The sequence below is a fragment of the Sedimentitalea sediminis genome, assembly GCF_042687825.1.
Classification (GTDB): domain Bacteria; phylum Pseudomonadota; class Alphaproteobacteria; order Rhodobacterales; family Rhodobacteraceae; genus Sedimentitalea.
On the sequence record NZ_JBHUQE010000003.1, the window covers coordinates 55,246 to 110,339 of the forward strand.

The 55,094-nt window shown below is 64.2% G+C and carries 57 protein-coding genes (2 of these 57 only partly in view); 20 read left to right on the forward strand and 37 right to left on the reverse strand.

Features of this window, described 5'->3' with window-relative positions:
- On the forward strand, positions 1-19 hold the final stretch of the coding sequence (locus ACFMPD_RS03460; RefSeq protein WP_380992305.1) for an ATP-binding protein. 809 nt of this gene lie to the left of the window's left edge; 19 of the gene's 828 nt are visible here — the last part of the coding sequence; its start codon lies beyond the left edge, outside the window; it ends in the stop codon at positions 17-19.
- Between the two features lie 50 nt (positions 20-69).
- Here ACFMPD_RS03460 and ACFMPD_RS03465 read toward each other — a convergent pair whose 3' ends face one another.
- The 18 genes from ACFMPD_RS03465 to pyrC form a co-directional block, all read right to left on the reverse strand.
- Positions 70-468, reverse strand: a complete 399-nt coding sequence (locus ACFMPD_RS03465) for a hypothetical protein (RefSeq protein ID WP_380991843.1) — start codon at positions 466-468, stop codon at positions 70-72.
- Between the two features lie 79 nt (positions 469-547).
- Positions 548-1,738, reverse strand: coding sequence for a LysM peptidoglycan-binding domain-containing protein (locus tag ACFMPD_RS03470; protein ID WP_380991845.1), 1,191 nt, complete (start codon positions 1,736-1,738; stop codon positions 548-550).
- A 60-nt stretch (positions 1,739-1,798) separates the two neighbouring features.
- Positions 1,799-2,446: a protein-L-isoaspartate(D-aspartate) O-methyltransferase gene (locus ACFMPD_RS03475; protein WP_380991847.1), complete on the reverse strand. Its 648-nt coding sequence runs from the start codon at positions 2,444-2,446 to the stop codon at positions 1,799-1,801.
- Positions 2,443-3,225: a 5'/3'-nucleotidase SurE gene (gene surE / locus ACFMPD_RS03480; RefSeq protein ID WP_380991849.1), complete on the reverse strand. Its 783-nt coding sequence runs from the start codon at positions 3,223-3,225 to the stop codon at positions 2,443-2,445. The genes ACFMPD_RS03475 and surE overlap by 4 nt, the downstream gene beginning before the upstream one ends.
- A 117-nt stretch (positions 3,226-3,342) precedes the next feature.
- On the reverse strand, positions 3,343-3,978 hold the full coding sequence (locus tag ACFMPD_RS03485) for an SDR family NAD(P)-dependent oxidoreductase (protein ID WP_380991851.1): 636 nt from the start codon (positions 3,976-3,978) through the stop codon (positions 3,343-3,345).
- 42 nt (positions 3,979-4,020) lie between these two features.
- Positions 4,021-4,293 carry a hypothetical protein gene (locus ACFMPD_RS03490; RefSeq protein WP_380991853.1) on the reverse strand — a complete coding sequence of 91 codons (273 nt, stop codon included), beginning with the start codon at positions 4,291-4,293 and terminating at the stop codon, positions 4,021-4,023.
- Between the two features lie 165 nt (positions 4,294-4,458).
- Entirely contained in the window at positions 4,459-5,943 is a 1,485-nt protein-coding gene (gene purF, locus ACFMPD_RS03495) for an amidophosphoribosyltransferase (protein WP_380992307.1), read from the reverse strand.
- 222 nt (positions 5,944-6,165) lie between these two features.
- Complete coding sequence (locus tag ACFMPD_RS03500) at positions 6,166-6,795, reverse strand: Hint domain-containing protein (RefSeq protein WP_380991855.1); 630 nt, start codon at positions 6,793-6,795, stop codon at positions 6,166-6,168.
- A 298-nt stretch (positions 6,796-7,093) separates the two neighbouring features.
- Positions 7,094-7,648 (reverse strand): CvpA family protein, encoded by a 555-nt coding sequence (locus ACFMPD_RS03505; protein ID WP_380991857.1) that lies wholly within the window; start codon positions 7,646-7,648, stop codon positions 7,094-7,096.
- A gap of 45 nt (positions 7,649-7,693) precedes the next feature.
- Complete coding sequence (gene radA / locus ACFMPD_RS03510) at positions 7,694-9,058, reverse strand: DNA repair protein RadA (protein WP_380991859.1); 1,365 nt, start codon at positions 9,056-9,058, stop codon at positions 7,694-7,696.
- The gene (locus tag ACFMPD_RS03515; protein ID WP_380991861.1) at positions 9,051-9,503 is read right to left on the reverse strand and encodes a paraquat-inducible protein A; all 453 of its coding nucleotides are present in this window, start codon (positions 9,501-9,503) and stop codon (positions 9,051-9,053) included. Before ACFMPD_RS03515 ends, radA begins: the two co-directional genes overlap by 8 nt.
- 87 nt (positions 9,504-9,590) lie before the next feature.
- Positions 9,591-10,337 carry an ABC transporter ATP-binding protein gene (locus ACFMPD_RS03520; RefSeq protein WP_380991863.1) on the reverse strand — a complete coding sequence of 249 codons (747 nt, stop codon included), beginning with the start codon at positions 10,335-10,337 and terminating at the stop codon, positions 9,591-9,593.
- Entirely contained in the window at positions 10,334-11,116 is a 783-nt protein-coding gene (locus ACFMPD_RS03525; RefSeq protein WP_380991865.1) for an MlaE family ABC transporter permease, read from the reverse strand. Before ACFMPD_RS03525 ends, ACFMPD_RS03520 begins: the two co-directional genes overlap by 4 nt.
- On the reverse strand, positions 11,113-12,150 hold the full coding sequence (gene alr, locus ACFMPD_RS03530) for an alanine racemase (RefSeq protein ID WP_380991867.1): 1,038 nt from the start codon (positions 12,148-12,150) through the stop codon (positions 11,113-11,115). Before alr ends, ACFMPD_RS03525 begins: the two co-directional genes overlap by 4 nt.
- Positions 12,151-12,241: 91 nt before the next feature.
- Entirely contained in the window at positions 12,242-12,502 is a 261-nt protein-coding gene (locus ACFMPD_RS03535; RefSeq protein ID WP_380991869.1) for a hypothetical protein, read from the reverse strand.
- 102 nt (positions 12,503-12,604) lie between these two features.
- Positions 12,605-14,098, reverse strand: coding sequence for a replicative DNA helicase (locus ACFMPD_RS03540; protein WP_380991871.1), 1,494 nt, complete (start codon positions 14,096-14,098; stop codon positions 12,605-12,607).
- A 233-nt stretch (positions 14,099-14,331) separates the two neighbouring features.
- On the reverse strand, positions 14,332-15,012 hold the full coding sequence (locus tag ACFMPD_RS03545) for an orotate phosphoribosyltransferase (RefSeq protein WP_380991873.1): 681 nt from the start codon (positions 15,010-15,012) through the stop codon (positions 14,332-14,334).
- A gap of 49 nt (positions 15,013-15,061) precedes the next feature.
- On the reverse strand, positions 15,062-16,102 hold the full coding sequence (gene pyrC, locus ACFMPD_RS03550; RefSeq protein ID WP_380991875.1) for a dihydroorotase: 1,041 nt from the start codon (positions 16,100-16,102) through the stop codon (positions 15,062-15,064).
- Positions 16,103-16,210: 108 nt separating this feature from the next.
- Between pyrC and ACFMPD_RS03555 the strand changes: the two genes are divergently transcribed.
- Positions 16,211-16,648 (forward strand): hypothetical protein, encoded by a 438-nt coding sequence (locus ACFMPD_RS03555; RefSeq protein WP_380991877.1) that lies wholly within the window; start codon positions 16,211-16,213, stop codon positions 16,646-16,648.
- A 35-nt stretch (positions 16,649-16,683) separates the two neighbouring features.
- Here ACFMPD_RS03555 and ACFMPD_RS03560 read toward each other — a convergent pair whose 3' ends face one another.
- Genes ACFMPD_RS03560 through ACFMPD_RS03575 form a run of 4 tightly spaced genes read right to left on the reverse strand, consistent with a single transcriptional unit; the run spans position 16,684 to position 21,787 of the window.
- Complete coding sequence (locus tag ACFMPD_RS03560; protein WP_380991879.1) at positions 16,684-17,733, reverse strand: glycosyltransferase family 2 protein; 1,050 nt, start codon at positions 17,731-17,733, stop codon at positions 16,684-16,686.
- Positions 17,734-17,763: 30 nt separating this feature from the next.
- Positions 17,764-20,091 carry a glycosyltransferase family 2 protein gene (locus tag ACFMPD_RS03565; protein WP_380991881.1) on the reverse strand — a complete coding sequence of 776 codons (2,328 nt, stop codon included), beginning with the start codon at positions 20,089-20,091 and terminating at the stop codon, positions 17,764-17,766.
- Positions 20,091-20,726 carry a sulfotransferase family protein gene (locus ACFMPD_RS03570; RefSeq protein WP_380991883.1) on the reverse strand — a complete coding sequence of 212 codons (636 nt, stop codon included), beginning with the start codon at positions 20,724-20,726 and terminating at the stop codon, positions 20,091-20,093. The genes ACFMPD_RS03565 and ACFMPD_RS03570 overlap by 1 nt, the downstream gene beginning before the upstream one ends.
- Positions 20,723-21,787, reverse strand: a complete 1,065-nt coding sequence (locus ACFMPD_RS03575; protein ID WP_380991885.1) for a glycosyltransferase family 2 protein — start codon at positions 21,785-21,787, stop codon at positions 20,723-20,725. Before ACFMPD_RS03575 ends, ACFMPD_RS03570 begins: the two co-directional genes overlap by 4 nt.
- Positions 21,788-21,991: 204 nt before the next feature.
- Here ACFMPD_RS03575 and ACFMPD_RS03580 point away from each other — a divergent pair, with 204 nt between their 5' ends.
- From ACFMPD_RS03580 to ACFMPD_RS03610, 7 genes are all read left to right on the forward strand, one after another.
- A complete protein-coding gene (locus ACFMPD_RS03580; RefSeq protein ID WP_380991887.1) occupies positions 21,992-22,747 on the forward strand; it encodes a hypothetical protein in 756 nt (251 codons plus the stop codon).
- Between the two features lie 121 nt (positions 22,748-22,868).
- Positions 22,869-23,420 (forward strand): YeeE/YedE thiosulfate transporter family protein, encoded by a 552-nt coding sequence (locus tag ACFMPD_RS03585; protein WP_380991889.1) that lies wholly within the window; start codon positions 22,869-22,871, stop codon positions 23,418-23,420.
- Between the two features lie 3 nt (positions 23,421-23,423).
- Positions 23,424-24,017, forward strand: a complete 594-nt coding sequence (locus ACFMPD_RS03590; protein WP_380991891.1) for a YeeE/YedE thiosulfate transporter family protein — start codon at positions 23,424-23,426, stop codon at positions 24,015-24,017.
- A 157-nt stretch (positions 24,018-24,174) separates the two neighbouring features.
- Positions 24,175-25,146 (forward strand): XdhC family protein, encoded by a 972-nt coding sequence (locus ACFMPD_RS03595; RefSeq protein WP_380991893.1) that lies wholly within the window; start codon positions 24,175-24,177, stop codon positions 25,144-25,146.
- Positions 25,143-26,144, forward strand: a complete 1,002-nt coding sequence (locus tag ACFMPD_RS03600) for a molybdopterin-binding protein (protein WP_380991895.1) — start codon at positions 25,143-25,145, stop codon at positions 26,142-26,144. Before ACFMPD_RS03595 ends, ACFMPD_RS03600 begins: the two co-directional genes overlap by 4 nt.
- A 339-nt stretch (positions 26,145-26,483) precedes the next feature.
- Positions 26,484-27,353: a DMT family transporter gene (locus ACFMPD_RS03605; RefSeq protein WP_380991897.1), complete on the forward strand. Its 870-nt coding sequence runs from the start codon at positions 26,484-26,486 to the stop codon at positions 27,351-27,353.
- 9 nt (positions 27,354-27,362) lie between these two features.
- Entirely contained in the window at positions 27,363-28,253 is an 891-nt protein-coding gene (locus tag ACFMPD_RS03610) for a lysophospholipid acyltransferase family protein (protein WP_380991899.1), read from the forward strand.
- 37 nt (positions 28,254-28,290) lie between these two features.
- Here the strand turns inward: ACFMPD_RS03610 and ACFMPD_RS03615 are convergent, their stop codons facing one another.
- Complete coding sequence (locus ACFMPD_RS03615; protein ID WP_380991901.1) at positions 28,291-28,989, reverse strand: DUF1223 domain-containing protein; 699 nt, start codon at positions 28,987-28,989, stop codon at positions 28,291-28,293.
- A 252-nt stretch (positions 28,990-29,241) separates the two neighbouring features.
- On the opposite strand from ACFMPD_RS03615, the gene acnA reads away from it, so the two are divergent.
- Positions 29,242-31,929: an aconitate hydratase AcnA gene (gene acnA, locus ACFMPD_RS03620; RefSeq protein ID WP_380991903.1), complete on the forward strand. Its 2,688-nt coding sequence runs from the start codon at positions 29,242-29,244 to the stop codon at positions 31,927-31,929.
- Positions 31,930-32,424: 495 nt separating this feature from the next.
- Here the strand turns inward: acnA and ACFMPD_RS03625 are convergent, their stop codons facing one another.
- Together ACFMPD_RS03625 and infC are read right to left on the reverse strand one after the other, a co-directional pair.
- The gene (locus tag ACFMPD_RS03625) at positions 32,425-33,777 is read right to left on the reverse strand and encodes a serine hydrolase domain-containing protein (protein WP_380991905.1); all 1,353 of its coding nucleotides are present in this window, start codon (positions 33,775-33,777) and stop codon (positions 32,425-32,427) included.
- Between the two features lie 245 nt (positions 33,778-34,022).
- Positions 34,023-34,610: a translation initiation factor IF-3 gene (gene infC, locus ACFMPD_RS03630; protein ID WP_476463229.1), complete on the reverse strand. Its 588-nt coding sequence runs from the start codon at positions 34,608-34,610 to the stop codon at positions 34,023-34,025.
- A gap of 165 nt (positions 34,611-34,775) precedes the next feature.
- Between infC and ACFMPD_RS03635 the strand changes: the two genes are divergently transcribed.
- Positions 34,776-35,567, forward strand: a complete 792-nt coding sequence (locus ACFMPD_RS03635; RefSeq protein WP_380991907.1) for a translation initiation factor 3 — start codon at positions 34,776-34,778, stop codon at positions 35,565-35,567.
- A gap of 115 nt (positions 35,568-35,682) precedes the next feature.
- Here ACFMPD_RS03635 and ACFMPD_RS03640 read toward each other — a convergent pair whose 3' ends face one another.
- The 6 genes from ACFMPD_RS03640 to ACFMPD_RS03665 form a co-directional block, all read right to left on the reverse strand.
- Complete coding sequence (locus ACFMPD_RS03640; RefSeq protein ID WP_380991909.1) at positions 35,683-36,525, reverse strand: ferredoxin--NADP reductase; 843 nt, start codon at positions 36,523-36,525, stop codon at positions 35,683-35,685.
- A gap of 69 nt (positions 36,526-36,594) precedes the next feature.
- On the reverse strand, positions 36,595-36,999 hold the full coding sequence (locus tag ACFMPD_RS03645) for a DUF934 domain-containing protein (RefSeq protein ID WP_380991911.1): 405 nt from the start codon (positions 36,997-36,999) through the stop codon (positions 36,595-36,597).
- Positions 36,996-37,790: a phosphoadenylyl-sulfate reductase gene (locus ACFMPD_RS03650; protein ID WP_380991913.1), complete on the reverse strand. Its 795-nt coding sequence runs from the start codon at positions 37,788-37,790 to the stop codon at positions 36,996-36,998. Before ACFMPD_RS03650 ends, ACFMPD_RS03645 begins: the two co-directional genes overlap by 4 nt.
- Positions 37,780-39,444 (reverse strand): nitrite/sulfite reductase, encoded by a 1,665-nt coding sequence (locus ACFMPD_RS03655; RefSeq protein ID WP_380991915.1) that lies wholly within the window; start codon positions 39,442-39,444, stop codon positions 37,780-37,782. Before ACFMPD_RS03655 ends, ACFMPD_RS03650 begins: the two co-directional genes overlap by 11 nt.
- Before the next feature lie 79 nt (positions 39,445-39,523).
- A complete protein-coding gene (locus tag ACFMPD_RS03660) occupies positions 39,524-39,838 on the reverse strand; it encodes a DUF2849 domain-containing protein (protein ID WP_380991917.1) in 315 nt (104 codons plus the stop codon).
- On the reverse strand, positions 39,838-39,990 hold the full coding sequence (locus ACFMPD_RS03665) for a hypothetical protein (RefSeq protein WP_380991919.1): 153 nt from the start codon (positions 39,988-39,990) through the stop codon (positions 39,838-39,840). The genes ACFMPD_RS03660 and ACFMPD_RS03665 overlap by 1 nt, the downstream gene beginning before the upstream one ends.
- Positions 39,991-40,134: 144 nt before the next feature.
- Here ACFMPD_RS03665 and ACFMPD_RS03670 point away from each other — a divergent pair, with 144 nt between their 5' ends.
- The 6 genes from ACFMPD_RS03670 (at position 40,135) to ACFMPD_RS03695 (ending at position 47,138) form a co-directional block, all read left to right on the forward strand.
- Positions 40,135-40,602 carry an Lrp/AsnC family transcriptional regulator gene (locus ACFMPD_RS03670; protein ID WP_380991921.1) on the forward strand — a complete coding sequence of 156 codons (468 nt, stop codon included), beginning with the start codon at positions 40,135-40,137 and terminating at the stop codon, positions 40,600-40,602.
- A gap of 155 nt (positions 40,603-40,757) precedes the next feature.
- Positions 40,758-42,509 carry a sensor histidine kinase gene (locus ACFMPD_RS03675; RefSeq protein WP_380991923.1) on the forward strand — a complete coding sequence of 584 codons (1,752 nt, stop codon included), beginning with the start codon at positions 40,758-40,760 and terminating at the stop codon, positions 42,507-42,509.
- Positions 42,506-43,729: a sigma-54-dependent transcriptional regulator gene (locus ACFMPD_RS03680; RefSeq protein ID WP_380991925.1), complete on the forward strand. Its 1,224-nt coding sequence runs from the start codon at positions 42,506-42,508 to the stop codon at positions 43,727-43,729. Before ACFMPD_RS03675 ends, ACFMPD_RS03680 begins: the two co-directional genes overlap by 4 nt.
- Before the next feature lie 257 nt (positions 43,730-43,986).
- On the forward strand, positions 43,987-44,988 hold the full coding sequence (locus ACFMPD_RS03685) for a TRAP transporter substrate-binding protein (RefSeq protein WP_380991927.1): 1,002 nt from the start codon (positions 43,987-43,989) through the stop codon (positions 44,986-44,988).
- Between the two features lie 79 nt (positions 44,989-45,067).
- Positions 45,068-45,757 (forward strand): TRAP transporter small permease, encoded by a 690-nt coding sequence (locus ACFMPD_RS03690; protein ID WP_380991929.1) that lies wholly within the window; start codon positions 45,068-45,070, stop codon positions 45,755-45,757.
- A gap of 4 nt (positions 45,758-45,761) precedes the next feature.
- The gene (locus ACFMPD_RS03695; RefSeq protein WP_380991931.1) at positions 45,762-47,138 is read left to right on the forward strand and encodes a TRAP transporter large permease; all 1,377 of its coding nucleotides are present in this window, start codon (positions 45,762-45,764) and stop codon (positions 47,136-47,138) included.
- 93 nt (positions 47,139-47,231) lie between these two features.
- On the opposite strand, the gene tpiA is transcribed toward ACFMPD_RS03695, so the two are convergent.
- Positions 47,232-47,984: a triose-phosphate isomerase gene (tpiA, locus tag ACFMPD_RS03700; RefSeq protein ID WP_380991933.1), complete on the reverse strand. Its 753-nt coding sequence runs from the start codon at positions 47,982-47,984 to the stop codon at positions 47,232-47,234.
- Between the two features lie 116 nt (positions 47,985-48,100).
- On the opposite strand from tpiA, the gene ACFMPD_RS03705 reads away from it, so the two are divergent.
- A complete protein-coding gene (locus ACFMPD_RS03705) occupies positions 48,101-49,018 on the forward strand; it encodes an isopenicillin N synthase family dioxygenase (RefSeq protein ID WP_380991935.1) in 918 nt (305 codons plus the stop codon).
- A 3-nt stretch (positions 49,019-49,021) separates the two neighbouring features.
- On the opposite strand, the gene ACFMPD_RS03710 is transcribed toward ACFMPD_RS03705, so the two are convergent.
- From ACFMPD_RS03710 to rimK, 5 genes are all read right to left on the reverse strand, one after another.
- Positions 49,022-49,387: a HesB/IscA family protein gene (locus tag ACFMPD_RS03710; protein ID WP_380991937.1), complete on the reverse strand. Its 366-nt coding sequence runs from the start codon at positions 49,385-49,387 to the stop codon at positions 49,022-49,024.
- A 27-nt stretch (positions 49,388-49,414) separates the two neighbouring features.
- Positions 49,415-49,777, reverse strand: a complete 363-nt coding sequence (locus tag ACFMPD_RS03715; RefSeq protein WP_380991939.1) for an SUF system Fe-S cluster assembly protein — start codon at positions 49,775-49,777, stop codon at positions 49,415-49,417.
- Between the two features lie 272 nt (positions 49,778-50,049).
- Positions 50,050-50,319 (reverse strand): NfeD family protein, encoded by a 270-nt coding sequence (locus ACFMPD_RS03720; protein WP_380991941.1) that lies wholly within the window; start codon positions 50,317-50,319, stop codon positions 50,050-50,052.
- Entirely contained in the window at positions 50,319-51,209 is an 891-nt protein-coding gene (locus tag ACFMPD_RS03725) for an SPFH domain-containing protein (protein ID WP_380991943.1), read from the reverse strand. Before ACFMPD_RS03725 ends, ACFMPD_RS03720 begins: the two co-directional genes overlap by 1 nt.
- Positions 51,210-51,309: 100 nt before the next feature.
- Positions 51,310-52,710: a 30S ribosomal protein S6--L-glutamate ligase gene (rimK, locus tag ACFMPD_RS03730; protein WP_380991945.1), complete on the reverse strand. Its 1,401-nt coding sequence runs from the start codon at positions 52,708-52,710 to the stop codon at positions 51,310-51,312.
- Positions 52,711-52,773: 63 nt separating this feature from the next.
- On the opposite strand from rimK, the gene tgt reads away from it, so the two are divergent.
- Both tgt and lon read left to right on the forward strand, forming a co-directional pair.
- Positions 52,774-53,904 carry a tRNA guanosine(34) transglycosylase Tgt gene (tgt, locus tag ACFMPD_RS03735; RefSeq protein ID WP_380991947.1) on the forward strand — a complete coding sequence of 377 codons (1,131 nt, stop codon included), beginning with the start codon at positions 52,774-52,776 and terminating at the stop codon, positions 53,902-53,904.
- An 828-nt stretch (positions 53,905-54,732) separates the two neighbouring features.
- Positions 54,733-55,094, forward strand: partial view of an endopeptidase La gene (gene lon, locus ACFMPD_RS03740; RefSeq protein ID WP_380991949.1) — the 5' portion only. The gene runs 2,050 nt beyond the window's last position; the window shows 362 of its 2,412 coding nt (coding positions 1-362); its start codon is at positions 54,733-54,735; the stop codon falls past the right edge of the window.

Genomic DNA, 55,094 nt, shown 5'->3' on the forward strand with positions numbered 1-55,094 from the left:
CGGGGTATCTTTGGCATAGCGGATCGGGTCAGGCCCCAAGAAACCGGCCTATGACGGGCATTGTTCGGATCAATTCGGTCGCATGTGAACCCGTATGTTGATGCCCTTTCCGATGAAATTCACAAAGCTGCCGTTTTTTGCCAGGGTGGCATCGACGCCGTTGATATCTGCGACCCAGCCGTGTTTCTTTTCTGCCAGGGCAAAATTTTGCGGCTCGTCCTGGGCCTGGATGCCGGCATTGCCCGAGGATCCAAAGCTCATTTCGGTACATTCGGAATTGACCGTGAAATGAGCCTGGAAATTCATTTCTTCGCCCTGAAAGGATCCCCCGGCCCACGGGCAGGCGGATGCGCCGGTCGCCCCTAAAACGGCAAGGGCGGACGCGAATAGCGCAAATCTCATGACAAAAACTCCCGATGTCAGCTGCACCGGCAGTCTGATTGGGGCGCAACTCATGTCAAGGGGCATGGCATCCGGTCCGGGATGTCTGCTCGCCTCTGATCAGTGGCGTGGCCAATTTTCCGCAAACCAGGTCCGACGGCGCCCGTTATTCGAGGTAGGGCATCGGATTGACGCTGTCAAAACCGTTGCGCACCTCGAAATGCACATAGGCATTGTCGCCGCCGCGCAGCTGCGCCAGTTTCTGCCCGCGTTTGACACTGTCGCCCTTTTTTACCGTGATCTTGTCGACATTGGCATAGACCGTCAGCAGATTGCCGGGATGGCGCACCACGACAATGGGCACCTGATCGGCATCCGCGGTAATCGCGGCCACGGATCCATCGGCGGCGGCGGACACTGCGGCGCCGGGCGCGGCGGCGATGTCGATGCCGTCATTGCGGCCCTTGGAATAGGTCCGCACAATCTTGCCCTGCAGCGGAAAGGCCATGGCGGCCGTTTTGGTGATCGTTGGCTTGGCGATCTTGGTCTTGGGCGGTTCGGGGGGGGTCGGGTCGATCTTTTCGTCCGGCAGCGGTGTCGCGGCGCTGGGCGGCGTCGGGGTGGGCGAGCCGGCACCGGGTTCGGTGACCGTGGCGGCGGCAGCGGCGGTTTTCATTCCGCTGCGTTGCGGCGCAGCCGTCCCGGTGACCGGGATCAGCAGATACTGGCCTTCGCGAATTGCAAAATCCGAGCCCAGCCCGTTCCATTCCGCCAGCGACTTAACCGAAACCTGATAGAGACGCGAGATCGTATAGGCGGTCTCGCCGCGCGCCACCTTGTGCCGGACCGGTTCGGGTTGCGGCGCGGCGACAACCGTCGGTTTCGGAGGGGCGGCCGGCGCCAGGGCGCTGGTCTGCACCTGCGGTGCGACCGGAGTGGTGTCCGGGGCCGCGTCGATGGCGGTGCCGGCGACAGCCGCGATATCGACACCGGTGGCGGCCGAAGGTTCGGCAACGCGGCTGGGCAGGGCGATGACCTCGCCGGCCCGCAGCGGCACCGTCGGGCTGAGGCCGTTGAAGCGGGCCAGTTCGTCGGCCGGCAGGCCAATGCGCGCCGCGACATCGGTGACCGTGTCGCCGCGCCGGGCCACAGCGACCTGATAGGTGGGATAGGATATGATACCGCGGTCATCCGGTTTCGGGCGATCCGTGGCAATGTTGCGGGCGGCCTCACTGGTGTTGAACGCGCCGACCTGACCGCGCAGGTCGAAATCCAGCGGTGCGTTGCACCCGGCCAGCAGCGTCGCTGCCACGACAACGCCGCCAAGGCGCACGGATGTCATTGTGGAACCAAACATCATCTCTCTATCCTCAAATCGCCTCCCCCCTGTTCTGTCGGGGGTTCCGGCCGCTTTTTCCTATACGTCCTTGCCCAGACCTTCCAGCAGCGGCACGAACCGCACTGGCAGTATCTCGTCATAGTCAAAGCCGGTTTCGGTCCGGCGCACCCGGATCAACGTCTGCACCGCGTCGGACTGGCCGACCGGCACCACCATGATACCGTTGATTTTCAGTTGGGCCAAGAGAGGCCCGGGCGGATCCTCGGCGGCGGCGGTCACGATGATCCGGTCAAACGGGGCCTGTTCCGGCAACCCGAACGAGCCATCCGTCACCATTGCAGTGATATTGCTGAGATCCAGCTGGTCGAACACGGCCCGCGCCTCGCGCACCAGCCGGGCATGCCGATCAACAGAATAGACCCGCCGCGCCAGTTTGGACAGGATCGCCGCCTGATATCCCGAGCCGGTGCCTACTTCGAGCACCTTTTCCCGCCCGGTCAGCTGCAGCGCCTGGGTCATCAGCCCGACCACAGAAGGCTGGCTGATGGTCTGTCCGCAGGCGATCGGCAACGGCATGTCCTCATAGGCGCGATCGGCGAATATGCCGCGCACGAACAGGCCCCGGTCGATCGCCTCCATGACCTGCAAGACCTTGCGCTCGGTCACTCCGCGCGAGCGCAGGGCGAACAGGAACTGCATTTGGGTTTCCGCCGGAGGTCCGCTCATTCGATGGCCTTCATGGTGTTCAGCACCTCGTGGGCGGTCAGGTCGGCGCGCATCGGCGTGACCGAAACATAGCCGTCCAGATTCGCCGCCGCATCCGAGCCCGGCGCGGTCGTGATCTGCTGGTTGCCGCCCTTGATCCATAGGAACCGCCGCCCCGAAGGCGAGCTGTGCGGTTCGACCCCGAAATGGGTGCCCTGCCGGAACCCCTGCGTGGTCACTTTGATCCCCTTGACCTCGGCCGCCGGGACCGGCGGAAAGTTGACGTTGAAAAACAGCCGGTAGTCCTGGTCGGACTCCGGGCTGGCGCGCAGGATGCGGCGCACCACATCAGCCCCGTGCTCGGCGGCGGCGTCGAACGGGTTGTCGATGCCGAAATTGCGTGGGCCGTAATATTGCGACAGGGCAATCGCCGGCAACCCCTGCAGGGCCGCCTCCATCGCGCCGCCCAGCGTGCCGGAATACAGCGCGTTCTCGGCCGAGTTGTTGCCCCGGTTGACACCGGACAGGACCAGATCGGGCGGGGCATCCTTCATCACGTCGTGCAGCCCGGCCATCACGCAATCGGCGGGGCTGCCCTCGGCGGCGAAACTGCGCGGTCCCATCTTGGCGATCATCATCGGGTGGGTATAGCTGATGCTGTGGGCGACGCCGGATTGCTCAAAGGCCGGTGCGACGGTCCAGACCTCGCCATCCGGGCCGGCCAGCTCATCGGCGATCGCCGCCAGAACCTGCAGTCCCGGCGCGTTTATTCCGTCGTCATTGGTGATCAGGATACGCATGGCGGCCAGCCCTTTTGAGCCTTGATAGACGCCCCGTTGCGGGGCGGCAAGCAAGCGCGCCCGTTTCCGCCTATTTTGCCGGTGCGGCCGCCCGGGCCGCGGCAGCATTGCAACGGCTCAGAGCAGTGCCAGCAGTCGCGCGGCCTCGTCAGCCGGGCGGGTCAGGGCCTGACGATCCTCGCCGGGAAAGAACCGGCCGCGGATCGCCGTGGGCATCGGTCGCGGTGCCAGGATATGCACGCGTGGTCCGGTGTTGACGGTCTCGGCCGCCCAGCTGCGGGCCAGCGCCATCTGCGCCGCCTTGGTCGCGCCATAGGTGCCAAAGAATTTCTCGCCGGCGCGCGGGTCGTCAAAGAACACCGCCTGACCGGCATCGCCCAGCAGCGGCGCCACAAAGGGGATCAGCACCGAGGTCGCGGTGGCATTCACCGCCAGCGATTTCTGCCAGTCCTTGGCATCGACGAAATTCGCCGGGGTCAGGGGGGCGGCGTGGATCGCCGTGTGCAGCCACAGGTCCAGACGCCCCCAGCGGTCATGGATGCCGCGGCACAGCGTGGCCATCGCATCGGGATCGGTGATGTCCATCGGGGCCAGCGTGGCGCTGCCGCCCGCCGCCTGGATGCGGTCGTCGAGATCTTCCAGGGCACCGGTGGTGCGGGCGACGGCGATCACGTGATGGGTGGCGGCCAGCGCTTCGGCCAGCGCCGCACCCAGGCCGCGTGACGCGCCGGTAATCAGGGCAGTTTGTGTCATGCGCGCGGTTTGACCCGCATTGCCGCAAGGGTCAAGGGCGGATCAGCCCGTCGGCAGGGTCAGCCGCCGGCTGCTGCCGTTCTTTTCCAGCATCAGGCCGTCGGCGTCGATGCCAACGATGCGGCCGATGCTCAACCGGTCTCCGGTCTCGACCCGGCGAATCCGGCCGCTGGATTCGCGCAGCAGGGCCGACATCCGGTCCTGCGGTCCGAACAGACCGATCAGATCGGTTTCGCCGCGTCCGAGGACGCTGTTCTGTGTCGCCATCTGAGCGACGCGGGCTGTGGTGCGCCCGGTATCTGTTTCGCTTGTCATGATCCGCCTTTTGGCCCCAAGGGCCACAAAATGCTGCACTGCAGCAATGTCGCTGGATGCGGCTATCATGGGGCGGAAAACGCGGAAAGGGGAAAGGCGGGGCGGCCGGGCGGCATCGGCAAGGCTCTGCCCATCAGAGACGCCGAAACGGCGCCCTTTGGCCTATTATTCTGCGGCCGGGTTCATCACAAAGCCTTGATTGACCATGTCGGCTGGCTCGACCGGGTATTCGCCCGAGAAACAGGCGTCGCAATATTGCGGGCATCCGGTGTTACGGCCCTGCGCCTCGCCGACAGCGCGGTAAAGGCCGTCCAGCGAGATGAATTTCAGGCTGTCGACCCCGAGATGATCGCGCATTTCCTCGCCGGACATGGTCGCGGCCAGCAGCTTTTCGCGCTGGGGCGTATCGACCCCGTAGAAACACGGCCAGGCCGTGGGTGGCGACGCGATGCGGAAATGCACCTCGCGGGCGCCGGCATCCAGGATCATCTCCTTGATCTTGCGGCTGGTGGTGCCGCGCACCACCGAATCGTCGACCAGGATGACCCGCTTGTCCTTGATCAGCGCCCGGTTGACATTCAGTTTCAGGCGCACGCCCATGTTGCGGATCTGCTCGGTCGGCTCGATGAAGGTGCGGCCCATATACTGGTTGCGGATGATGCCCATGGCATAGGGAATGCCGCTTTCCAGCGAAAACCCGATTGCTGCCGGGGTGCCGCTGTCGGGCACCGGGCAGACCAGATCGGCCTCGACCGGGCTTTCCTTGGCCAGTTCGCGGCCGATATTCTCGCGCGTCTCGTATACGCTGCGTCCGCCCAGAATGCTGTCGGGGCGGCTGAAATAGACGTGTTCAAAGATGCAGAATCGCGGCTTTTGCGGGCGGAAGGGGAAGTGGCTCTGCACGCCCTTATCGTTGATCACCACCATCTCGCCCGGGGCGATCTCGCGTACGAACTCGGCGCCGATGATGTCCAGCGCGCAGGTCTCGGAGCTGAGCGCCCAGCCGTCGCCGATCTTGCCCAGAACCAGAGGGCGCACGCCCAGCGGGTCGCGCACGCCGATCAGCTTGGTGCGGGTCATTGCCACGACCGAAAACGCACCCTCAACCTTGCGCAGCGCTTCTTCCATGCGGTCCGGGATCGACCGGCCCATCGACCGCGCCATCAGGTGGATGATGCATTCGCTGTCCGAGCTGCTCTGAAAGATCGAGCCGCGCTCGATCAGTTCGCGGCGCAGGGCCACGGCATTGGTGATGTTGCCGTTATGGGCAATCGCCGCGCCGCCCATCGAGAATTCGCCAAAGAACGGCTGCACGTCCCGGATCGCTGTCGGTCCCTTGCTGCCCGAGGTCGAATAGCGCACATGGCCGATCGAGATCGGTCCCGGCAGGGTCTCCATAATCTTCTGGCTGGTGAAATTGTCGCGCACATAACCGAACCGGCGGGCGTTGTTGAACCCCTGATCCGGGTCATGTGCGACGATGCCGCCAGCTTCTTGTCCACGATGCTGCAGGGCATGCAGGCCCAGGGCGACGAAGGTCGAGGCATCCTGAACCCCGACGACTCCGAATATGCCGCATTCCTCGCGCAGTTTGTCGTCATCGCCCTGATCGCGCAGGCCGGACGTGTCAAAGGGATGGGCGGGCGGCATATGCAGGGTGGACAAGGCGGGGCAGCTCCGAATCCAAGGGCGGGGTCGTGTCATGACATAGAGCGTCCGATTGCTGCTGTCACGCGCCGGTTCATCAAACCGTTGCATATCTGTCACCGTTTTTCCAGCGACGGTAGGGACGGGCGGGCGTCGGAACCCGAGGGTCAAAGGCCGCCCAGCGGATTGGGCGGCCATTTGCGGTGAGCGTGGGGCAAGCGCGGATCAGGCGGCGACGGCGGGCGCATAGCCCATCGGGTCCAGCGCGACATGCCCGCGGTTGATCATTGCCAGCAGGGCGCGGGTCTCGCCATAGCTGAGGGTGCGAAAGAACGGCTCGGACACGCCCGAGGGCACATGGATCAGCGCGCCGGTCTGGGCATAGACGATCTCTTCGGTGGCAAAGCACAGCTCGGTCGCTTCAACGTCGGAATAGCCGCTGATCGACGCGATGCCGCGGAAACCGCACATCGCGGCCGCCGGGACCAGGACGCAGGGGGTCTGGAACAGGGTCTCGCATTCCGGCTCGAGCAGAGCGACATGCTGGCCGGCAGTCAGCATCATGTCGGAGCAATTGTTCAGGCTGCCGGCGGGGACATGGACGGCGCGGGTCGAGCCGGCGGCGATGCGATGGGTGCGGATGCCGGTCAGTTCGGCATAGCCACCGTCCAGCGTGTAGATCTGGTCGCCCCTGGTCAGGGTCTCGACGGGACGCCAACCCGACGGTGTCTCCAGCATGGTTCCGGACCGGAAGGCGCTGACTTCCTGGCGTTTGGGCATCGGCAGAACCGGGGCTTTTTCGGTGATGTCGGCGGGCAGGAACTGGGCGAATGCTTGGCTGTGGTTCAGAAACATGGGAGCGGTCCTTTGTCAGCAGGTGTTCGTTTGATCTGCCACCATGCTGGCATGGAAATTCAGCCGTTTTTTGGTCACCATTGGGGCGTTAATAGATTACTTTTTCCACATCCGGCAAAGACCGCCCGCCAGAGCGTGGATTGCACGGTTTCCGAAAACGCGTGGTAACCATTGGTTAACCAGAAGGGCGGCTTTGTGGCGCTTTCGAGCCCCCAGGATGGGGGCGATTCTATGGCGGGTGTGCCGGCAACAAGGGCGATTCTGCGGAAATATGCGGGCGCATCGGTTGCCGCGCGGGTTATTTTGCGCAGCTGCCCACCAGGGTTTCGTATTGCAGGGTGATCCAGCCCAGCGCCTGTTCGGGGTTGCGCGCCTCGATCGAGTCGGTCAGGCGGGCAAAGACCTGGGCCGACCGGCTTTCATCGACAATGGTAAAGGTCTGCGCGGTGACGACCGTTTCATAGACGAAAAAGGCGATGGCGATCAGCAGAATGCCGCGGGCCACACCAAAGAAGAAACCCAGCCCCTGATCGACCCCGCCCAGGGCCGAGCGCTGCACCAGCGAGGAAAACAGCGGCGTGAAGAACGACACGAGAATCAGCGCGACGGCAAAGACGCCGGCAAAGGCGGCGATGATGCTCAACTCGCAACTGTCGGCGACGAACTCGCCCAGAACGGGAATTTCCTTGATCAACGGCTCGACCTTGGGCGCAAAGAGATATCCCAGAATTGCCGCCGCGATCCAGCCGGCGATGGCCATGATCTCGCGCACGACACCACGGGAATAGGCCAGCAGAGCGGAAACGACGATGATCAGGGCGACCACCCCGTCGATGATAGTGAAACCTTCCATGGCCCTGGTCCGTCCTGTTTCTGCCTGCGCTGCCGCTTCGGGACCTCAGCCGGCCCCGAACACTTCTCCTACAAAACCCGTCAAATCTGTAGCCCGCGTTAACGCAAGCCCATCAGCTGTGCCGGTTTTGCCACCCGCCGGGGCGATGGCGGCGGTGAAACCAAGTTTTCGGGCCTCTTTCAACCGGTTTTCCGTCTGCGGTGCCGGGCGCAGGGCGCCGGACAGGCTGATTTCGCCGAAAACCACCGTATCGGCGGGCAAGGCGGCGTCTTCCCGCGCAGACAACAGGGCGGCGGCGACGGCCAGGTCGGCAGCGGGCTCCGAGATCTTCATGCCGCCGGCGACGTTCAGATAGACATCGAGCCCGGCAAAGGGGATGCCGCAGCGCGCCTCGAGCACCGCCAGGATCATCGCCAGCCGTCCACCGTCCCAGCCGACCACGGTGCGCCGCGGCTGGGAATGCGGGCTGGGCGCCACCAGCGCCTGCAGCTCCACCAGCACCGGGCGGGTGCCTTCGATGCCGGCAAAGACCGCCGAGCCGGCGCAGGGCGTGCCGCGTTCGGACAGGAACAGCGCCGACGGATTGGTCACCTCGGCCAACCCGCGCCCGGTCATCTCGAAGACGCCGATCTCGTCCGCCGGACCAAAGCGGTTCTTGACCGCCCGCAGGATGCGGAACTGGTGACCGCGCTCGCCCTCGAAATACAGCACCGTGTCGACCATGTGCTCGACCACGCGCGGGCCGGCGATCTGGCCCTCTTTGGTGACGTGTCCGACCAGAATGACGCTGGTGCCGCGGCGCTTGGCAAAGGTCGTCAGTTCATGCGCGGCGGCGCGCACCTGGCTGACACTGCCCGGCGCGCTGTCAACATTGTCGGCCCACATGGTCTGGATCGAATCGATGATCGCCAGTTGCGGACGCTCGGCTTCCAGCGTCGTCAGGATGTCGCGCAGGTTGGTTTCCGCGGCCAGCCTGACCGGAGCATCCGCCAGCCCCAGCCGCCGCGCGCGCATGCGCACCTGCGCGCTGGCCTCTTCGCCGCTGACATACAGTGTCTTCAGCCCGGCCTGGGCGAATTTTGCCGCCGCCTGCAGCAGCAGGGTGGATTTGCCGATGCCCGGATCACCGCCGACCAGAATGGCAGAGGCCGGTACCAGCCCCCCGCCCAGCACCCGGTCAAGCTCGGTCAGCCGCGACAGGGTGCGCGGCGGCGGGGTCTCTTCGGTGGACAGGTCGGTCAGGGCGATCGTGCTGCCGCGTTTCGCACCCAGCGATTTCGAGGCGGGGCCGGCGGACAGCGGCGCCTCCTGAACAATGGTATTCCACTCGCCGCAGGCTTCGCAGCGCCCCGACCATTTGGAGAACGCGGCGCCACAGGCCGAACAGGTATAGGATTTGGATTTAGCCATGCTGCCTTGTGCCGCCTCGGCCTTTGGCGGTCAAATGGCTAATCGCGATCGAGGTCAGAACGCAGCCGGTGAACAGATAGAGCCCCCAGGCGGTTTCCACTGTCGCCAGCCCGACGCCCTTGACCACCACGACATAGAGCGCGATCAGAAAGACATCGGCCATGGCCAGCCTGCCCAGAATGTCCAGCACCGGCAGCACCCGCCGCCGCAACAGCCCGAAATGGATCAGGGCCAGGCCGATGGTTTTCATATAGGGCGCAAAGATCGCAAGGAAGGTGACCAGAAGGGCCAGGGCGATATCGCTGCCCCACAGGCTCTGCAATCCGGTCACGACCGAAATTTCCGACAGGCCGAACATCGGCAACAACCCGGCGCGCAGCAGGGGCGCGAACCAGGCAACGGGATACAGCAACAGCAGGGCAAGGTTGGCGAGGCGCGGGACCATGCGCTTAGCCGTTGCACACCGGCGCGGTGCAAAGGCCCGGGCCGGTCATCGCATAGCGCGCGGGCACGTGGTTGCCGGTGCTTCGGATCACCGCACCGCCTCGATCGGGCCTTCGGCGCGGCCGTGGATGAACTGGTCGAGATAGGGATCGCCCGAGGCGTCCATCTCGGCCACCGGGCCGGTCCATTTGATCACCCCGTCATGCAGCATCGCCACATTGTCGGCGATGGCGCGCACGCTGGTCATGTCATGGGTGATGGTCATCGCCGTGGCGCCCATCTCGACCACGATCTCGCGGATCAGGTCGTTGATCACGCCTGACATGATCGGGTCCAGGCCGGTGGTCGGCTCGTCGAAAAAGATGATCTCGGGATCGGCGGCGATGGCGCGGGCCAGACCGACACGTTTCTGCATGCCGCCGGACAGTTCCGCCGGAAACAGATCGGCAACGGCGGATTTCAGTCCGACCCGGCGCAGCTTGTCGATGGCGATGGCGCGGGCTTCGTCCACCGGGCGTTTCAGCGAGCCGCGCAGCAGGCGAAAGGCGACATTCTGCCAGACCGGCAGGCTGTCAAACAGCGCGCCGCCCTGAAACAGCATGCCGAAACGGGCCAGAAAGGCGTCGCGGTCACCGGATGCGGCATCCTTGCCATCGACCAGGATTTTCCCGGAATCCGGGTGGATCAGCCCCAGAACGCATTTCAGCGCCACCGATTTTCCGGTGCCCGAGCCGCCGATGATCACCATCGAGCTGCCCTTTGGAATCTCCAGGGTCAGGCCGCGCAGCACGCGATTGTCGCCAAAGGCCTTATGGACGTCGTTCATCCGGATCATAGCGAAAAGAACACTCCCGTCAGGACGAAATTGGCGGCCAGGATCAGGATCGCGGCGGATTCGACGCTGTTCTTGGTGGCGCTGCCCACGCCCTGGGCGCCACGACCCGATTGCATGCCATAGTAACAGCCCATCAGGGCGGCGATGACGCCAAAGACCGCGCCCTTGACCAGGCTGGACACGACATCGCGGCTTTCCAGGAAATCGACGGTGTTCTGCAGATAGGCGGCGGCATTGAACCCCAGATTCTGCACCGCCACCACATAGCCGCCGCCGATGCCGATGATATCGCCGATTGCCACCAGCAGCGGCACGGTGATCAGCGCGGCCAGAACCCGCGGCGCAACCAGGTATTTCATCGGATGGGTCGACAGGGTCACCAGCGCGTCGATCTGCTCGGTCACCTTCATCGTGGCGATCTCGGCAGCAATGGACGAGGTCACGCGGGCGGCGATCATCAGGCCGACCAGAACCGGCCCCAGTTCGCGTACCATGCCGATGGCGACGATCTGCGGCACCACCGCCTCGGCGTTGAACCGCGCGCCGCCGGAATAGATCTGCAGCGCCAGCGCGCCGCCGGTAAAGATCGCGGTCAGCCCGACCACCGGCAGGGACAGCCAGCCGATATTCATCAGCGCATTGGCAAACTCGCGTGGATAGAAGGGCGGGCGCAGGATGTGGCTGGCGGCGCGGGCGGCAAAGATCGCCACGCTGCCGGTCAGCGCCAGAAAGGTCAGTACCGCGCGGCCCAGGCGTTCCAGCAATTTCAACGGGTTCACGTCAGGTACTCCCGCCGATAGCGGCCGCCCAGCGAGGTCAGGATCTCGTAGCCGATGGTGCCGGCGGCGTCGGCCAGATCGTCGACGGTCTGCCGCGGTCCCAGGATCGCCAAGGCCGCCGGATCGTCCTTCAGGTCGGTGACATCGGCGGTGATCAGGTCCATCGATACGCGGCCAACGACGGGACAGGCGGTATCGCCGGCAAACAGCCGCACGCCGCCCGCGCCGATGGCGCGGATCAGCCCATCGGCATAGCCGGCGGCGACGGTGGCGATGCGGCAGGGGCGCGGCGCGGTCCAGGTGTTGCCATAGCCGACGGTTTCGCCGGGCTGCACGTCGCGAATCTGGATCACCGGCAGATCCAGTGCCACCACCGGACGGGCGTCCGCATAGGGCAGGGCGCCATACAATCCGATGCCCGGCCGGGTCAGGTCGAAATGATAGTCCGGCCCCAGCAGGATGCCGCCGGTGGCCGCCAGCGAGCGCGGCGCGTCGATACCGTCGGTCATCTCGGCAAAGGCGCGCAATTGCCGGGCGTTCATTGCGTGGTCGGGCTCGTCCGCACAGGCCAGGTGCGACATGACCAGCGCCGGGGCACGCGCCAGGATCTGGGCGCGCAGCCCGGCCCATTCGCCGGGTTCCATCCCCAGCCGGTTCATACCGCTGTCCAGCTGGACGCCGAACCCATGGTCGGGCGTCGAGTCCAGATGCCGGCGCAGTTGTTCAGCGGAATTCAGCAACGGCGTCAGATCATGGGCGCCGATCAGCGCGGTGTCGCCCGGCATATGGCCGGACAGGATAAAGATCGTCGGCCCCGGTCCCAGGGCTTGGCGCACGATCACGCCCTCTTCGGCGGCGGCGACAAAGAATTGCCGGGCGCCGGCGCTGGCGAGGGTCGTTGCCACCCGCTCTGCGCCCAGCCCATAGCCATTTGCCTTGATCACGGCGGCGGCCGGGCAGGCCGACAGCGCGTTCAGCGCGCGCCAGTTTTCCGCCAGCGCGGTCAGGTCGATTTTCAGATGCGCAGTGCTCATGGCCCGTTCTTGACATGCGCGCCAGCCGCGTCAAGGACAATGCGAGGGAAACCGCCACAGGCGGCACGCGCTGTGTCTATTCGCGGTCACACTATTTTCGGCGAAAAAATTCACCCCAGACACCTGTCGACACACGCAGGCTAAGGTCGAATTTTCGCTTGTCGTACCAATGCAGGGCAACGTCGATGTATTTGTTCGGCACGACCTTGAAAATCTGTCCGATAGTCCCCTTGTCCAAATAGGTCGGCATCTGATCGGACAGGCATTTGATATTCTTGTTCCCGGTCAATTTCAGCCGGTTGAAGACGACGACTTTTTGCCTGGCTTTTGGCGCGTTCGGATCGGTTGCCATTTGATTGACCTACGGTGATCGTACAATTGAAACATTAGTTTCAGAATAGCACGGATCCTGCGGTTTCCCAAATTTCGGCACCGGATGATCCGGCGGCTCGGGTCAGTGACCCGGGTCGTCGTTCTGCTGCCAGGGTTTGACCAGATTGCCAAAGCGCGTGAAACGGCCCTCAAAGCTCAGCTCGACGGTGCCGATCGGGCCGTGCCGCTGCTTGCCGATCACCACTTCGGCCTTGCCGTGCAGGCGCTCCATGCGCTCCTGCCAGGCGGCCATCTCATCCAGCTTGTCATCCGAGGGTTTCTCGCGCTCGACATAGTATTCCTCGCGGAACACGAACATCACCACGTCGGCATCCTGTTCGATCGACCCGGATTCGCGCAGGTCCGACAATTGCGGGCGCTTGTCTTCGCGGGCCTCGACCTGGCGGCTGAGCTGGGACAGCGCGATCACCGGAATGTCCAGCTCCTTGGCGATGGCCTTCAGCCCCATGGTGATCTCGCTGATCTCGTTGACCCGGTTTTCCGACTTGCCGGTGCCGCGCACCAGTTGCAGATAGTCGATGATCAGCACATCCAGCCCATGGGTGCGTTTCAGCCGCCGGGCACGGGCCGCGAGCTGGCTGATCGGCAGGGCCGGCGTGTCGTCGATGAACAGCGGACAGGCCTCCAGCGACTTGGCGGCATCGACAAAACGGCGAAACTCGGCCTCGGTCATGTCGCCGCGACGGATCTGTTCGGATGGCACTTCTGATGCTTCTGACAGAATCCGCGCGGCGAGCTGCTCGGCACTCATCTCCAGCGAATAGAATCCCACGACGCCGCCATCGACGGTGCCCTCGGTCCCGTCGGGCAATTGCCCGCGCCTATAGGCCTTGGCGACGTTGAACGCGATGTTGGTGGCCAGCGAGGTCTTGCCCATCGAGGGCCGGCCCGCGAGTATCAGCAGATCCGAGCGGTGCAGCCCGCCCAGCTTCTTGTCCATGTCCACAAGACCGGTCGAGACCCCGGCCAGCCCGCCCTCGCGCTGATAGGCGGCATTGGCGACGTTGACCGCGTCGGTGACCGCGCGCAGAAAGCTTTGGAACCCGCTTTCGGTCTGGCCCTGTTCGCTCAGCTTGTACAGCTGCTGTTCGGCCTCGACGATCTGTTCCTTGGGTTCGCTCGAAATATCGACCCGTGCCGCCTTGTCGGAAATATCGCGCCCCAGACCGATCAACTCGCGCCGGATCGCCAGATCATAGATCATCTGGGCATAGTCGCGCACCGCAAAGGCGCTGATAGCAGCGCCGGCGAGGCGGGCCAGATAGGCCGGACCGCCCAATTCCTTGAGCCCCTCGTCATCCTCCATGAACGCCTTTAGCGTGACCGGGCTGGCAAGGGCATTCTTGGCGATGCGGGCGGCCGCGATTTCATAGATTCGCGCATGCACCGGGTCATAGAAATGCTGCGCTCCGATGATGGCGGCGACCTTGTCATACACATCGTTGTTGGTCAGGATCGCGCCCAGAAGCTGTTGTTCCGCCTCGACGGAATGCGGCATGACATCAGCGATTTGCGGATCGGTCGTGCCCGCGTCGATACTTGTGATCTCGTTCATCTCGCCCCTCATCTGCCGCCGCTTTGTCACGGTCTGCCTGCCGATTCCGGCAGGCTCGGCCTGTCGGCCCGAAGCCATACCCGAGCCCGCGCAGAAGGTGCAAATTGTATCTTTCTGTGGATATCTTGTGCACCACTGCCTGCTACAGGATATTGCCGCAACAGTGACCAAATCGTCAACATATTGCGGTGCTCACGCCAGGGCTGTGGCGGATTTGATGCGCTCTGCCGGCGTTAATCCGCCCGGCGCGCTTCTTGCCAGGCGCGGGGCGCAGTCAGGAAAGATTCTACCTCTGCGAGAGTCGAATCAGAGAATGCACCTGAACTTCTGGCTTCGGCCAGCACGTCCCACCAGGTGCACAGGTGATGCAGGGCCACCCCGTGATCACCCAAGGTCTTTTCCGTCTCGGGAAAGATGCCGTAATAGAAGATCACGGCGGTATGGCCGCAGGTGGCGCCGGTCTCGCGTATCGCGTCGACAAAGCTCAGCTTGCTGCAGCCATCGGTGGTCAGATCCTCGACCAGCAACACCCGGTCACCTTCGCCCATCACCCCCTCGATCCGGGCGTTGCGGCCATAGCCCTTGGGTTTCTTTCGTACATAGGTCATCGGCAGGGCCATGCGTTCGGCCACTAGCGCGGCAAAGGGAATGCCCGCGGTTTCGCCGCCGGCGATGTTGTCGAACGCCTCGAAACCGGCGTTGCGCATCACCGTAACGGTCAGAAAATCCATCAGCGTGGCCCGGATGCGCGGATAGGAAATCAGCTTGCGGCAGTCGATATAGGTCGGGCTGGGCAGGCCGGAGGCCAGGGTAAAGGGCTGGTCGGCATTCAGGTGCACGGCGCCGATCTCCAGCAGCATGCGCGCGCTCAGGCGGGCGATCTCGTCGGCGGGCGGATAAGAAGAGGGGATCATCGCGGGTTTCCTATGTCATGCGCGGATCGGGCGGGATGCCGGTATCGGGTCAGGGGGCGACGCGCCAGTGCAGGTCGAACCCCGGGTCAAAGACGGTCACCGGCCCGTCGCCGGTCTCGATCCCGGTCGGGTATTGCACGGGCGCACCGCGCGTCAGGGTGATGGTGTCCGGGTTTTCCGGCAGCCGGTAGAACGCCGGGCCGTGGCGCGAGACAAAGCCTTCGAGCCGGTCCAGCGCCCCTTCGCGCTCGAACACCTCGGCCAGGATCGACAGGGTGTTGGTCGCGGTAAAGCAACCGGCGCAGCCACAGGCGTTTTCCTTGAGCGCGTCGGTATGCGGCGCGCTGTCGGTGCCCAGAAAGAACCGGTTCTCGCCCGAGGTCGCCGCGGCCACCAGCGCCAGCCGGTGGGTTTCGCGCTTGGCCACCGGCAGGCAGTAGTAATGCGGGTGAATGCCGCCGACCAGGATGTGGTTGCGGTTGATCACCAGGTGATGCGTGGTGATCGTCGCGCCCAGATCGGCGCCGCCCGCGCGCACGTAGTCCACCGCGCCCGCCGTTGTGATATGTTCCATGACCACCCGCAGCCCCGGTGTCGCGCGGCGGATCGGGTCCAGCACCCGGTCGATGAACACGCTCTCGCGGTCAAAGATGTCGATATCGGCCGCAGTGACCTCGCCATGCACGCATAGCGGCAGTCCGATCTCGGCCATGCGCTCGAGCACGCCGCGCACCCGGTCGAAATCAGAGACCCCGCTGGCCGAGTTGGTGGTGGCGCCGGCCGGGTACAGCTTGACCGCGCGCACCAGGCCGCTGGCGGCGGCGGCGGCCACGTCCTCGGGGTCGGTGTCTTCGGTCAGATACAGCGTCATCAGCGGCTGAAACGCCATGCCCTCGGGCAGGGCCGCCAGGATGCGGTCGCGATAGGCCGCCGCCTGCGCCCCGGTCACCACCGGCGGGACCAGGTTGGGCATGATGATGGCGCGGGCGAAATGCCGCGCGGTTTCCGGCAGCACCGCCGCCAGCATGGCCCCGTCGCGCAGGTGCAGATGCCAGTCGTCGGGGCGGGTGATCGTCAGGGTCTCGCTCATGTCCTTGCGCTAGCACAGCCTGTCTGCGGCGACCAGAGGGGCGAGACGATTTGCGCTGTTTCAAACCGCGCTCTGCCACGGCAGGTTGAGCGCCAACGGGAAGGACAGATGCAGAAGCGGCTGAAATTCGAACACCGATACAAGGTCAGTGCCGACCGCCTGTTCGCGCTGGTCATCGATCTGGACGCGCTCGAAGCCGTCAGCAAGCCGTTGCTGCAAATCCATCATCTGCCGTCCGGACCGGTGCGCCAAGGCCAAGGGATCGACGTTGCGTATTCGCTGTTCGGCCTGTTTCCGCAACGCCCCTATCGCATGTTCATCCGCCGCTGTGACGCCACGGCGCTGCGCCTGCGCAGCGAAGAACACGGTGTCGGCATCCAGCGGCTGGTGCACGAGATCGAAGTCAGCCCAGACGGCAACAGTTCGGTGCTGAGGGAGTGGATCGAAGTCGACGCCGGGTGGCGCACACAGATCGTCGCGGCCTGCGTCTGGGTTCTGTTCCACTGGCGGCACCGGGTGCGGCTGCGGTTGTTGGGCCTTGTCTGAGGCGCATTTCCGCGCCGGTCCTGCGCCATCGAAAGCTACACTTTCTGATTGCGCTGCCCCCGCAGCGCATGCCGGGTCAGGATGCGCGCCTGCGCCGCTGTCAGCGGGATCGAGCCCGGCGTCATCTGCAGCCGGGCATAGAGGGCGCGAAACGGCTCTTGTTCGACCAAGGCGCGAAACCGGGCATGGCGCCAGGCGACGGCGGCGGCCTGCAACTCGGCCAGCACCGGATCGGCATGCAGCGCCTGCAACAGTGGATCGCGGCGCGGCGCGATCCGATCGATGCTGACATCCGTGTCGGTGTTGAAATTGCGCTCGACCCAATAATCCATGCCCAGCCTCTGATCGGCATGCACGGCGCGGCCGCGATCGGATTTGACCACATAGCTTTGCATCGCCCCCAGCGGATAGTGGTTCAACTGCACCAGCCGGTGATTGGGGCGCCCGTAATCCGAAAACAGACGCTTGATCTTGAACCGGTCATCCAGTTCCCGGCCTTCGCCGTCGAACCAGCGTGCCGCCGGCAGGCGGTCGGCGACCGGGCTGCGCGGGCGGTGCACCCCCAGTTTGCGATAGGTGCCGTCATTGCGATACAGCGTCTTGAACATCGTCGTGCGCCAGGGCCAGAACATCACGGCCGGCGCACAGCGGGAGAACGTCCGGGTGACCGGCCGGTCGTCAAAGGCGTCGATGCCGGCATTGCCGAACAGCCGCCAGGTCAGGGTGATCGCGCTGGCCTGCGGCAGCGCCTGCAGCAGCGCCTGCAGGCTGTGGTCGCCGGTATGGATGTTGACGAACTCGTCGATATCCAGCGTCAACAGCCAATCGGCCTGGCGCACGATCTCCAGTTTGTCGGCGCGTTTCAGTGCGGTGAACTGGATGCCGCCCCGGTCATGGGGGGGCGGGTTGCGTTCGTGCTGCAGCCAGCCCATCTGGGCCAGCCGGTCCAGCATGGTATCGGTGCCGTCCTGACAGTCGTTCGAGAACACCAGAAAGTCGCTGAACCCTACCGCCCGGTGATGCGCCAGCCATTCCAGCAGGAAAGCCCCCTCGTTTCGCACGGTCAGAACAATGAGTGATTTCAATTCAGTACATCCGTTCATTCATGTGCGGCATCAGCTTTCCATGTCCAGCGCCAAGGCATAGGCGACGCGTTCGGTCTCGGTCAGCTTGACCGCGAGAGCCTGCTGATACAGGCTTTCGAATTCCGGCATGCCGCGCAGTTCGGCGGCCTTGGCCCGGTGCCAGTCCACGCCGTATCGGTGCCAGCGCCGCAACGCATCATCCTGCAGCAGCCGGTCGTATTCGGCGCGCAGGCGCGGCAGGTTGCGCTGGATCGTAATGTCGCGGAAACCGGACCAGTCCATGCGGATCCAATAGTTGATGCCGATCGAGCGGTCCACATGCAGCGCCCGGCCGCGCTGGCGCTTGATCAGAAAGCTTTCGGCGCTGCGCAAGGCATAGTGGTTCAGTTGCAGCAGGTCATAGCCGATCGAACGTTTCGAATTGCGCCAGCCGTTGCGGGCGACCTCGTGCGTCATGTCCTGACCCGACCCGTTGACCCAGCGGACCCGGTCCTGCATCGCCGCGTCCAGCCGGTTGGGCCGGTGGCAGCTGATCTTGCCATAGGCGCCGATATTCTTGGACATCGTCTTGAAACCCCAGGCGGTGTGCGGTTTCGGACAGTAGGCCGGGGCGCAGGCGTCAAACTGATCGATGACGAAATCATCGGCCAGGCGGGTGATGCCATTGTGGCCAAACAGCCGCCAGGTCATCGCGACATTGGTGGCGTCCGGCACATGCGCCAGGAAATCATCCAGCGTGCCGTTGCCACAACGCACATTCATGAATTCGTCCACATCGATATGGATGATCCAGTCGGCCTGGCGGATAACTTTTTCGCGCAGCGCCCGGTTCAATGCGTGTTGCTGCGGCGAGTTGCCCTTCCAGGCATCGTTGCTGCGGTGATGCAGCAGCCCCATTTCCTGCAGGCGGTCCAGCAACTGGGCCGTGCCGTCGGTGCAGTCATTGGTATAGATCAGAAAGCTGTCGACCCCGATGGCGCGGTGATAGGCGATCCATTCCAGGATATAGGGGGCTTCGTTCTTCATGCAGCCGACGATGACCCTGCCGGTCGACCCCGGCGGCAGCCGGCGCGGCGGGGCGGGGGAAAAGGGGGCGGCCAGTTCCTCTTCGTTCACCGCGCCCAGGCGGTTATGCGGCGCAAAGGAAGATCGCTGCAGTTTCTGGAAATTCTGCACCGCCAGCGGCGGCATCAGGGCGCGCGCCGCCGGCGACAAGCGCATGGTGTCCGCTGTCGCGCGGGCGGCGGCCCGGCGTCCGGCGCGGGTGGCCTTGTCGATACGATACATGAAGGCCAGCAGATACTGGCTGGCGCGATAGCCATAGCCGGGATCGGCCTCGGTCCAGGTCCCGGCGGGCGGCGCGCTGCGGAACAGTCCGGCGCTGAGCGCCGGATGGTCCCGGATCAGAGCGGCGTTGTCAGCAGCAAACCGGCGAGAGACCGGGGCCAGCGCGCCTGCGTCCAGGGGCGGGCCATCGACCGCGATCTCGTTCAGAAGGTCCCGCCACAAGGGGCGCGGGATCAAGCGCTTGCGGTCGGCCAGCAGCCGCAGCAACAGGCTATTCAACTGCCGGCAACGGGCCAGCCAGGCGGCCGAGACCGGTTCCGGAACCGCGGCGGGGTCGGCCTTGCCAATGCGGGCGTCAATGCCGAAACAGGCACGGATTTCGTCGGTGACCCCGGGGGCGGCAAAGGCGGCGGCGTCATGGGGGCGCAGTTGCGTTGCGCCCTTGCCGAACGCACCGTCCCAGAATTGCACCAGTGCTGCATAGTCCAGCCAGAACGGCGGCGCCTGGGTTTCCAGAAACTGGCCGGCGGGTGGGTCGATGCGGGGTGCATCCGCCAGGCAGGCGGCCCACCAGTCGGGTGCGTCGGCCAGCGCCAATTCGCGGTCCAACGATACGGCACGGCCCTGAAAAATCTGCGCGGCATAGTGGCGGGCCAGCATCGGGGCCTGTTCATCCACATGGGCCAGGATACGGATATCCGACGACAGGGGGGTCAGCAGATCGCGCAGCCGTGCCAGCTCGGACGGGCGGTGCAGCGAATGGCCCAGCTGAGAGGCCGACAGGATCAGCGTATCGGGGCGGTGGCGCGCGATCTCGGCCGCCAGGTCGGCGGCCAGTCCGGAGCGCAGGCTTTCCTGATCCCGGAGCGCCGCATAGCCGCGGGCCTGGCGCAGGGGGTCGACATGGTCGGGATCGGTCACCGCCATATAGAGACGGGTGTGGTTGCCCTTGCCCGGTGCGCGCGGAAAAAGCACGCCCTTGGACGACAATTGCTCGCGCTTGGCGGCCAGCACCTGCTGCAGCCGCTGCGCGCCCCAAATGTCCAACCCGATATGCAGATAAATACGCATCAGACCGCCTGTCCCTTGCGGCGCAGCGGGTTGGCGTTCAGCCGGCCCCACCAGGGCAGTTCGCGCCCCAGAAACCCGCTGATCCGCTGGCGCGCCGATGGATCGGCCACGTCGTATTCCAGATAAGCCGGATCGCCGTCAAAGAACCGGGCCAGGCCGGCATAGTGCCCGTCGATCCATTGCATGCGTTCCTTGGTGGTGCCGCCATAGCCGGGCGGCAGGCCGGGCACGGGGCTGTCGGGCAGGCGGGCGGTGGCCAGGTCGGACCAGGCCAGCATGGATTGTGACAAATCATAGCTGTCGCGGCGCGAGGCCAGAAACCGGACGCCGGGATGATGCGCGCGCAGGGCCAGGATCAGGGCAAAGTCCATCTGCGGCCACAGCGACGTGTCGGCGCGCAGCATGCTCATCTCGGAAACCGCGTCGCATTCGGACAGAAAGGCGCCCGGATCGCCGGTCTTGAAATAGCCGCGATACAGCAGGTCGGCGACAAAGGCCCCCTTGAGCGCCGGGTCAGACGTGTTGCGCCCGCGCAGGCGGTGGTCGGCGACCTTTAGGCCCGACAGGCGCAGCGCCCGCGCCAGGGTTGTGGTGCCGGTCTTGGGCAGGCCCAGATTGACCACCTGCAGGCTCATGGCGCCGGCCTTGTGCTGCCTGGAGGCGCGGCCTGCAACAGGCCCAGGTCACGCAACAGCGCCTCTTCCTGCGGTGGCAACGGGCCAGCGGCCAGCAACTGCGCCCGCATCCGGCGATAGGCGGGTTGCGTCAACAACGCATCGCGCCGGGCAATGTGCTGCTCTACGGTCTCTTGATGCAGGGCGCGGATTTCCGGGTCGGCCAACAACGCGGCCAATGCCGATTGCAACGCCGGAAGATACCGCAATATGCTGGTATCCTCATAGGCCGGGTCGTTGCGTTCGCGCCAATAGGTGTCGTCAAAGTGGCGGTTTTCCCGGTTCACATCACCACGGTCGTTCTTGACCAGATAACTGTCCAGCGACCGCAGGGCATAGTGGTTCAGCGTCGCAAAGCGCCGCGCGCCGCGGGCCGGAAAACGCCGGATGCGCCGCGGATTGGCCGCGACCAGAAACCGGTGCGGCACGTTGCGCCCGGCGCCATCGGTCCAGACCGGGCGCTTTTTCGGCGCCAGGTTGCCGCGAAAGAAAGGCCGGTGCGCGCCGAAATACTGCAGCGGAAAATCGCGCCGCACCAATGTTTTGACCTCGATCGCGGCCTCGCCGCACCACAGGTCCGGGTTATGCGACCGGCGAAACTGAGCGATCACCGGCACGTCGGAAAAACGCTCGATCCCGTCATTGGCAAAGAACTGGAAGCTGACCGAAATCGCCTGAGGATCGCCGCAGGCCTCGATCAGCGCCGGGATCGTATGATCGCCGGCATGGATGTTCAGAAACTCGTCGACATCGGCGATCCAGACCCAGTCGGCAGCGGCCACCACGGCCTGATGGCGGGCGTCTTTCAATGCCTCCATCTGATAGTTGCGCCCGACCGCCGGATTGGGCAGGTGCTGGACCAGACCGCGCGCCGCCAGCGCCTGCAACAGACGGTCGGTGCCGTCGCAGCAATCGTTGGAATAGAACAGGAAATCGGTGACCCCGAGCAGCTGGTTATACGCGATCCACTCCAGCAGGAACGGCCCCTCGTTCTTGACGCAGGTTACCGCGGTGATCCGCATGCAGGCCCTCTTTTTCGCGTTGCCCCGGCGGCCCGAACAGCCTGCAAGCGACAGCGCATATTGTTTTGGCAATTCATGACAGTTCATCGGAAATCCGTCAACGCGGGCCCCGGTCTTCGGCAAATTTGTCGAGACTTTCCGGCACTTGTGCCACAATGGCGGTTGCGGACGGGCCGCGTCGTTCGTCGCCGACAGGAGGGAAGAATGGAATTCGAGGCACAGGAAACGTTCAAGCTGGTGATCCTGATGATCGCCGGCGCGGCTTTTGCCGGGGTCGGACTATGGCTGCTGCTGCGTCCCAAACCCAGCGGCGCATCGGCCAAGATCGAGCTGTTCGGGTTGAAATTCGAAAGCTCGTCGGCCGGATTGCTGGTGTTTCTGATCGGCGCGGTGTTTCTGGTCCTGCCGCTGTTCGTTCCGGAAAAAACCGTCATTGCGACGACGGCGACATCGACGACGGCAAACGCGGCGACCGAGAGGGCGACGGCAACGACGACCGAACCTGCACCAGCAGCCGCGACTGCGGCCCCCCGGCCGGCGGACCCGGGCACCGCGTCGCCGCCCGCCCCGGCCGGGCGCAGCGCCCTCTTGTTGCCGCCCGATGCGCATGTCTCCGAACAGGAACCCAACGATCGCATTCAGGCTGCCAACCAGCTTGGGTTCGGCCAGACCCTGAAAGGCCGCGTAAGGGCGGGCGAGGCCGACTGGGTCGTGATCGCGCTGCCCGACCCGGCACCTAAATTCGTCGAACTAAAGGTCCGCCACGTGGGCGGCAACTATGTCGAGGCCGTGCTGTTTGATGCACGCGAAATCAAGATCGGCAGGCGGCAGGCAAGTGACGGAACCCATTATATCCGCGCCGAAGTGCTGAAGAATGACAGGTATTACGTGCGCCTTGTCTGCGATATCGGTTCCTCGGTCGACTACGAGATCGCTCTGCAGCACGCTGCGGCGGATTGATTACCAGGGCCAGTATCCTGATGCCCCGGTGAAACCCGCATCGCCATTTGATCTAAATCATTCCAGTAATGGAATGCGTTTCGTATTCTGCAAGCGGAATGTGAAATCGTAGGAGCAAATAATGCCTCTGAACTGGAAATCGGGTGGTCTGCTGCTGGGGGTGGTGTTCTTTGCCGCGGTGCTGCTGGTGAAACCGATCGGCGTGTCGACCCAGTTCGTCATCCTGAACGGTGTGATTGCCGATGCGGTCAATCCCGGGCTGGTGGTGCCCACAGGGGATGGCTGGGCGTCGGACAACGCCTATCTGAACAAATCCGGCGGCAAATACGCCAAATCCGTGGCGAACCCGTTGAACTACAGCTTTGTATTCGTGCTGGCGATGGCGCTGGGCGGGTTTCTGTCAGCGCGGCTGCGCGGCGGTCTGGATACGGGCGAGCGCCGGATGCCGGCGCTGTGGCGGGCCAATTTCGGGGACAGCGCGATGAAACGCTATGTTGTGGCCTTTCTGGGCGGTTTTGTCGTTCTTTACGGCGCGCGCCTGGCCGGGGGCTGCACGTCGGGGCACATGATGTCGGGCATGATGCAGACGGCCGTGTCCGGTTATCTTTTTGCCGCCGGCGCCTTTCTTGCGGCTGTCCCGGTGGCGCTGCTGATGTACAAAAAGGAGGCCTGAGCCATGACCAGCCTAGTTCTTGCCCTGCTGATCGGCACCGCCTTTGGCGTGGTGCTGGACCGGATCGGCGCCAGCAATCCCACCCTGATCGGGCGGATGCTGAACCTGAGCAACTTGCACCTGGCCAAAACCATCCTGCTGGCGATCGGCACCGGTTCGGTTCTGATGTTCGGCGGCCAGATGCTGGGGCTGGTCGAAGTCGGGCACATGTCCGTCAAGACCGCCTATGTCGGTGTCGTTCTGGGCGGGGTGCTGCTGGGGGCCGGATGGGCGGCCTCCGGCTATTGTCCGGGCACCGGAATCGTCGCCGCGGCCGCCGGTCGCCGGGACGCACTGTTCTTTATCGCGGGTGGGCTGCTGGGGGCGGCAGCGTATATGGTCACCTATCCGATATGGCAGGCCAGCGGTCTGCTGGAACCGGTCCTTGGCGGCAAAGTGACCCTGGGCGCGGTGCCGGGCAGCAAATTTGACGCCGTGACCACCTGGCCCGGCGACGTGCTGGGGCTGGTTCTGGGGCTGGGCTTTGTCGTCATGGCCTTTGCGCTGCCCGACCGGCTGGTTGCAAAGCCCGACGACCTGAGGCAACCCGCCGAATGATCTGAGGCGTGAAAGGGGAAACCCTTTGTCAGGGCCTGTTCCAACAGGCGGGTAGAGCGGTCCGGTGTTTGTGTTCCCACCGGGCCGCTCTTATACCTTTTGCGACCGCGGGGTCCGGTGAGGCCGGGCAGACCCTGCGTCCGCGAAAGGACCCCGGATGGAGCCGATTGACAACATTCCCGAAACCGCTCTGGCCTGGCATCGCGCGGGCCACGGCGCGGCCTTGGCGACGGTGGTCCAGACCTGGGGCAGCGCCCCGCGCCGGGCCGGTGCGCAACTGGCGGTGGGCGGCGATGGCCGGATCGCGGGCTCGGTCTCGGGCGGTTGCGTCGAGGGCGCGGTCATCCTTGAGGCGCAAGAGGCATTGCAGGACGGCCGTCACCGGCTGTTGGAATATGGTGTCAGCGACACCGATGCCTTTGCCGTCGGCCTGGCCTGCGGCGGCACCATCCGGGTGCTGGTCGAGCCGGTGGGGGGGGCGCTGCCCGAACCGCTGCTGGCCGAGCTGGTCGCGGCCCGTTCGGCCCGCCAGCCGCTGGCCTATGAGGTCGATCTGCAGGACGGCACCCGGCGCCTGGTGCGCGACGGATATCCGCAGCGCATGCGGGCCGACCGTTCGGGCATGGAGCCTGACGGGCGGACCTTTGTTGCGGTGCACAATCCGCCCTTGCGGCTGATCGTTGTGGGGGCCGTGCATATCGCCCAGGCGCTGCTGCCCATGGCGCGGCTGGCCGGGTATGATCCGGTTCTGATCGATCCGCGCGACAGTTTCGGCGCGCCCGACCGGTTCCCCGGCGAGACCATCCTGCGCGACTGGCCCGATACGGCGCTGGCCCAGTTGGGTCCGGATGCCCGTACGGCGCTGGTTCTGCTCAGCCATGACCCAAAGCTGGACGATCCGGCGCTGACGGCGGCGCTGGGATCCGAGCTGTTCTATATCGGCGCGCTGGGATCGGTGCGTACCCATGCTGGCCGCGTTCAGCGGCTGCGTGCCGCCGGCATTCCGCCCGCCCGGATCGACCGCATTCACGGCCCCATAGGGCTGGATATCGGCGCGGCGGGTCCGGCCGAGATCGCGGTCGCCATTCTGGCCGAGATGACGGCGGTGCTGCGCGGGCAGGCGACGTGAAATTCGGCCCTGTCGCCGTCGACCGCGCCGCCGGCAGTGTCCTGGCCCATTCGGTCCGGATCGGTCCGGTCCGGCTGCGCAAGGGGCAGGTGCTGACGGCACAGCAATGCGCGGCCCTGGGGGCGGCCGGTCTGCGCGAGATCGTCGTGGCGCGGCTGGAGGCGGGCGATCTGGACGAAAACGCCGCCGCGACGGCGCTGGCGGCGGCGCTGGTGCCCGACCCGGCGGCGGCGGGTCTGCGCCCAACCGGGGCGTTTACCGGGCGCGTCAACCTGATCGCCGAGGCACCGGGATTGGCGCGGATTGACGCCGCTGCGATCGACCGGGCGAACCGGGTGCACCCGATGATCACCGTCGCCACCGCGCCGCGCTGGCAGCGGATGCAGCATGACGGCATGGTCGCGACGGTCAAGATCATCTCTTACGCGGTGCCGGGCACGGCGCTGGCGCGGGCCTGCGACGCGGCGCGCGGGGCCCTGGCGCTGCAGCGCCCGGTGCTGCGCCGGGCCGGGTTCATCGAGACCCTGGTGCCCGGGGCCGAGGCCGCCGCCGCCAAGGGGCATCTGATGATGCAGGCCCGTCTGAGGCGGCTGGATGCGGAATTGGCGCCGCCGGTCACCGTTGCCCACCGGATCGCGCCGCTGGCCCGGGCCATTGCCGAATGTCGTGAGGAACTGGTGCTGATCCTGACCGGTTCGGCCACATCCGATCCAGCCGACATTGCCCCCGAGGCGGTGCGCCGCGCCGGCGGGCGGATCGTGCATTTCGGCATGCCGGTCGATCCGGGTAACCTGCTGTTTCTCGGCGAGATCGGTGCGCGCAAGGTGATCGGCCTGCCGGGCAGCGCCCGCTCGCCGGCGGTCAGCGGCGTTGACCGGATCGTCGACCGCATTGTCTGCGGCGTACCGGTCGGGCCGGATGACATCATGGCGATGGGGGTCGGGGGGCTGCTGAAGGAGATCCCGTCGCGACCGCAGCCGCGCCGCCAGCCACGCTAGCGGTACACCGGCGCCTGTGCCTCCCCGGCGCGGATATCCGGCGGCGGCCAGCCGCGCCGCGTCGCCGCCGGCGCTGCCCGATACAGCCTGTTCCGACTGCTGCTGCCGGGCGCCCGAACCGGTGCGGTTCGGTCTTGCGATGGCCCGTCACAAAACGCAGAGAGCGGAAGAGTCACCGCCGGAGCCGGTCCGGCCCAGCGGCATGGACATAAGGAACTGGCGCGCCTATCACGGTCGGATGAGTGCCCGCAGGTCCCGCCTTGCCCTTATGTCCATGACCGGCCGGTGCCGGGCGTATGGCCACACGTCGGACCGGTCCGGCGTGTCAGGGGCCGCGCCATGACGCAGGCCGCCGTGCCGGCGTCGCAGGCCCGGGCGATCCTGTTGATGGTGGTGGCGATCTTCTGTTTCACCCTGATGGATGCCTCGGCCAAGGCGCTGATCCCACGCGTCGGCATATTGCAGACGGTCTGGGCGCGCTATGCCGGGCATATGCTGCTGGTGCTGATTCTGATCGCGCCGCGGCTGACGCACATCGTGCGGACCCGCCATCCGGTTCTGCAGATTCTGCGGTCTGTATTGCTGCTCAGTGCCACCGGCCTGTTCTTCACCAGTATCGGTCTGATCCCATTGACCGATGCGTCGGCGCTGATGGCGGTCAACCCGGTATTGATCACCCTGGGGGCGGCCCTGTTTCTGGGCGAACCTCTGGGACCGCGCCGGATCATCGGCATCGCCGTCGCCCTGGTCGGTGCGATGATCGTGATCCGACCGGGCAGCGCGGTCTTCTCGCCCGCAGCATTGTTGCCGCTGGCCGGCGCGGCCTGTTATTCGGCCTATTCCCTGCTGACCCGCAAGCTGGGGCCGGGCGAGGATGTGTGGACCTCGCTGTTCTATACCGGGCTGGTCGGCACCGTGATCCTGAGCCTGGCGGTGCCACCGACCTGGACCTGGCCGGATGCAACCGGGCTTGGTCTGTTCGCGGCGATCACGCTGTTCGGCACTTTTGGACAATTGGCCCTGATCCGCGCCTTCAGCCTGGGCGAAGCGGCGATGCTGGCCCCCTATTCCTATCTCGGGCTGATTTTCGCCGCCGTGTGGGGGGCGCTGTTCTTTGCCGAATTGCCGGATCTGTGGACCGTCGCCGGCGCCCTTGTGATCGCCGGGGCGGGTCTGTATGTCTGGCACCGCGAAACCTATCGCCGCTGAGAGCCCAGAATGCCGGCAGACATCTCCGATCTTTCCCGCACGGCCCGCGTCCGGTATTTCGTCGCGAACCTGTTCCTGCGGGGGCTGATCGGCCTGTTCGGCCTGATTCCCTACCGGGCGCGCGTCCCGGCCATGGGCTGGCTGGTGTCGCGGATACTGGCACCGCTGGCGGGGTTCGACCGGCGGGTGCGCGACAATCTGCGGCTGGCACGACCCGACCTGACGGATGCCGAGGTGCGGCGCCTGTGCCGGGCTGTGCCAGACAATGCCGGGCGCACGCTGATCGAGCTGTATGCCGGGCCGCAATTCGTCGCGCGGGCCCGCGCGGCGCCTGTTTCCGGCCCCGGCCTTGCGGCGCTGCAGGAGGCCCGCGCCGCGGGGCGGCCGGTGATCCTGATGACCGGGCATTTCGGCAATTACGACGCGGCCCGCGCCCGGCTGATTTCGCTGGGCTACGAGATGGGCGCGCTCTACCGGCGCATGGCCAACCCCTATTTCAACGCCCATTACGTGCGCACGATTTCCGCCATCGGCACACCGATGTTCGAGCAGGGCCGCCGCGGCATGGTCGAGATGGTGCGGCATCTGAAACAGGGCGGCATCATCGCCATCGTCGGCGATCTGCATGCGCAGGGCGGTACGCCGCTGGACTTTTTCGGAACCCCCGCCGTGACCTCGACGGTGCCCGCCGAACTGGCGCTGAAACAGGATGCGGCGCTGATTCCGGTTTATGCGGTGCGCCAGCCGAACGGGCTGGATTTCCAGATCGTCATGCATGAACCGATTGCCCATTCCGACCCGGAAACGATGACACAGGCGATCAATGACGGGCTGGAAGAGCTGGTGCGCACGCATATGGACCAGTGGTTCTGGATCCACCGCCGCTGGAAGCCCGAGTGACCAGTTGCGCCGCGCGGCGTGACGCAGATGGGCGGACCTAGCGGACCTGGGTCGCCGCGACAATGGCGCCAGGGCCAGGCTGCTGGATCAGCACCACCGCCGGGCGGTCGCCCTGCAGTTCGATCGACAGATCCAGCGGGTCCGTGCCATCCCAGAGACCCAGTTCGGTCCAGTCATCGACCACGTTGGCGTAGTCCAGATCGCGACCGGCGTTCTCGCCTCGGGTGATCTGCGCGCTGCGCAACGGTGTATAGCGGATCAGGTGAACCGTCAGGCGCCCCTGCAGGTCCTGCAAAGGCTCGGCGTGGATTCGCAGTGCCGATCCGGTCCGGTCTGCGGAGATCTGCGCCTTGGGCGTCTGTGCTCTGTAAAGCGTGATGATGTCGGCCAACTCCCGGGCATGGGCGCCGACGACATCCTGCTGGCCGTTGACGATCATCTGCGGCGTATAGATCATATCGCGCCCGGCGGCACGCGCATAGCCGCGCTGACGGGCGGTGTTGCCCGGACGGGCAAATTCGTCCTTCCAGCCGATATAGTCCCAGTAGTCCACGTGCAGCGCCAGGGCGATCACGTCGTCGCGCCGGGCCAGTCCGTGCATCAGCGCGTCCGCCGGCGGGCAGGCACTGCAGCCCTGCGAGGTGAAGAGTTCCACCACCACCGGGTTGCTTTGGGCGCTGACCGGCGGGGCCAGCAACAGGAACAGCGCGATCAATGCGGTGACGATCCGGGGCATGTGTGGCGGGTTTCCCTTGCTTACCCTGCCGGTCTAGCTAGGTTCAGTCGATATGGCCAATCAAGGTTTCTTGAAAGCCAGGCGCGGTCCGGCCCCGTTCCGGGGCGCGGTGGCGCGATCCGTGTGTGTCGGTGTACAATGGTATACAAAATCGTCGCACCCCCGGGATCTCTATTGATCCCGTGTCCCGCCTGATGCAGATAGCGTGCAGCGAATTCCCATTTTCCATGCCGCTTCACAGGGAGGCCACTGATGACCATTACCGTTGGACAGGACACAGCCAAGACACGCAAGACGCTGAGCGTGAATGGCAAGACCATTTCCTATTATTCGATCCCCGCCGCCACAGAGGCCGGTCTGGGCGACTTTGCCAACCTGCCAGCGGCACTGAAAGTCGTTCTGGAAAACATGCTGCGGTTCGAGGACGGCAAGACCGTCAGCACCGACGACATCAAGGCCTTTGCCGAATGGGGCGCCAAGGGTGGCAAGAACCCGCGTGAGATCGCCTATCGTCCGGCCCGCGTGCTGATGCAGGACTTTACCGGTGTGCCGGCGGTCGTGGATCTGGCGGCGATGCGCGACGGCATCGTGGCACTGGGCGGCGACGCGCAAAAGATCAACCCGCTGAACCCGGTCGATCTGGTCATCGACCACTCGGTGATGATTGACGAATTCGGCAATCCGCGCGCCTTTCAGATGAACGTGGACCGGGAATACGAGCGCAACATGGAGCGGTATCAGTTCCTGAAATGGGGGCAGGGCGCATTCAACAATTTCCGCGTGGTGCCGCCGGGCACCGGTATCTGTCACCAGGTGAATCTGGAATATCTGGCCCAGACCGTCTGGACCGACACCGATCAGAACGGTGAAGAAGTCGCCTATCCCGACACGCTGGTGGGCACCGACAGCCACACCACCATGGTCAACGGCGCCGCCGTTCTGGGCTGGGGCGTCGGCGGCATCGAGGCCGAAGCGGCGATGCTGGGTCAGCCGATCTCGATGCTGATCCCCGAGGTCATCGGCTTTGAACTGACCGGCCAGATGGTCGAGGGCACCACCGGCACCGACCTGGTGCTGAAAGTGGTCGAGATGCTGCGCGAAAAGGGTGTGGTCGGCAAATTCGTTGAATTCTACGGCACCGGTCTGGACCATCTGCCGCTGGCGGACCGCGCCACTATCGCCAACATGGCTCCGGAATACGGCGCCACCTGCGGGTTCTTCCCGATCGACGACGAGACCCTGCGCTATCTGCGCAACACCGGCCGCGACGAGGACCGCGTGGCGCTGGTCGAGGCCTATGCCAAGGAGAACGGCTTCTGGCGCGGCGCGGATTACGCCCCGGTCTATACCGACACGCTGAGCCTGGACATGGGCAGCATCGTGCCGGCGATCTCGGGGCCGAAACGCCCGCAGGACTATGTCGCCCTGACCGACGCCAAGGCGGCCTTCCGCAAGGAAATGGAAGAGACTTTCAAACGGCCCATGGGCAAGGAAGTCCCCGTCAAGGGCGAAGACTATACCATGGAGAGCGGCAAGGTCGTGATCGCCTCGATCACCTCGTGCACCAACACCTCGAACCCCTATGTGATGATCGGCGCCGGGCTGGTGGCCCGCAAGGCCGCCGCGCTGGGTCTGAACCGCAAGCCCTGGGTCAAGACCAGCCTGGCACCGGGGTCGCAGGTCGTGTCCGCCTATCTCGAGGCCGCCGAGCTGCAGGACGATCTGGACAAGATCGGGTTCAACCTGGTGGGCTATGGCTGCACCACCTGTATCGGCAACTCGGGTCCGATCCAGAAAGAACTGTCCGAAGCGATTGCCGAGGGCGATCTGGTGGCCACCTCGGTCCTGTCCGGGAACCGCAATTTCGAGGGCCGGATCAGCCCCGATGTGCGCGCCAACTATCTGGCCAGCCCGCCGCTGGTGGTGGCCTATGCGCTGGCCGGCACGATGGACATCAACCTGGCGACCGATCCGATCGCCCAGACGCCGGATGGCAAGGACGTCTATCTGAAAGATATCTGGCCGACCTCGCAGGAGGTTGCCGAACTGGTCGAAGCCACCGTGACCCGCGAAGCGTTCCAGACCAAATATGCCGATGTCTTCAAAGGCGACGACAAATGGCAAAGCGTCGAAACCACCGACAGCGAAACCTATGACTGGCCGGCCAGCTCGACCTATGTCCAGAACCCGCCCTATTTCCAGGGCATGGGCAAGGAACCGGGCGTGATCACCAACATCGAGGGCGCCAAGGTGCTGGCGGTGCTGGGCGACATGATCACCACCGACCACATCAGCCCGGCCGGATCGTTCAAGGAAACCACACCGGCCGGCCAATACCTGACCAACCATCAGGTGCCGGTGCGCGAGTTCAACTCGTATGGCAGCCGCCGCGGCAACCACGAGGTGATGATGCGCGGCACCTTTGCCAATATCCGTATCAAGAACGAGATGCTGGACGGCGTCGAGGGCGGTTACACCAAGGGGCCGGACGGTCAGCAGACCTCGATCTTTGACGCGGCCATGGCCTATCAGAACACTGACACGCCGCTGGTGATCTTTGGCGGCGAACAGTACGGGGCCGGCTCGTCCCGCGACTGGGCGGCCAAGGGGACGGCGTTGCTGGGCGTCAAGGCGGTCATCGCCGAGAGCTTTGAGCGCATCCACCGCAGCAACCTGGTGGGCATGGGCGTCATCCCGTTCGAGTTCACCGGCGGCGACACCCGCAAATCGCTGGGCCTGACCGGGGACGAGACGGTGTCGATCTCTGGTCTGGACACCATCCAGCCGCTGCAACAGGTGCCCTGCACGATCACTTTTGCCGATGGCAGCGAAAAGACCATCCAGCTGAAATGCCGGATCGATACCGCCATCGAGATCGAATATATCGAACATGGCGGCGTGCTGCATTACGTTCTGCGCAACCTGGCCCAGGCAGCCTGAGCGCAAGCCTGATCCGATGATCTCAAGGACCCGCCATCGCGCGGGTCCTTTTGCTTTTGCCGCCCTGGGCGCGCTTGCGCTGCCGGCAAACTTCCGGACCAAAAAAAACGGCGCTGTCCGGAAATCGCTTTGGGTCGCTGTGGCGAGACAGAGAAAGGCCCGTATACCTCTGCTCAACCAGCGGAGGATACCCTTGCCACCCCACGGCTTTCGCCGCTTTTGCGATACCCTCGACGCGCTTGATCCGGCCCGGATCGGGCACGCCCGGCACACGCGCAGCCGCAGGCCGCCATCATGCCCAAAACACAAACGCGCTACACGCCCGCTGCGACAAGTTCATCAACCCCATCTGCGGCCCGGCCACGCATAACTTGAACGGCGAGACAAACTGGCTGCAGGTTCGGCCGGCGGATGTCCGCATTGAGCCCATCATTCCAATTCGCCGTTCGGAAACGAAAGTCCGCTTCAAACTTTCAGCTCAGTTATAACGCCAACTTATCTGAACAGTTGATTTACGATTTCACGGGCGTAAGCGTGCACCCAGACTTCTGCTTGGTAGGAGGAGGAATAGTAGACCACGACCGTATCGGTATCGGGTGACACGTAAAGGCACTGACCCGTTCGTCCCGACTTGTACATGTCTCCGTCAGGGAACACGGCATCCCACTGGTAGGAAGCTCCAAAACCCACCTGGCCAAAGTCGTTGACAAGGCGCTGGCTCATGTAATCCTCGCCGTAGATCGCGGGATCGGCAGCGGCTTGGGCTTTCGTAAAGTAGGCTTCTGAAACGACACGTTCATCTGCCACCACGCTCCAACTGGGCGTAAAGAGCATTCCAAAACGGGCTAAATCACGAAGTCTTGCTGCGAATGCGCCCGGCGATGACGGCTCACCACTGACAGTCAGACCGAGAACCCCGTCGCCCTCCATGCCTGCTTGGCTCCAAATGTGCTCAGTGACTAGGTCTTCGAACGGCCTCTCGGTAACATTTTGCAGGACCAGAGTGGTAACGTAAGTATTAAGAGACGCGTACTCAAACCGAGTACCGGGCTCTACATCGACCTCTACTTTTTTCAGCGCCTCCATCAGCGAGAGACCTTCAGGGAGATTTGGGTCACCAAATCCGATGGCGTAAAAAAGGCTGACCGGATGGTCTGGCGAACTGCCCAAACGACTTTCGCTAATATCAAGTCCGGATCGTTGGTGAAGAACATCGGCGACTTTGATATCCGCCCACGAGGTATCTTCAAGTTCAGGGACGTAGTGTGAAACCGTCTCGTCGAGGTCTATGAGGCCTTGCTCGTTGGCGATGTGAGCGAGCGTTCCAACCAGTATCTTGGTGGCAGAGGCCCACAAGTGATTATCCCAATCGCGGATGCCGATATACTCCTCGAACACAATCTGACCCTTGTGGATGACTGCGATTGCCTTGAACCGCGATCTTTCATCCTGCATCATCTCTTTCAAAGTCATCGTGCCGAGAATGGTCGTTGCTCTGACATCACCGACATCAGGCATCAAATTGTAGCTGAGCTCCGAGACTGGCCCGTAACGATGTACGATAGCAGTGAGCAGGTTTTCACTTAGCCGAGACGCCGCATAATTGCCCGCATCGCCAGAGGTGGTCAAAGTTTCCCCGTCATATGCTTGTCTGTAGAGTTGGCTTTGCTCGGCAGAAAATCCGCCTCGACCTTCTCTCACAGATTTCAGTTCGGTCGGGATCGTAAATTCAGAACGCTGGTGCTCGCTTTCCTGTGCTATCGTTGGGCTGACAAAGACAGCTAGTACCAACAGCAAGCCAAAAAAGGGCTTTGCCAGTGTCTGAACATAAGCGTTTTTTGCATCCATGATTGAAGTATCTGGATAACAAACCGTCCGTCAAGAAAGCTCTTAGTTGTCAAGTCGCACGGTGTACCGAAGCAGCCATTGCTCAATCACCATTGAATGACAGCAAAGCCCGCCAACCGGTCAACACGTTTTGCAGACTCCTCCAAAAGAAAAGGTCCCCGCGCAGGGCGGGGACCTTTCTGTCTGGCGATGGCCGGTTGCGCGCGTGGTGTCGCTGTCGGGCTGAAATCGCTGTTGGGGGGGCGCTATTTGGTCGGCAGGGGGCCGATCAGCATGATCATCTGACGGCCTTCCATCTTGGGAAAGTTTTCGATCCGTCCGATTTCCTTGGTGTCCTCGGCCACACGTTCCAGCAGTTCGCGGCCCAGATTCTGGTGCGCCATCTCGCGGCCACGAAACCGCAGGGTCACTTTGACCTTGTCACCGTTCTCAAGAAACTTGAACACGTTGCGCATTTTGACGTTGTAATCGTTCACGTCGGTATTGGGACGAAACTTGACCTCTTTGATCTCGATGGTCTTCTGTTTCTTGCGCGCCTCGGCCTCGCGTTTCTGGGTCTCGTACTTGAATTTCCCGAAATCCATGATCTTGCACACCGGGGGCTTGGCGTTGGGCGAGATTTCGACCAGGTCAAGCCCGGCTTCCTCGGCCATTTCCATGGCGCGGGCAGGACGGACGACACCTACATTTTCACCTTCGGCGCCGATCAGGCGGATTTCGGGGGCGCGGATGTTCTCGTTTACGCGCGGGCCGGTGTCGCGTTGCGGCGGCGCGTTGTGGGGTCTGCGGGCTATGGAATCGTTCCTTTGATCGTGGGAATTACTGAAGCGCAAACCTAGCTTTTGGCGCGGTTCGGTTCAAGTCGCAATTCTTTGCCGATACAGGCTCGGGGGGCAAAGCGCGTCAACTTTCCCCTTGCCCTTGGGATCGGCAAGCCCCACCTAGTCTGCAATCGGCTCACATCGGGTGAGCTGAATGGAAGTTGAGGGCGAATAGTAATGAAACCAGTGATTTGGATTGTCGCAGCCGCAGCCATCGCAGGGGCGGGTTATGTTTGGTACAGCGGTCAGCAGGATGCCATGGACCCGGCTGAAACCGGCAGCAGCAGCAGTGCCGCCAGTGACACCGAACAGCCCACTGCCGCTCAGGATGCCGTCGAGACGGCCAAAACCGCCGCCGAAGAGGCGGCCAAAGCCGCAGCCGACACGGCCACCGCGGCGACCGAGGCTGCGTCCGATGCGGTCGATGCCGCCAAGGATGCCGCCACTCAGGCCGCCACAGATGCGGCCGAAGCGGCCGGCAATGCGGTCGACGCGGCCAAGGATGCCGCCGCCGATGCCCAAGAGGTTGCCGCCAATGCCGCTGCAGCAGCCAAGGACATCGTTGCCGATACCACCGAGGCGGCTACAGGCGCTGTCGCTGATGCGGGCAAGGCGGTGACCGACGCCGCTTCTGATGTGGTCGCGCCTGCGGCAGATGCCGCCAAGCCCGCCTCGGATACGGCCGCAGATGCGGTCGCCGACGCCGCCAAGCCGGCCGCGGATGCGGCGCAACCGGCGGCTGATGACGCTGCTGCTGCCTCGGCCGAAGCCGCCGTGGCTCCGGCCGATCTGTCCACGCTGCTGACAGTGCCGGGCTTTGACCATGACAAGGTGGTCGAGGCCATCGACGGTTCGGATCTGGCCGCCGCTCAGAAAATCACGCTGAAAGCAGGGTTGGATCAGGCAAAGAACAACCCGGACCTGCTGAAGGGTGTTCTGGATCAGATCAAGACCGCGCTGGGCCTGTAAAGCTCTGGGCCTGAAAATCCGGCTTTGCCAAGGAAAGGGGGCCGCGCAGCATCTGCGCGGCCCCCGTCATTTCGGCCCCTAGGTCAGAGGCGGCTAACCGGCTGTATCGGATGCCTCAGCCGACAAAGGCCTTTTCGACCACGTAATGCTTGGGATCGGAGTTGGCGCCTTCTTCCAGGCCAAAGCCTTCCAGAACTTCCTTGAGGTCCACGTTGAAGCCCAGCGAACCACAGACCATGGCCCGGTCGGTTTCGGGGTTCATCGGTTCGATGCCCAGATCGGCAAAGACGGTTCCGTCGGTCAGCAGATTGGTGATCCGGCCCATCTTGGGGCTCTCTTCGCGGGTGGTAGTCGGATAATAGCGGATCTTGTCCAGATTCTCGGTACCGATCAGTTCCTGCATCAACTCGTCGGATTTCAGGTTCTCGATCAACTGCCGGCCATAATCCAGTTCGGCCACATCGCGGCAGGTATGGGTGATCACCACCTCGTCGTAATTCTCGTAGGTTTCCGGCTCGCGCAGCAGCGAGGCAAAGGGGGCAAAGCCGGTGCCGGTGGCAAAGAACCAGATGCGCTTGCCCGGCAGCAGCGCGTCATGCACCAGGGTGCCCACGGGTTTCGGGCGCAGGATGATCTGATCGCCCGGCTGGATGTGCTGCAGTTTGCTGGTCAGGGGCCCGTCCTGAACCTTGATCGAATAGAATTCCAGTTCTTCGTCCCAGGCCGGGCTGGCGATGGAATAGGCGCGCAGCAGCGGTTTGCCGTTGTCGCCCAATAGTCCGATCATCACGAATTCACCCGAGCGGAACCGCAGGCTCTGCGGACGGGTCACGCGGAACGAGAACAGCCGGTCGGTCCAGTGCTTGACCGAGGTCACCGTCTGGGCATCGGGCAGGGTGGGAGTCTTGACGGGCGTGGCATCGGTTGCGGCATGGGTCACGGAAATCATCTCTGTCATCGTTTCACTGCCGGTCACTTAAACCGACACCTCTGATTAAGCTTTGATGTAGGTCAGGAAAAGGGCCGATTAGCCCCGCAGGCGGGATTGATAGTCGTGATCGCGCCAATTGGCCCGCGACTGCCATTGATCCTGCGGTTGCCGGGCGGCCAGAGAATCGTCGATTTCGACCTCATCAAAGCCCGAGCGGCGCGCCATCGCGTACTGATCCGCCAGCACATGGCCCTTGGCGCGCAACCGGCCATCATAGCCGCGCAGGCGCAACTGGCGGGCAATGGTGAACCCGCGCCCGTCGGCAAAGCTGGGGAAATCGACGCGGATCATTTGCAGTCCCGGCGTCAGCGGAACCTCGGCCGGATCGGTGTCGGACGCCAGATCCAGCGCCGTCACGTCATTGGCAGCCTCGCCCAGGGGGGCATAACCCTTGATCCAGGTGTCCGGGCCAAAGCCCGCGTCGGTCACGATAACGGTCATGAATTTGCTCCTGTGCGCACCATCTTGCCATTCACGAAATGAATGCCGCATTCGTCCTTGTTCTGATTGCGCCAGCGTCCGGCGCGTGGGTCTTCGCCCTCGGCCACCGGCGAGGTGCAGGGCGCGCAGCCGATCGACGGATAGCCCTGCGCCACCAGCGGGTGCCGGGGCAGGCGGTTCTCTTCCATATAGGCGCGCACATCTTCGGGCGCCCAATGGGCCAGCGGATTGACCTTGAGCCGGTTTGTGCCCTCTTCGGCCTCGAAAAAGTCCAGCGCCGCCCGGGTGCCCGACTGGAACCGTTTGCGGCCGGTGATCCAGCCGTCGTAATCGGCCAGGGCCCGGTTCAGCGGCTCGGTCTTGCGCAGGCTGCAGCAGGCATCCGGGTCGGTGCGGTGCAGCGTGCCGTCCGGGTCGCCGGCGGCGGTCGCGGCCGCGTCGGCGCGGATGATGCGCAGGTTGCGCAGATCAAGACGCTCGGCCAGTTCGGCCTGATAGACCAGGGTCTCGGTGAAAAGCATCTCGGTGTCGATGAACAGCACCGGCGTGGTCTTGTCGGTCACCGCCACCATGTGCAGCAACACCACCGACTCGGCGCCAAAGCTGGACACCAGAGCGATCTTGCCGGCATCGCGCAGCGCGCCGTGCAGCACCGAAGTGGCGCTGTGATGGCGAAAGCGGGCATTGAGGTCGCGTGCTTTCGCAGCCACCCGTTGGGCGGCAGAGATACCGGGCTCGACCCCGGTTATGTCATTGTCGGCAGCATCCAGGCTGCGATGTTCATGCAGCATGGGCCCGTGCCTCGGGATAGAGCGCGGCCTTGAACGGCGCCAGGCCGAGACGGCGATAGGTCTGCAGGAAGGTCTCGTTCGGGTCTTCGCGCAGGTCGAGATAGGCCTGGACCAGTCGTTCGATCGCCGGCACGATCTCTTCGGCGGAAAATCCCGGACCGGCCCGTTCGCCCAGGGCGGCATCCTGGGTGCCGTCGCCGCCCAGGGTGACCTGATAGTTTTCGACCCCGGCACGATCCAGACCCAGAATGCCGATATGGCCGACATGGTGATGGCCGCAGGCATTGATGCAGCCGGAAATCTTGATCTTGAGCGGGCCGATGTCTTTCTCGATCTTCAGCTCGTCAAAGCGGGTGGCGATCTCTTGGGCGATCGGGATCGACCGCGCCGTGGCCAGGGTGCAGTAATCCATGCCGGGGCAGGCGATGATGTCGCTGATCAGGCCGATATTCGCGGTGGCCAGCGCGGCGGCTTTCAGCTCGGCATGGATCGCCGGCAGATCGGATTTGTGCACATGCGGCAGGATCACGTTCTGCTCGTGGCTGATGCGAAGCTCGTCATGAGCATAACGTTCGGCCAGATCGGCCATCAGGCGCATCTGCTCGGCGCTGGCATCGCCCGGCGTGGCGCCATGCGCCTTGAGGCTGATCGACACGATAGCGTGATCGGCATCCTGATGCGGGCTGAGATTGGTGTCGGCCCAGCTGCGGAACACCGGGTCGGAATCATAGGCGCGCTGATACGGCGCTGTCGACGCGGTTTTCAGCGCGGGCGGGGCAAAGGCGGCCTCGATGTCGCGCAGCTTGTCCTGATCGACGCCCGCAAAGGCCGGACGCAGGCGCTCGAACAGCGTCTCGACCCGCTCGCGGATGTCGTCGATGCCATGCTCGTGCACGGTGATCTTGATCCGGGCCTTGTACTTGTTGTCGCGCCGTCCCAGCAGGTTGTAAACGCCCAGAACCGCCTCGAGATAGGGCAGCAGGTCGGCCTGCGGCAGAAACTCGCGGATCACCTTGCCGATCATCGGCGTGCGGCCGAGACCGCCGCCGACGATCACCTGAAAGCCGATCTCGCCATCCTGTTCGACGATGCGCAGGCCGATGTCATGTGCCTTGATCACGGCACGGTCATTGCCGCTGCCGGTGATGGCGATCTTGAACTTGCGGCCCAGGAACTGGAATTCCGGGTGGTCGGTCGACCATTGCCGGATCAGTTCGGCCACCGGGCGCGGGTCCATGATCTCGTCCGCGGTGGCGCCGGCGAAATGATCGGCCGTGACGTTGCGAATGGTGTTGCCGCTGGTCTGGATCGCATGCAGGCCGACCTCGGCCAGCGCGTCCAGCATGTCGGGAATGTCGCGCAGCTTGGGCCAGTTGTACTGGATGTTCTGGCGGGTGGTGAAATGGCCATAGCCCTTGTCCCAGCGCTGGGCCAGATAGGCCAGCTGGCGCATCTGCGCGCTGTTCAGGGTGCCATAGGGAATGGCCACACGCAGCATATAGGCGTGCAGCTGCAGATAGACGCCGTTCATCAGCCGCAGCGGCCTGAACTCGTCCTCGGTCAGCGACCCGTCGATGCGGCGTTCGACCTGCGCCCGGAACTGGGCGTTGCGCTCTGCCAGAAAGGCTTTGTCAAATTCGGTATAGGCATACATCGTGTCGGTCCTTTCGTGCTCCGGTCCGGAGAGATCGTTTCCGGCCCGCTGTCCGGCAAGAGGTGAGGGCGGCAGGCGGTCAGCTGTGGCGGCGGGCCAGTTGTTCCTGCTTGCCATGGGCATAGTTCGACGGGCCGGTGCGGCGGAACTCCTCGCGGAAATGCGTCGGTTGCGGTCCGTTGCGCGATGGCAGGACATCGGCCAGATAGGGTCCGACCACACGGGCGCTCTGGCGTTCGGCTTCGAGCAGGCGCAACTGCGCATGGGCTTCGTCAGTGATGACTTCGGCTGCGACCAGATCGCGGGTCCAGCTGTCGTCAGCGGTCAGATAGATCACGTCGCCTTCGAGCAAATCCGAAGCGGTGACGACCTTGGGGAGAAATTCGCGGGGCATCAGGCCAGTTCCTTGTCAAAACGGTTGAGTTCGAAATCGCGCAGGACAAGCGCCACGTCGTCCGGTATCGATCCGAAAACGTCCAGCGTCGCACCGGGCGTCGGGCACAGAGCGGCCAGGCGGGTCGAAGAAACGGGACGGGTCTGCGGCATGGGCTGTCATTTCCAATCTGTCATTCGGGACCCAATATAGGAAAATATTCCCATATTGCGCTAGATGCCTTGCCAAATAAGAACATTCGTTCCATTTTAAACGCAGGGTGGAACATCTGGCCTGCCATGGGAGGGGAAACCGGGATGAGCATACGGATTGACGAGATCGATCGAAAAATTCTGGCCGAATTGCAGCGCGATGCCGGCCAGTCGTTGGACGATATCGCCCGCGCGGTGGGCAGTTCCAAGACCCCGGTCTGGAACCGCATTCGCAAGCTGCGCGAGGCCGGCGTGGTGGGGCGGCAGACCGTGGTGCTCGATGCCGAGGCGCTGGGCTTTGAGGCCTGTTTCTTTGTGCTGATCCGCACCTCGGAACATGAGGCGGACTGGCAGGCAAAGTTTCTGAAAGCCCTGCGTGACCGGCCAGAGGTGCAGGAGGCGCACCGGCTGGCCGGAGACATCGACTATATCCTGAAGGTGAGAGTCAGGAACGCCCGTGCCTATGACGCTTTTTATCAGGCACTGATCTCGGAGGTGCGGGTGCACAACGTGACGGCGCTGTTGTCGATGGAAGAGATCAAGTCGACCACCATGCTGCCGTTGCAGGCCTGACCAAGAGGGGCGCTGCCGCGCATTCCTGATGCAACGGGTGGGCGGGCGCGCAACGCTGATCCGCGCGACACGCCCGTGGCGGCGGCGGTGTGGCGGAGGACAGGGCGGCCAAGCCGTCTGGTCAATGTGAGCACGGGTTTGCTAGGCTGCTGCGGATGAGAGAAGGACGACTTCAGCGCTGGACCATCGTTCTGGCCTTTTTGCTGGCGGTGGCCGCCCTGGCCGGCGGCGTCTGGCACTATGGCTATCTGCAGGCGCTCGAGCAACTGGCCCGGCGGGGCGAGGCCGATCTGGCGCTGGCCAGCGATCGGCTGAGCACGGAATTGCAGGTCTATCAGGAATTGGCCGTGTTGCTCACCGATCACCCGATGCTGGAGGATCTGGACAATCCGGCCAGACGGCTTGCGGCGGAATTACAGCTATTGGATGTGGCGGACAAGACCGCGGCGCTGGACGTGATGTTCGCGGACGCGACCGGAAAGGTGCTGGTCAGCGCCAAGGGGCTGACCACCGGCGACGTGTCGCAGGATCCGCATTTCCGGCGTGCGCTACAGGGCGCCCTCGGGTCGGATCACGGGATCCGCGCGCCGCTGAACCGGCGGGCCTATTACTATGCGGCGCCGGCTTTTGACGATGCGGGGCAGGTGCGCGGTGCAATCGTGGTCGTGGCGGATGTCGCCAGCATCGAACTCGCTTGGCCGGGCAGTGCGCCGGCAGTGTTCTTCACCGATGCAAGCGGCGAGGTGTTTATCACCAACCGCTTCGAACTGTTGTTCTGGACCCGGCCGAAAAACGGCGTCGGACTGGTACCGCCAGAGGGAACAGCACCTCCGTTCCGGGCAGTCCGGATGGGAGACTACGAGATCTGGAGGCTCAGTTGGGGGCCATATGTGCCGACTTATGCACTGCACCTGACGCGCGACCTGCCGGTGGTGGGCTTGACCGGCGAGATCCTGGTGACCGCAGAGCCGGCCCGGCGGTTGGCGGGGTTGCAGGCCTCTGCCGTGGCGGCGATCTGTCTGGCCTTCGGTGCGATGCTGTTTCTCGCGACCGAGCGGCGTCGGGCGTTGGCGCAGGCCAACGCGGTGCTGGAAAGCCGCGTCGCGCAGCGAACCCGGGCCTTGTCCGAAACCAACAGGCGGCTGCTGCGCGAAATCGCCGAACGCCAGGAGGCCGAGGCGGCGTTGAAGCGGGCGCAGGACGATCTGGTGCAGGCTGGCAAGCTGAGCGCTCTGGGCCAGATGAGTGCGGGCATCAGTCACGAATTGAACCAGCCCTTGATGGCGATCCGGTCCTTTGCCGAAAATGCCGCTCTGTATCTGGACCGCGGACTCACCGACAAGGCATCGGAAAACGTCACGCGTGTCTCGGATCTGGCGCGCCGGATGGGGCGGATCATCAAGAACCTGCGCGCCTTTGCCCGACAGGAAAGCCAGGCGGCGGGGCGCGTTGACGTGGTCGCGGTTCTGGACAGCGTTATCGAACTGACCGGCGCGCGGCTGCGGCGCGAGGATGTACAGGTCAGCTTTGCCCGGCCGGATCATCCGGTCTGGGTGCGCGGCGGTGAGGTCCGGCTGGGGCAGGTCTTTGTCAACCTGATCAGCAACGCCGCTGACGCGATGGACGGGCGCACCGACAAGGCGATCACGATCGAGATATCGGAAACCGGGCCGCTGACCGTTTCGGTGCGCGATACCGGGCCGGGCATCGACATGCCGGACAAGGTGTTCGAACCGTTCTATTCGACCAAGGTGGTCGGTGCCTCCGAGGGGATGGGGCTGGGACTGTCGATTTCCTATGGCATTGTGCAGAGTTTCGGAGGGGACATTCGCGGCGGCAACGCGCCCGGCGGCGGCGCGGTGTTCAGCGTGCAACTGGAACGCTGGCAAGAGGAACAGGCCGCATGAGCGCCTTGACGCGGGTCCTGCTGATCGACGACGACGCGGCGGTGCGCGAAGCGCTGGCCCAGACTCTGGAGCTGGCCGATCTGCAGGCGATTACCGCCGGGTCGTTTGTGGTGGCCAAGGACCATATAACCCGGGATTTTCCGGGTGTGATCCTGTCGGACATCCGCATGCCGGGGCGCGACGGGTTCCACCTGTTGAGCTATGCGCGCGATGTCGACGAGGACCTGCCGGTGGTGTTGCTGACCGGCGAGGGCGATATTCCCATGGCGGTATCGGCGATCGAACAGGGGGCCTTTGACTTTCTGGAAAAGCCCTGCGCGCCGGCCGATCTGATCGCGGTGCTCGGACGAGCGCTGAAACGGCGCCAGGCCGTGCTGGAAGAGCGTGCGGAACAGGCCCGCGCGCAGGCCGGGGACCCGGCGGCACGAATGATCTTTGGCACCTCTGAACTGACCCAGGGGTTGCGGGCACGGGTCCGCCGGCTGGCCCGGTCCGGTGCCGCGGTGCTGGTGACCGGTCCGCCGGGCAGCGGTGTCTCTAAGATCGCCGAAGTGCTCCACCTGTGTTCCGCGCGGGCCGGCGCAGCATTTGAAAAACGGGCTTCGGATGGGCTGGACCGGGCCGGGTTGCTGGCGGCGCTGCAAGTGGCCCAAGGGGGCAGCCTGTTTCTGGACGAGATCGCGCATCTGCCGGCAGACACGCAGATTGCCCTGATCGAGGTGCTGGAAACCGGGGGCGACACGCGTGTGATGGCGGGCAGCACGGCGGACCTGGACGACAGCCGGCTGAATGCCGAGCTGTTCTATCGTTTGCAGGCCACGTCGGTGCGCATTCCGGCGCTGGCCGAACGGCCCGAGGACATCCCGGCGCTGTTTCGCAGTTATGTCCAACAGGCCAGCGAACAGGCCGGGCTGGCGGCGCCCGAAGTGACGCCGGACCATCTGGCGGCACTGATGGCGCAGGACTGGCCGGGCAATGCGCGCTCGCTGATGAGCGCCGCGATGCGCTTTGTCCTGGGCATGCCCGAGGACGTGTTCGAGGCCGGAGAGCTGGGATTGGCCGAACAGATGGCCCGCGTCGAGCGTTCGCTGCTGATCGCCGCACTGGGGCGACAGAACGGTCGCGCCACCGAAGCTGCCAAGGCGCTCAAGCTGCCACGCAAGACGTTTTACGACAAACTGGCGAAATACGGCATTCGCCCCGAGGATTTCCGAAGATGAATCTGTGCGGTTTTCCACACAGGTCGCGATTTCCCTTGTGTGGATAGTCGCACATCTTCGCGTGACACTGCGTTCAATTTCTTGATCTTTACAATGCAAGGCGCAGAAATCTTTTATTTTTCTGCTTTCTTCTCTGGCCCGCGCGGAAACAGTTGAGCGCGCAACCGGCATCGGTTTCACTGAGTCCAGCGCGCCGAATCCGGTGCGATACCGGGGAGAGACCCCGGAAGAAATGACATTTTCGGGAGGAGAAACCGATGAAACTTGTAACCGCTGCCGCCACGGCAATGGCCCTGGCAATGACCGCGACCGCAGGCTTTGCCGCTTGCGACGATGGTGAGATCGTCATCAAGTTCAGCCATGTGACCAACTCGGATAAGCACCCCAAGGGACTGGCCGCGTCGTTGCTGGAACAGCGCGTCAATGACGAGATGAACGGCAAGGCCTGCATGGAGGTATTCCCGAACTCGACGCTTTACAACGACGACCAGGTGCTCGAAGCGATGCTGCAGGGCGACGTGCAGATGGCCGCGCCGTCGCTGTCCAAGTTCGAGCAGTTCACCAAGGTGTTCCGCATTTTCGATCTGCCCTTCATGTTCAACGACATGGCAGCCGTGGACGCGTTCCAGACGTCGGAAACCGGTCAGGCGATGAAGGAAACCATGGTCCGCCGCGGCCTGCTTGGACTGGGCTTCTGGCACAATGGCATGAAGCAGATGTCGGCCAACCGGCCGCTTTTGGTGCCCGAGGATGCCGCCGGCCTGAAATTCCGGGTGCAGAACTCGGACGTGCTGAAGGCGCAGATGGCGGCGATGGGCGCCAGCCCGCAGCCGATGGCGTTCTCCGAGGTCTATGGCGCGCTGCAGACCGGCGTTGTCGACGGGCAGGAGAACACCTGGTCCAACATCTATGGTCAGAAGTTCTTTGAGGTTCAGGACGGCACCACCGAAACCAACCACGGCGTGCTGGACTATATGGTCGTGACCTCGGTCGACTGGTGGGACAGCCTGCCCGAGGACGTGCGCACCCAGTTGGACACCATCGTTCAGGAAGTCACCGCCGAGCGCAACGCGGCTGTGGGCAAGGTCGATGCCGACGCGCGTCAGGCGATCCTGGATGCCGGCGGTGTGATCCGCGAACTGACCCCCGAGCAGCGCGCCGCCTGGCTGGCCGCGATGAAACCGGTCTGGGCCGAGTTCGAAGGCGATGTCGGCGCCGACAACATCGCCGCCGCGCAAAGTTTCAACGCGACCAACTGACACCTACCACAGCACACCGGTCCGGCCCGCACGGGGCCGGGCCTTTGCGTCTTTAACCGGGAAAAGGGGGCACGCCGCCATGTCGACCCATTACGAACCGGACACCATGCTTGGCCGGGTGGTGAACGAATTTGAAGAATCCGCCATCGCGTTGATCCTGGGGCTGATGACCATCATCACCTTTGTCAACGTCATCCTGCGCTATGGGTTCAACACCGGCCTGATCTGGGGACTCGAGGCGACCTCGCTGTTGTTCGCCTGGCTGGTTCTGTTCGGGGTCAGTTACGCGTTCAAGGTGACCGCGCATCTGGGCGTCGACGCGGTGATCAATCTGTTTTCGCCCGCCGGCCGCAGGATCATGGCGCTGATCGCGGCGCTGGTCTGCGTGTTATATGCCGCGCTGGTGCTCAAGGGCGCCTGGGATTACTGGGCCAATTTCGCAAATCTGCCGCAGACCACCGGGCGTTGGTTTCCCACCGGGCTGGAAGAGATGAAACGGACTTCCTACAGGGGCTGGTACGAAGTGGTCGATGTGCCGTTCCCGGAATGGCTGCGCTGGATCGAGCCGATCATGAACGACGGCGAGCGGTACGAGAAGCTGCCGCGTTTCATTCCGTACGCGATCCTGCCCATCGGCATGGCGCTGCTGCTCTTTCGCCTGGTGCAGGCCACCATCCGCATCGCGCGGGGCCATTCCGCCGGCCTGATCGTCAGCCACGAGGCCGAAGATGCGATCGCCGATGTCAGTCACATGAACAAGGGGGATTGAACCCATGGAAGTTGCCATTCTTTTCCTCATGGTCATCGGCCTGATGCTGATCGGCGTGCCGATCGCGATCAGCCTGGGCATGTCCTCGATCCTGTTCCTGCTGGCGCTCAGCGACACCTCGCTGGCGTCAATCGCCCAGACCCTGTTCCAGGCGATGGCGGGGCACTACACCCTGCTGGCCATTCCGTTCTTTGTGCTGGCCTCCAGCTTTATGTCGACGGGCGGGGTGGCGAAACGGATCATCCGCTTTGCCATCGCCATCGTCGGGCATTTTCCCGGCGGGCTGGCGATTGCCGGGGTCTTTGCCTGCATGCTGTTCGCGGCCCTGTCCGGGTCCTCGCCGGCCACGGTCGTGGCGATCGGCTCGATCGTGATCGCCGGGATGCGCCAGGTCGGCTATTCCAAGGACTTCGCCGCCGGCGTGATCGCCAATGCCGGGACCCTGGGCATCCTGATCCCGCCGTCGATCGTGATGGTGGTCTATGCCAGCGCCACCGATGTCTCGGTCGGGCGGATGTTCCTGGCCGGGGTGATCCCGGGTCTGATGGCTGGCACCATGCTGATGCTGACGATCTATCTGATCGCCCGGGTCAAGAACCTGCCCAAAGGCGACTGGCTGGGCTGGGGCGAAGTGTTCGAATCCGGCCGCGACGCCGGTTGGGGCCTGTTCCTGATCGTCATCATCCTGGGCGGCATCTATGGCGGTATCTTTACGCCGACCGAGGCGGCGGCGGTGGCGGCAGTCTATGCCTTCCTGATCTCGAGTTTCGTCTATCGTGACATGGGACCGTTGTCGGGCAAGGATGACGAACGCAACCTGTCGCTGATGCAAAAGCCGGTGGCCCTGATCACCGCGTTTTTTCACCGCGACACCCGCGACACGCTGTTTGAGGCCGGCAAGCTGACCGTCACGCTGATGTTCATCATCGCCAACGCGCTGATCCTGAAACACGTGCTGACCGACGAACAAATTCCGCAGCAGATCGCCAAGTCGATGCTGGATGCGGGGTTCGGCGCCGTCGTGTTCCTGATCATCGTCAACGTGATCCTGCTGATCGGCGGTCAGTTCATGGAACCCTCGGGCCTGATCGTGATCGTCGCGCCGCTGGTGTTCCCGATCGCCATCGAACTGGGGATCGACCCGATTCACCTGGGGATCATCATGGTGGTCAACATGGAGATCGGCATGATCACGCCACCGGTCGGGCTGAACCTGTTCGTGACCTCGGGCGTGGCCGGCATGCCGATGATGCGGGTGGTCCGCGCGGCCTTGCCCTTCCTGGCGGTGATGTTCGTGTTCCTGATCATCGTCACCTACGTGCCGTTCATCAGCACCTTCCTGCCCAACACCTTCATGGGGCCGGAAATCATAATAAAATAGTGCGCGACCGCGCATTCTAGATACAGCAAGTGGCCAGGCGCCGCCTCCGGACCGGGGGCGGCGCCTTTGGTGCGTCGATCACCGATGTCCGGTTCAGGCGCTGGCGTCCAGCGCCGCGATGATCGGTGCGAAATCCGCCGCCGACAGGCTGGCGCCGCCGACCAGCGCGCCGTCGACATCGGCGACGGCAAAGATTTCGGCGGCATTGGCCGGTTTGACCGAACCGCCATAGAGCAGGCGGATCGCCTGGCCGGTCTGCTCGCCCAGGCGTTGCCGCAACTGCGCGCGCAGGAATTCGTGCACCTGGCTGATCTGCGCCGGTTCGGCGACCAGACCCGTGCCGATGGCCCAGATCGGTTCATAAGCGATGACCACCCCATGCGCAGTCGCGTCCTGCGGCATCGAGCCGGCCAATTGCTCGGCGATCACGTCCAGCGTCCGGCCCGCCTCGCGCTGGGCCTGGCTTTCGCCGACGCAGAGGATGGCGGTCAGCCCGGCGGCAAGGGCGGCCTCGGCCTTGGCCCGCACCATGTCGTTGTTTTCGTGATGATCCTGGCGGCGTTCGGAATGGCCGACGATCACCGCCGTGGCGCCGGCTTCGGCCAGCATTGCTGCGCTGATATCGCCGGTATGGGCGCCGTTGGCACCGAAATGGCAATCCTGACCGCCGATCGCGATGGCGCTGCCGTCCACGGCCCGGGCGGCCCGGTCGATCAGCGTGGCCGGCGGGCAGATCAGCACCTGGCAATCCGGCGCGGGGTGCCGGCGGGCAAGTTCACCCAGCATCGCCAGATCGGCACCCGAGCCGTTCATTTTCCAGTTTCCCGCGGCCAGCTTTCTTCGCATCGTGCAATCCTGTCATCAAATTTCGATCCGTGGTAGCATCCGCCGGACTGGCAGACAATCGACCTTGGGGGACCGGCCGCCAGCCGGCGTTTGATCCGGACAAGGGGGCAGGTGACGTGGCGATACCGGATCTGGATCTGAACAAACTGTTGGCGCGCGACGTACACGAGATGGCGCGGCTGCGGCAGGGCGTGCGGAGTGTCGGTTTTCTGACCCTGTCCCACACTTCGCTGACCGCTTCGCGGGTGCGGCGGGTGATCGCGGCCTACCGGCAGTTCTTTCGCCTGCCCGAGGCGCGGAAACGGGCGGTGGACATGGCCCGGACCGGGGCAAACCGGGGCTGGGGGGCGGCGGGATCGGAACAGGTCAACCCTGACGCCAATCCGGATTTCAAGCAGGTCTTTGACTGCGGCTATGAGCTGCCGCCCGGTCATCCGATGGCGGCGCGCGGTCTCAGCGTCTATGCGCCAAACCTCTGGCCTGCGGATCCGCCCGGTTTCCGCGCCGAGATCGAAGCCTATTATGCCGACGCGCTGGATGTCGGGCGGCAGGTGCTGAGCGCCATCGCCGCGGCGATCGGCCGGGACGCCGACAGTTTCGCGACGGCGTTCGATCCACCGATGGCGCTGTTGCGCGGCAACTACTATCCGGCGCGGCCGGACGGGGCCGGGGAAAGGGATTTCGGGATCGCTGCCCATACCGACTATGGCTGCCTCACCCTGCTGGCGATGGATGGCACCCCGGGGTTGAGCGTGCAGATGCCCGATGGCGCTTGGCGCGAGATCAATGCGCCGCCGGGCAGTTTCGTTATCAATTTCGGCGAGATGCTGGAAATGTGGACCAGCGGACAGGTCAAGGCGACTCTGCACCGGGTGGTGGGCGGGGGCACCGAACGGATCTCGGTACCGCTGTTTCTGAACCCCGCCTATGACACCAATGTCGCGCCGCCGGGTTCGGACCGGATGATCGTCGCGGGCGACCACCTGACGCGGCGCTTCGGCGAGACCTATCTGCATCTCAAGCCAGCGGACTGAGGCCTATTTCCCGGCCGTATCCATGTCGTTGAACTTGATCGATTCGCCGCAGCCGCAGGCTTCGGACACATTGGGATTGTTGAACTTGAACCCGGATTCCAGAAGCCCGGTTTCATAGTCGATCTCGGTGCCGAACAGGAACATCTGTGCCATCGGTGCGATCATGATGCGCGCACCATCCTGTTCGACCACCTCGTCATTGGGGTCGGGCGTCTGCACGTATTCCATGGTGTACTCCATGCCGGCGCAGCCGCCCTTCTTGACGCCGATGCGCAGGCCGGAATGACCCTTGCTGGCCATCAGCCGGGTGATCTGGGCCGCGGCCGCCGGGGTCAGGGTCACGGCCTGTTTTCCGGGTATTCCGAACATGGATTCTCTTTCTCTACATTCCTGCGCTTACATGAAGCCCAATTCCAGCCGGGCCTCGTCGCTCATCATGTCCATGCCCCAGGGCGGTTCCCAGGTCAGGGCGACATCCACCTGTTTCACGCCCGGTATCGGCTCGACTGCATCGGCCACCCAGCCGGGCATCTCGCCGGCCACCGGACAGCCCGGTGCGGTCAGCGACATGACGATCTTGACCTCGTTTTCCGGAGAAATATCAATGGTATATATTAAGCCCAATTCGTAGATATTGACTGGAATCTCGGGGTCGTAGACCGAGCGGCAAGCCTCGACCACCTGCTCGTAAAGCGGATGATCGGTGGACGAGGGCGCAATCAGCGGCGCGCCTTCAAGCGGTTCTGGGGCGTGGGTCATCTGGGCCTCGGATTTGTTCCTGAGTGATTATATAGGAAAAGCGGCCCCAAAGGTCCAGAGGCGGGTCGCCAGGGAAGGCCGGCAATTTTCGGGCTGAACCGGGTCCTTCGCTGTTGGCGGACCATCTGCGGATTGCCCGGCGCCCGCGCAGGGCCGCGTCGCGGCTCACTCCGATCCCCGCTATCGGGCGGACGGCCTTGAGCGGCGCCTGATCCGGGCCGGAGGACCGGTATTTTTCGGCAAAATGCAGGGCGCCGGTCGGCCGGATCGGGTTACTCGTTGATATCGTCCTTGAAGCGTTTGACCTGCCCTCTTGGCAGGGCGAAAACGCGGCGCAGGACCAGCCAGGCGATCAGCGACAGAGCGGCAAAGATCAGCATCAGGACCGGCAGGCTGACGGCCAGACCCAGCGCCAGGAACAGCGCCACCACGCCCGCGCCGATGGCAAAGCCCAGAAAGATAAACCCGGGCACCAAGACTTCGACGATGGCCAGGATCAGACCGGCGCAGAGCCAGACCCACCAGAGCGACCAGAACGCCATCAGCTGCCGCCCTTGAGCATCTTGAAGGCATCGCCAAAGGCGTCCAGCGCGTTGGACGGCACCAGGATGGTCTGCTTGCCATCGCCATTGCCAAGCGCGTTCAGCGCCTCGACCTGTTTCAGGGCCACCTGGTATTGTGCGGCTTCCAGCCCGTTGGCGCGGATCGCGGCGGCGACGACACCGGTGGCGTAGGCTTCGGCATCTGCCTGGATGCGGCGGGCCTTGGCGATCTGCTCGGCGGCATACAACTCGGCGTCGGCATTCAGTTCGACTGCGCGCTTGGTGCCTTCGGCCTCGGTCACCTGGGCGCGGCGGGCGCGCTCGGCGTTCAGCTGTTGCAACATCGCGTCGCGCGTGGCCTGATCCAGGTTCACATCGAGGATCTCGGCCCGGGTCACTTCAATGCCCCAATCATCAACCGCGTCCTCGACGCTGGTCTGAATTTGGCCGATCAACTGGGCGCGGTTGGACTGAACTTCGTCCAGATCCATCTTGCCGATCTCGGCGCGCACGATGCCGGCCACGGTGGTGGCGATGGCGCCATCGACGTCGCGGATGCGGTAGACGGTCTTTTCCGGTTCCAGGATGCGGTAGAAAACCGAGGTGTCGATCTGTACCAGCACGTTGTCCTTGGTGATTGCGTCCTGGCTGGCGTTGGGCAATTGCCGTTCCAGGATCGAGATGCGGTGTTTCACCACGTCCAGCAGGGGCACGACAAAGTTGATGCCCGGGCCCAGCACCGAATGCAGCCGGCCGAACCGTTCGACCACATGTTTTTCCGATTGCGGCACGATCCGCACGCCCTTGAGGATGATGACGACCAGCAGGATCGCCCCAAGGAGATAGATCCCGGTGTCGCCAAGCAGGCCAAGTATCTGATCGATTGTCATGTCATGCCCCAAAAAGTTGATCTGTCCGAGATGTGGCCGCAATCGGCGCGGCAATCAAGCCATTCCGTGTCACGCCGTCCCCTCCGTGGCGGGCCGGCGTTCAGCCGGTTTTGCGGCGTCTGGGGGCCGGTTTCGGGCGCACCTTGTGTTCGATCTCGTCATAGATCCGGGAAACGATGTCTTTTCCGGTGGCCTTTTCCACGCCTTCGAAACCGGGAGACGAGTTCACCTCGAGCACTTTGGGCCCGTCATCCGAGCGCAGCAGATCGACGCCGGCCATGTTCAGGCCAAAGGCGCGCGCCGCGCGCAGGGCCGTGTCGCGTTCGGCCTTGCTGATGCGCACCGGTTTGGCGCTGCCGCCCTGATGCAGATTGCTGCGGAAATCGCCGTCGGCGCCGGTGCGCTTGATGGCGGCGACGACGCGGGAACCGATGACGAGACAGCGGATGTCCACGCCGGCGGATTCCTTGACGAAATGCTGCACCAGGAAATTCGCCTTCAGTCCGCGAAAGGCCGAGATCACGCTTTCGGCCGCCTTGCGGGTTTCGGCCAGCACCACGCCCTTGCCCTGGGTGCTTTCCAGCAGCTTGACGATCAGCGGCGCGCTGCCGACCAGTCCGATCAGGTTCCCGGTGTCCTTGGGGCTGGCGGCAAAGGCGGTGCTGGGCATGCCGATCTGGCGCGCTGCCAGAACCTGGTGCGCGTGCAGCTTGTCGCGGCTGGCTGTGATGCCGGCGCTGCCGTTGACGCAATAGGTGCCGATGGTCTCGAACTGGCGAATCACGGCGGTGCCGTAAGGGGTGATCGAGGCGCCGATCCGCGGGATCACCGCGTCAAAGCGGGGCAGGCGTTTGCCGTCGTAATGCACCTCGGGGGCCATCGCGTTGATCGCCATGTAGCAGCGGGTGGTGTCGATTACTTCGACGGTGTGCCCGCGGGCCTCGCCCACCTCGACCAACCGTCGGGTCGAATAATTGTCCTCGCGGCTGAGAACGGCGATGCGCAGCGCCCGCTTGGGGGCGGTGCTGCGCATCTGGCGCGAGTGATAGACGTCATAGCTCAGTTCCGGCTGCAGGTGACGTTCGGTCGGCGAGATCGAGATGTGATCGGTCAGCGCCTGCCGGCCCAGCAGCATCCGGCTGGCCATGCTGGCGCGGTTGGTCAGGGTGACTTCGATCGGCCAGCTTTGCCCCGCAACTTCGAGGCGGGTGCGGATGACGCAGCGCAATTCGGTCTCGCCGTTCGAGGAGGTCACCTCGCGCCGGTCAATCAGGTCAGCTGAACAGGGAATTGTCAGATCGTCGCGACCGGCCACCGGATGTACGTAGAACCGTACCTTGGGGGCGGCGCTGGAGCCAAAAAGCTCGATTTCGGAGGCATGCAGCGCCGATGTACGCGCGCCGGTATCGACCTTGGCGCTGATCGCCGGCAGGCCCAGTTCCGGCAGGCCGACCCATTCTTCCCAGCCGAATTGCAGCGGTGCGGGTGTGTTCTCGGTCATGGTCCCTCCTTGGCAATCGCCCTCAAATGCCGCAGAAGGCGGCGATATGCAAAAGAGGGTCGCATGGCACAGTCCTTTTCCTTTCACGTCAGCGCCACGGATGGCAAGGCCCGAACCGGGGTTATCGCCACGCGGCGCGGCCAGATCCGCACCCCGGCCTTCATGCCGGTGGGCACGGCGGCCACGGTCAAGGCGATGCTGCCCGAAAGCGTGGCCGAAACTGGCGCCGACATCCTGTTGGGCAACACCTATCATCTGATGCTGCGCCCGACGGCCGAGCGGATCGACCGGCTGGGCGGGCTGCACCGGTTCATGAACTGGGACCGGCCGATCCTGACCGATAGCGGCGGGTTCCAGGTGATGAGCCTGGCCGGGTTGCGCAAGCTGACCGAGCACGGGGTCACCTTTAAAAGCCATATCGACGGGTCACGCCATGAAATCACGCCCGAACGCAGCATGGAAATTCAGCGGCTGCTGGGCAGTGACATCGTCATGTGTTTTGACGAATGCCCGGCCCTGCCCGCCGACCGGGCGCGCATCGCGGACAGCATGCGCCTGTCGATGCGCTGGGCGGCGCGGTCGCGCGATGCTTTCGGGGACCGCCCTGGCCATGCGCTGTTCGGTATCCAGCAGGGCGGTCTGGACCGGGAGTTGCGCGAGGAGAGCGCCGCCGCCTTGCAGGCAATCGGCTTTGACGGCTATGCGCTGGGCGGTCTGGCGGTGGGCGAGGGGCAGGCGGCGATGTTCGGCGTTCTGGATTTCGCGCCGCAGATGCTGCCCGCCGACAAGCCGCGCTATCTGATGGGCGTCGGCAAGCCCGACGATATCGTCGGCGCCGTGGCGCGCGGCGTGGACATGATGGACTGCGTGCTGCCGTCCCGGTCGGGCCGCACCGGGCAGGTTTTTACCCGGCACGGCATGCTGAATATCAAGAACGCGCGACATCAGGACGACCCGCGCCCGTTGGACGAGAATTGCGGTTGCCCGGCCTGCCGGGGATACAGCCGTGCCTATCTGCACCATGTGTTTCGCAGCAAGGAGATCGTCTCCTCGATGCTGCTGACCTGGCACAATCTGCATTATTACCAGCAGCTGATGTCCGAGATGCGTGACGCCATCGCCGGTGGGCGTTTCGACACCTGGCAGGCGGATTTTCACGCGGGTCGTGAGCGGGGCGATATCGAGCCTTTGTGAAGGCGGGAGGCTGTGCGGCGCTCCCGCTGCGCGGATCGCCCCGCCCGCCATCCCGCAGGACGTGTTCAGCGGCGAATGGTCTCGCGAAGGTAGAGCATGTTGCCCATGCCGTCAGGCGTGGTGGTCCCGACCTGGTGCCTGCCCTGATATTCGCCTTGGGGGATTATTCGATCTTGCAGTCGCTGCGCTTGCCCTTGAAACGGTCCTGCGGGTCGCCGGCGCAGGTTGTGTGTGACTTTTGAAGCTGCTTACCGCGTTTCTTGCGCGGCTTGCCGGTACAGGTCAGTTGTCTGACCTTGTTGCGCTGGAAATATGGCGGATCATCGCGTGGACCGGTTTCGGTGTGTCGCCTTTGACCACCATTTCGTCCTTGACCATGGGCGTGCCACCTTCCGGAGCAGGGTAGAGAGTTCTGGTTTCGGCCGTTGCCGTCGAGGCGGTGGGTACGAGGGTGGCGGCGGTGGCCTGGGCGGCCAGTTTGGGTCTGATCGTGATAACTCTAGTAAGCGACCTTGTCGCCTTGGGCGAGGCATCAGAAGCCCCAATCTGATACCCTGCCCGAATGCGCCAGTGGCGATGTTCCCGGCGATCCCGCGGTGGCTGACAAGGGTGCCTGACCGGGAACCGGGCAGCGCCCTGTCGGGAATGGCGTGCATTGCCCGAATTTGTGGCCTTGCCCTCGTGCATGGGGCAGGCCATTCTGATCACACAACGGTAAGCAAGGTTGAATTGGCGGCTGCAGGCCCCACCTACTGAGCGATGATCGGAGATGGCCGGGTGTTGCCGCATCGCGGGACCGGCGCCATCTTGCCAATACAAGGACAGAGCATGCAAGAACCCCTGAACTCTTCTTATCCGGTACTGCCGCTGCGGGATATTGTGGTTTTCCCCCACATGATCGTGCCGTTGTTCGTTGGCCGGGAAAAGTCGGTACGCGCGTTGGAAGAGGTGATGGCCGATGACAAGCAGATTCTGCTGTCCAGCCAGATCGATCCCAGCGTCGACGACCCGGAGGCGGACGGAATCTACAAGGCCGGTGTGCTGGCCAATGTGTTGCAGTTGCTGAAGCTGCCGGATGGCACCGTCAAGGTGCTGGTCGAAGGCCAGGCGCGGGTGCGCATCACCGAATTTCTGGACAACGAAGATTTCTTCGAGGCGCGGGCCGAGTACCTGACCGAGATGCCGGGCGA

What these genes read in the sequence shown, in the direction of transcription:
- ACFMPD_RS03580 (WP_380991887.1), top strand. Translation starts at nt 21,992, where the DNA reads ATGGAATTCGAGGCACAGGAAACGTTCAAGCTGGTGATCCTGATGATC.
- ACFMPD_RS03690 (WP_380991929.1), top strand. Translation starts at nt 45,068, where the DNA reads ATGTCGACCCATTACGAACCGGACACCATGCTTGGCCGGGTGGTGAAC.
- ACFMPD_RS03555 (WP_380991877.1), top strand. Translation starts at nt 16,211, where the DNA reads ATGCAGAAGCGGCTGAAATTCGAACACCGATACAAGGTCAGTGCCGAC.
- ACFMPD_RS03715 (WP_380991939.1), bottom strand. Translation starts at nt 49,777, where the DNA reads ATGACCCACGCCCCAGAACCGCTTGAAGGCGCGCCGCTGATTGCGCCC.
- ACFMPD_RS03490 (WP_380991853.1), bottom strand. Translation starts at nt 4,293, where the DNA reads ATGACAAGCGAAACAGATACCGGGCGCACCACAGCCCGCGTCGCTCAG.
- ACFMPD_RS03595 (WP_380991893.1), top strand. Translation starts at nt 24,175, where the DNA reads ATGGAGCCGATTGACAACATTCCCGAAACCGCTCTGGCCTGGCATCGC.
- ACFMPD_RS03505 (WP_380991857.1), bottom strand. Translation starts at nt 7,648, where the DNA reads ATGGAAGGTTTCACTATCATCGACGGGGTGGTCGCCCTGATCATCGTC.
- tgt (WP_380991947.1), top strand. Translation starts at nt 52,774, where the DNA reads ATGGCACAGTCCTTTTCCTTTCACGTCAGCGCCACGGATGGCAAGGCC.
- ACFMPD_RS03545 (WP_380991873.1), bottom strand. Translation starts at nt 15,012, where the DNA reads ATGATCCCCTCTTCTTATCCGCCCGCCGACGAGATCGCCCGCCTGAGC.
- ACFMPD_RS03485 (WP_380991851.1), bottom strand. Translation starts at nt 3,978, where the DNA reads ATGACACAAACTGCCCTGATTACCGGCGCGTCACGCGGCCTGGGTGCG.
- ACFMPD_RS03615 (WP_380991901.1), bottom strand. Translation starts at nt 28,989, where the DNA reads ATGCCCCGGATCGTCACCGCATTGATCGCGCTGTTCCTGTTGCTGGCC.
- ACFMPD_RS03540 (WP_380991871.1), bottom strand. Translation starts at nt 14,098, where the DNA reads ATGAACGAGATCACAAGTATCGACGCGGGCACGACCGATCCGCAAATC.
- ACFMPD_RS03640 (WP_380991909.1), bottom strand. Translation starts at nt 36,525, where the DNA reads ATGACAGAGATGATTTCCGTGACCCATGCCGCAACCGATGCCACGCCC.
- ACFMPD_RS03685 (WP_380991927.1), top strand. Translation starts at nt 43,987, where the DNA reads ATGAAACTTGTAACCGCTGCCGCCACGGCAATGGCCCTGGCAATGACC.
- ACFMPD_RS03465 (WP_380991843.1), bottom strand. Translation starts at nt 468, where the DNA reads ATGCCCCTTGACATGAGTTGCGCCCCAATCAGACTGCCGGTGCAGCTG.
- acnA (WP_380991903.1), top strand. Translation starts at nt 29,242, where the DNA reads ATGACCATTACCGTTGGACAGGACACAGCCAAGACACGCAAGACGCTG.
- tpiA (WP_380991933.1), bottom strand. Translation starts at nt 47,984, where the DNA reads ATGCGAAGAAAGCTGGCCGCGGGAAACTGGAAAATGAACGGCTCGGGT.
- ACFMPD_RS03660 (WP_380991917.1), bottom strand. Translation starts at nt 39,838, where the DNA reads ATGCCCCGCGAATTTCTCCCCAAGGTCGTCACCGCTTCGGATTTGCTC.
- ACFMPD_RS03515 (WP_380991861.1), bottom strand. Translation starts at nt 9,503, where the DNA reads ATGGTCCCGCGCCTCGCCAACCTTGCCCTGCTGTTGCTGTATCCCGTT.
- ACFMPD_RS03575 (WP_380991885.1), bottom strand. Translation starts at nt 21,787, where the DNA reads ATGCGGATCACCGCGGTAACCTGCGTCAAGAACGAGGGGCCGTTCCTG.
- purF (WP_380992307.1), bottom strand. Translation starts at nt 5,943, where the DNA reads ATGCCGCCCGCCCATCCCTTTGACACGTCCGGCCTGCGCGATCAGGGC.
- ACFMPD_RS03570 (WP_380991883.1), bottom strand. Translation starts at nt 20,726, where the DNA reads ATGAGCCTGCAGGTGGTCAATCTGGGCCTGCCCAAGACCGGCACCACA.
- ACFMPD_RS03470 (WP_380991845.1), bottom strand. Translation starts at nt 1,738, where the DNA reads ATGTTTGGTTCCACAATGACATCCGTGCGCCTTGGCGGCGTTGTCGTG.
- ACFMPD_RS03675 (WP_380991923.1), top strand. Translation starts at nt 40,758, where the DNA reads ATGAGAGAAGGACGACTTCAGCGCTGGACCATCGTTCTGGCCTTTTTG.
- ACFMPD_RS03585 (WP_380991889.1), top strand. Translation starts at nt 22,869, where the DNA reads ATGCCTCTGAACTGGAAATCGGGTGGTCTGCTGCTGGGGGTGGTGTTC.
- ACFMPD_RS03695 (WP_380991931.1), top strand. Translation starts at nt 45,762, where the DNA reads ATGGAAGTTGCCATTCTTTTCCTCATGGTCATCGGCCTGATGCTGATC.
- rimK (WP_380991945.1), bottom strand. Translation starts at nt 52,710, where the DNA reads ATGACCGAGAACACACCCGCACCGCTGCAATTCGGCTGGGAAGAATGG.
- ACFMPD_RS03520 (WP_380991863.1), bottom strand. Translation starts at nt 10,337, where the DNA reads ATGATCCGGATGAACGACGTCCATAAGGCCTTTGGCGACAATCGCGTG.
- ACFMPD_RS03590 (WP_380991891.1), top strand. Translation starts at nt 23,424, where the DNA reads ATGACCAGCCTAGTTCTTGCCCTGCTGATCGGCACCGCCTTTGGCGTG.
- ACFMPD_RS03655 (WP_380991915.1), bottom strand. Translation starts at nt 39,444, where the DNA reads ATGTATGCCTATACCGAATTTGACAAAGCCTTTCTGGCAGAGCGCAAC.
- ACFMPD_RS03650 (WP_380991913.1), bottom strand. Translation starts at nt 37,790, where the DNA reads ATGCTGCATGAACATCGCAGCCTGGATGCTGCCGACAATGACATAACC.
- ACFMPD_RS03645 (WP_380991911.1), bottom strand. Translation starts at nt 36,999, where the DNA reads ATGACCGTTATCGTGACCGACGCGGGCTTTGGCCCGGACACCTGGATC.
- ACFMPD_RS03720 (WP_380991941.1), bottom strand. Translation starts at nt 50,319, where the DNA reads ATGGCGTTCTGGTCGCTCTGGTGGGTCTGGCTCTGCGCCGGTCTGATC.
- pyrC (WP_380991875.1), bottom strand. Translation starts at nt 16,102, where the DNA reads ATGAGCGAGACCCTGACGATCACCCGCCCCGACGACTGGCATCTGCAC.
- ACFMPD_RS03635 (WP_380991907.1), top strand. Translation starts at nt 34,776, where the DNA reads ATGAAACCAGTGATTTGGATTGTCGCAGCCGCAGCCATCGCAGGGGCG.
- ACFMPD_RS03610 (WP_380991899.1), top strand. Translation starts at nt 27,363, where the DNA reads ATGCCGGCAGACATCTCCGATCTTTCCCGCACGGCCCGCGTCCGGTAT.
- ACFMPD_RS03665 (WP_380991919.1), bottom strand. Translation starts at nt 39,990, where the DNA reads ATGCCGCAGACCCGTCCCGTTTCTTCGACCCGCCTGGCCGCTCTGTGC.
- ACFMPD_RS03625 (WP_380991905.1), bottom strand. Translation starts at nt 33,777, where the DNA reads ATGGATGCAAAAAACGCTTATGTTCAGACACTGGCAAAGCCCTTTTTT.
- ACFMPD_RS03605 (WP_380991897.1), top strand. Translation starts at nt 26,484, where the DNA reads ATGACGCAGGCCGCCGTGCCGGCGTCGCAGGCCCGGGCGATCCTGTTG.
- ACFMPD_RS03535 (WP_380991869.1), bottom strand. Translation starts at nt 12,502, where the DNA reads ATGGCAACCGATCCGAACGCGCCAAAAGCCAGGCAAAAAGTCGTCGTC.
- ACFMPD_RS03565 (WP_380991881.1), bottom strand. Translation starts at nt 20,091, where the DNA reads ATGCGTATTTATCTGCATATCGGGTTGGACATTTGGGGCGCGCAGCGG.
- ACFMPD_RS03725 (WP_380991943.1), bottom strand. Translation starts at nt 51,209, where the DNA reads ATGACAATCGATCAGATACTTGGCCTGCTTGGCGACACCGGGATCTAT.
- ACFMPD_RS03680 (WP_380991925.1), top strand. Translation starts at nt 42,506, where the DNA reads ATGAGCGCCTTGACGCGGGTCCTGCTGATCGACGACGACGCGGCGGTG.
- ACFMPD_RS03500 (WP_380991855.1), bottom strand. Translation starts at nt 6,795, where the DNA reads ATGTTTCTGAACCACAGCCAAGCATTCGCCCAGTTCCTGCCCGCCGAC.
- surE (WP_380991849.1), bottom strand. Translation starts at nt 3,225, where the DNA reads ATGCGTATCCTGATCACCAATGACGACGGAATAAACGCGCCGGGACTG.
- radA (WP_380991859.1), bottom strand. Translation starts at nt 9,058, where the DNA reads ATGGCTAAATCCAAATCCTATACCTGTTCGGCCTGTGGCGCCGCGTTC.
- alr (WP_380991867.1), bottom strand. Translation starts at nt 12,150, where the DNA reads ATGAGCACTGCGCATCTGAAAATCGACCTGACCGCGCTGGCGGAAAAC.
- ACFMPD_RS03710 (WP_380991937.1), bottom strand. Translation starts at nt 49,387, where the DNA reads ATGTTCGGAATACCCGGAAAACAGGCCGTGACCCTGACCCCGGCGGCC.
- ACFMPD_RS03475 (WP_380991847.1), bottom strand. Translation starts at nt 2,446, where the DNA reads ATGAGCGGACCTCCGGCGGAAACCCAAATGCAGTTCCTGTTCGCCCTG.
- ACFMPD_RS03670 (WP_380991921.1), top strand. Translation starts at nt 40,135, where the DNA reads ATGAGCATACGGATTGACGAGATCGATCGAAAAATTCTGGCCGAATTG.